The sequence below is a fragment of the Pseudomonas mendocina genome (assembly GCF_003008615.1).
Classification (GTDB): Bacteria; Pseudomonadota; Gammaproteobacteria; order Pseudomonadales; family Pseudomonadaceae; genus Aquipseudomonas; species Aquipseudomonas mendocina_C.
This window is the reverse complement of record NZ_CP027657.1, coordinates 3,909,701-3,965,126: the sequence shown is the minus strand read 5'-3', so window position 1 is coordinate 3,965,126 and position 55,426 is coordinate 3,909,701. Positions and strand designations below refer to the sequence as shown.

Genomic DNA, 55,426 nt, shown 5'->3' with positions numbered 1-55,426 from the left:
GCGCTGGTGCTGTCCGACCGCATCGTGCTGATGAACGACGGCCAGATCGTCCAGAGCGGCGACGCCGAAACGCTGTACACCGCACCGGCCGATGCCTTCGCCGCCGGCTTCATCGGCAACTACAACCTGCTCGATGCCGATGCCGCCAGCCGCCTGCTGCTGCGCCCGGTGAGCAGCAGCGTGGCGATTCGCCCGGAAGCCATCCAGATTGGCGGCCTCGGTATCGAAGGCACCATTCTCAGCCACAGCCTGCTGGGAAACGTCGTGCGCTACCGGGTCGAGGCCCGAGGCGTGGAACTGCTGGTGGACGTGCTCAATCGCTGCGCCGCTGACCTGCACCGAGAAGGCCAGAGCGTCAGCCTGGCGATTGGCGCCGATGCAATCCGGGAGGTGGCGTAATGGCCCTGGCGATTTTCGATCTCGACGACACCCTGATCCATGGCGATTGCTCCACCCTGTGGTCGCAGGAAATGGTCAAGCTCGGCTGGGCCGACGGCGAGTCCTTCCTCGCCCATGAGCAGGAGCTGATGCGCCAGTATGCAGCCGGCACGCTGGCCATGGAGGACTACATGACCTTCACCCTGTCGCCGCTGGTCGGCCGCACGCCCGAGGAGGTCGCCCACGTGGTCGAGCCCTTCGTCGAGGATGTGATCGAACCGGTTCTCTACAGCGATGCCAGCCGCGCCCTGGCCGCGCACCGCGCCGCAGGCGACCGCCTGTTGGTGATCTCGGCTTCGGCGCATTTCCTGGTCAGCGCGATTGCCGAGCGCTTCGGTATCGACGAGGTATTGGCCATCGACCTGGAGCAACAGCACGGCTTCTATACGGGGCGCACCGAAGGCGTGCTGACCTATCGCGAAGGCAAGGTGATCCGCCTGGAAAGCTGGATGATCGAACAGAACGAGACGCTCGCCGGCTCCTGCTTCTACTCCGACTCACGCAACGACCTGCCGTTGCTGCAGGTGGTGGACAACCCCTTCACCGTCAATCCGGATCCGACCCTGCGCGCACATGCCGAACAAGCGGGCTGGCCGATCCTCACGTGGCGCTAGCGCGATACGTAGGAGCAATAGAAAAAATGCCGTTCACCTGGGTGAACGGCATTTTCATTGGACGCAAAGGCGTTATAGGCAAACGACGCGGTACAGCTCATCGCTACGCTCGAGCTGACGCAGACGCGGGTTGTTCTCGCTGACCGACACCATCTCCGCACTGTCACAGTTGAGCAGATAGGTCTGGTGGGTGAGCCGATCCACATACTCCTTCTCGAAGCGATAGAGGATGAACTGCTTGATGCGTTGCCCATCCTGCTCAGCGCTCTGGATATTAGCGGTATCCACCACGCTGAAACCCACGGTCATCGGCATCAGATAAGTCCAGGGTCGCAGAATCTGCTGCTCGCGCTCATATTCGACGACCGCCGAGCCTGCGGGCAGCTGACTCTGCTTGTGCTCGGCCCAGGAGTATTCGTAGTAGATCTGATAGCCCAGCATTCCCAAACCAGCGAAAGCAGGAACGATCCACCCTGGCAATTTCTTTCCGCTCAACGAGCGCAGCAGGAAACCAATACTCGCGGCCCCAAGGCCGGCGAACACCAATGCAACCAAGTGCCAGATCATAGATTTTTCCGAAAATAAGGCGGGCTTCCTTTTCAGGGGAAGCCCGCTTGGATCGAACCCGAACCGAATGCTCGTCCCGGTTCGTCAGGGGTGTCAATCAGTGGCTGATGGCACCGCCAGCACCCTTCGGATAACGGACGCTTTCCACCAGATCCTGAACTTCCTGAGGTGGTGGTGCGGTTACGCGGGAAACTGCGAAAGCCACCGCGAAGTTGATCAGCGCACCCACGCTACCGATGGACAGCGGGGAGATACCCAGCAGCCAGTTGTCAGGCGTGTTCGGCAGGGTATTGGTGCCCGGAATGAAGAACCAGCCCAGGTAGATGAAGATATACACCACCGTGAACAACAGGCCGGCAACCATACCCGAAACCGCGCCAGCGCTGTTAATACGCTTGGAGAAAATCCCCATCATCAACACCGGGAAGATCGACGACGCGGCAATACCGAAGGCCAGCGCCACCACCTGCGCGGCGAAGCCTGGTGGATTGAGTCCAAGGTAGGTCGCCACCAGAATCGCCACGGCCATGGAGATACGTGCCGCGAGCATTTCCGACTTTTCACTGATTTTCGGATTGATGATCGTCTTGATCAGGTCATGACTGACCGCCGAGGAGATCGCCAGCAACAGCCCCGCCGCCGTGGACAACGCCGCCGCGATGGCGCCCGCCGCGATCAGACCAATCACCCAACCTGGCAGGTTGGCGATTTCCGGGTTGGCCAGAACCAGAATGTCGGAGTTCACTTCCAGCTCGTTACCGGCCCAGCCACGCTCAGCAAAGTCGGCAGTTGGGTTGTACATCTGGATACGGCCATCGTTGTTCTTGTCCTCGAACTTGATCAGGCCGGTGTTTTCCCAGTTCTTCACCCACTCCGGACGCTCGGCGTACTCCAGCGACGGCTGCTCCACACCATTGGGGTAAACGGTGGTGATCAGGTTCAGACGCGCCATGGACGCGACCGCCGGTGCAGTGGTGTACAGCAGGGCGATGAACACCAGCGCCCAGCCAGCGGACGAACGTGCATCGGAAACCTTCGGTACGGTGAAGAAGCGAATGATCACGTGCGGCAAACCAGCCGTACCGATCATCAGCGACAGCGTGAACAGCACCATGTTGAACTTGTTGGAAACATCCGCGGTGTAGTCCTGGAAGCCCAGCTCACGCACCACCTCATTGAGCTTGCTCAGCAGCGGCATACCGGATTCGGTATGGGTGCCGAACATGCCCAGTTGCGGCAACGGGTTGCCGGTCAATTGCAGCGAGATGAACACCGCCGGAATGGTGTAGGCGACGATGAGCACGACGTACTGGGCCACCTGGGTGTAAGTGATGCCCTTCATGCCACCGATGACCGCGTAGATGAAGACCACCGCCGAAGCGATCCAGATACCGGTGGAGTTGCTGACTTCCAGAAAGCGCGCGAACGCCACACCGGCACCGCTCATCTGGCCGATCACGTAGGTGATCGAGGTGAGCAGCAGCGCGATGACGGCGGTGAGACGTGCACCTTTGCTGTAGAAGCGATCCCCCACGAAATCCGGCACGGTGAACTTGCCGAACTTGCGCAAGTAGGGCGCCAGCAGCATGGCCAGCAGCACATAGCCACCGGTCCAGCCCATCAGGAAGGACGAGTTGACGTAACCGACGGAAATCAGCCCCGCCATGGAAATGAAGGAAGCCGCCGACATCCAGTCGGCAGCGGTCGCCATGCCATTAGGAATGGGGCCTACGCCGCCACCGGCGACGTAGAACTCCTTGGTGGAGCCGGCTCGTGCCCAGAGCGCGATGCCGATGTAGAGCGCGAACGACGCCCCCACGAAGAGGATGTTGATTGCGAATTGACTCATGCGGGCTTACTCCTCAAGGCCATATTCTTTGTCGAGTTTGTTCATCCTCCAGCTGTAGTGGAAGATCAGAACGACAAAGGTGAGGATCGAGCCTTGCTGAGCGAACCAGAAACCAAGATCCGCTCCACCAACGGAGATGCCCGCCAGCAGTGGCCGCAAGATGATGCCGAAACCGTAGGAACACAGAGCCCAAACCACCAGACTCCAGAAGATCAGGCGAAGGTTCGCCGCCCAATAGGCTTCAGCGTTGGATTTCTCATCTGCCATAGGTATTGCCTCTTTCATTGTTGTTATTGGAATTAGAGGGCTCGATCCTACAAAGGAACGCTGACAGGCGGACTAAGACATTAGTCTGAAACACCCAATAGCTATATTGACTTCCTCAACAACCCACCGCTCTAGCACGGGCGTTCCAGCACTTCCCCAAGCTCTTCCACGCCACAGACAAGCAGTCCATTCGGCCTCGAATGTTGTAACTTGGCATTTCGAAAGAGCTGACAAGCCAGGTCGTTTGCAACGCTGTTCATCGACGCTCAGCAGACTTTGAACAACTACTCAGAACCTGTTCACGATCTCGCGAGCTAGAGCCATACAATACCGATGGCGGCCCCGCAAACAGGCGAGGACGCGGAGTGTACGAGTTGTACATGAGCAGTACTCACTTCGTTCGCCCTTCGGGCCGCGCTAAAGCGCGTTAGCTGCAAGCAGCTTCCGACCGGGCTGGCGCTCCAGCCTGTTTTTAACGCAGTAGGGCCGACGCGCAGCAGATCGTGAACAGATTCTCAGAGCACTCGCATGATCGTCCCGCAAGCCTCGATCAATACCGCCACCAGTTCACGGGCATAACCGGGTAACTGCGGTCTGGCATGCAGCGCCACCTCGACCGGCGGCACGGCGGGAAAGCCATCGGCCTCCCCCAGTTCGCGGTGCTCCGAGGTGATCAGCCGGCGCGGCAGCAGGGTCAGGCCCAGCCCGCCTTCGGCCGCCGCACTGACGCCGGGCAAACTGCTGCTGACGTAGGCGATGCGCCAGGGCTTGCCCATGGCATCCAGTGCATGGGTCATTTCCAGGCGATACAGGCCGTTGGGAGGAAACACCGCCAGCGGCACCGGATTGCGCGCCAGCACCGGGCGCGCACGGCTGTCCAGCCAGGCCACCGGCTCGGCCCAGCTGGCCAGGCCCTTGGCGCTGCCGGCACGCTGCTTGATCAGCGCCAGATCCAGCTCTCCGGCATTGAAGGCGCGCCATACGTCATGGCTCAGGCCGCTGGTGATCTCCAGACGGATACCGGGATGCGCGTCGGCGAAATCCGCCAGATAAGGCGTCAGGCTGTTGGCCGCGAAGTCGTCTGGCACGCCCAGGCGCACCTCACCTTCCAGGGTGTTCTGCCCCAGTGCCAGCAGCGCCTCGTCCATCAGCGCGACGATACGCTGGGCATAGCTGAGCAGACGCTCGCCCTCGGTGGTGGTGACCACGTAGCGGCCACTGCGATCGAGCAGTTCGGCGCCGATCTGTTCTTCCAGACGACGGATCTGTTGGCTGACGGTGGACTGGGTCAGGTGCAGGCTGGCCGCGGCCCGGGTAAAGCCGCCGGTCTGCACCACGGCGAGAAAACTGCGCAGAAGAATCGGATCGAGCACGGCGACAACCCATCATGAAATCCACTGACCCGCATTCTACTATTTAATTTCCGAATCGGTTCACGATCTCCTTATAGTGTCCCGGTCAGTTTCCCGCGCGGGGTCGAGCCCTGCGTCATCAACCCGTAGAGGCCATCGCCCGATGAGCAAGTCTCCCTACTATTACGCCCCGCATGGCGGCCACCCAGGTCAGGAGCAATTGCTGACCGACCGCGCCATGTTCACCGAAGCCTATGCCGTGATTCCCAAAGGCGTGATGCGTGACATCGTCACCAGCCACCTGCCGTTCTGGGACAACATGCGCATGTGGGTCATCGCCCGCCCGCTGACCGGTTTCGCCGAAACCTTCTCGCAGTACATCGTCGAAGTCGGCCCGAACGGCGGCAGCGACAAGCCGGAACTGGATGCCACTGCCGAAGGCGTGATCTTCGTCGTCGAAGGCGAGTTCAGCCTGACCCTCAACGGCACCCAGCACGCCATGCGTCCGGGCAGCTACGCCTTCATCCCACCACAAAGCGACTGGTCGCTGCGCAACAACGGCAGCGAAGCCGTGCGTTTCCACTGGCTGCGCAAGGCCTACCAACCGGTCGAGGGTGTGCCCTATCCGGAAGCCTTCGTCACCAACGAGCAGGACATCGAACCGATCGTCATGCCGGGTACCGAAGGCCGCTGGAGCACCACGCGCTTCGTCGACATCAAGGACATGCGCCATGACATGCACGTCAATATCGTCAACTTCGAGCCAGGCGGCGTGATTCCGTTCGCCGAAACCCACGTCATGGAGCACGGCCTGTACGTGCTGGAAGGCAAAGCGGTGTATCGCCTGAACCAGGACTGGGTCGAGGTCGAGGCCGGTGACTTCATGTGGCTGCGCGCCTTCTGCCCGCAGGCCTGCTATGCCGGCGGCCCGAGCCGCTTCCGTTACCTGCTGTACAAGGACGTGAACCGCCAGATGCCGCTGACCCTGGGCGGTCTGAAGCGCTGAGGGATACCTCACCCGTAGGGTGCACCGTGCGCACCGACGATGCGACACCGTGATACCGGTGCGCATGGCGCACCCTACAAGAGCGGCCCATCGCTAACGCACGAGCACACCCACCAGCCACAAAAAAGGCCACCCCAAGGGGTGGCCTTTTTCATTCATGCAACAACCGATCAGCTGTGGCGGATCAGGTGATCGAAGGCCGAGAGCGATGCTTTCGAACCCTCGCCCATGGCGATGACGATCTGCTTGTACGGCACAGTCGTCACGTCACCGGCAGCGAACACGCCCGGCACGTTGGTGTTGCCCTTGGCATCGACGACGATCTCACCAAAACGGTTGAGCTCGATGGTGCCTTTGAGCCAATCACTGTTGGGCAGCAGACCGATCTGCACAAAGATGCCTTCCAGCTCGACGGTGTGCAGTTCCTCGGTGGTGCGATCCTTGTACACCAGGCCGTTGACCTTCTGCCCGTCGCCCTTGACCTCGGTGGTCTGCGCACTCTTGATCACAGTCACGTTCGGCAGGCTGTAGAGCTTCTTCTGCAGCACGGCGTCAGCACGCAGGGTGTCGGCGAACTCCAGCAGGGTCACGTGAGCGACGATACCGGCCAGGTCGATGGCAGCCTCAACACCAGAGTTACCGCCGCCGATCACCGCCACGCGCTTGCCCTTGAACAGCGGGCCATCGCAGTGCGGGCAGAAGCACACGCCCTTGGCCTTGTATTCCTGCTCGCCCGGCACACCCATTTCACGCCAGCGGGCGCCGGTGGCCAGAATCACGGTCTTGGCCTTGAGCGAAGCACCGCTCTCGAACTTGACCTCGTGCAGACCACCTTCGGCTGCCGCCGGCACCAGGGCCGAGGCGCGTTGCAGGTTCATGATGTCGACTTCGTATTCCTTGACGTGCTCTTCAAGGGCACGCACCAGTTTCGGGCCTTCAGTCTCCTTGACGGAGATGAAGTTCTCGATGGCCATGGTATCGAGCACCTGGCCGCCGAAGCGCTCGGCGGCAACACCGGTACGGATACCCTTGCGCGCAGCGTAGATCGCAGCAGCAGCACCCGCCGGGCCACCACCGACCACCAGTACATCGAAGGCGTCCTTGGCGCTCATCTTCTCGGCGTCGCGGTTGGCGGCACCGGTATCGATCTTGGCGAGGATTTCCTTCACCTCCATACGGCCGGAAGCGAACACTTCACCATTCAGGTAGATACTCGGCACGGCCATGATCTGACGACGCTCGACTTCTTCCTGGAACAGCGCGCCGTCGATGGAGACGTTGCGGATATTGGGGTTGAGCACCGCCATCAGGTTCAGTGCCTGCACCACGTCCGGGCAGTTCTGGCAGGAGAGCGAGAAGTAGGTCTCGAACTCGAACTTGCCTTCGATGCTCTTGATCTGCGCAATGGTGTCGGCGTCCAGCTTGGACGGGTGGCCACCCACTTGCAGCAATGCCAGTACCAGCGAGGTGAACTCATGGCCCATGGGGATGCCGGCGAACGTCAGGCCGATATCCGCACCAGGGCGGTTCAGCGAGAACGACGGACGACGGGCGTCGTTGCCATCGGTCTTCAGGGTGATCTTGTCGGTCAGACCGACGATGTCTTGCAACAGCCCGAGCAGCTCCTGGGATTTCGCGCCGTCATCGAGGGACGCAACGATCTCGAACGGCAGGGTGACCTTTTCCAGGTAGGCCTTCAACTGGGCTTTAAGATTGGCGTCCAACATGGCGGAAATTCCTCAAATACGAAAATTCGGGCAATAAAATGCCCGGACGGATCGCGCCCGGGCATCGGGCACCACAAGGGCCGGTTGATGGCCCAAACAGCGCAAGTAGCAATTGCAAAACGGATTTCAGAGCGTCGCGAGCGACGGCTAGGCAAGGCGTAATCTGCTGAGGGCTACAAGCCCGAGTCTGATTACAACGCTGCCTAGCCGAACGCAGCAGCTCTGAAGCCGTTTTTAGATCTTGCCAACCAGATCCAGCGAAGGAGCCAGAGTGGCTTCGCCTTCTTTCCACTTGGCCGGGCAAACCTGACCCGGGTTAGCAGCGGTGTACTGAGCGGCCTTCAGCTTGCGCAGGGTCTCGGAAACGTCACGAGCGATTTCGTTCGAGTGGATTTCCAGAGTCTTGATCACGCCTTCCGGGTTGATCACGAAGGTGCCACGCAGGGCCAGACCTTCTTCCGGAATGTGCACGCCGAAAGCGTTGGTCAGCTGGTGAGTCGGGTCACCGATCAGCGGGAACTGAGCCTTGCCAACGGCTGGCGAAGTTTCGTGCCATACCTTGTGCGAGAAGTGGGTGTCGGTGGTCACGATGTAGACCTCGGCACCGGCCTTCTGGAACTCGGCGTAGTTGTTGGCAGCGTCTTCGATCTCAGTCGGGCAGTTGAAGGTAAAGGCAGCCGGCATGAAGATCAGCACGGACCACTTGCCCAGCAGGGACTGCTCGGTGAGCTCGACGAACTCGCCAGCGTGGAAAGCGTTGACCTTGAACGGTTGCACTTGAGTGTTGATGAGGGACATTGCTGACTCCTTCTGAGGTTTCTGTGAGGGGTTGAAAATCTACAGGTGCCATCTTAGCTACCTAACAGAAAAAAGCTTATTGATTACGGCCATGATATCGATTGAATGCACCAATCGATGAAAAAGCCCGCGCCAGACGCGGGCTAGAGACCTGAATCAAACCTGATCGGCATCGATCAGCAACACCAGTTTACCTGCCACTTGGTTACCGGCGAGTGTCTCGAACGCCGCTTCACTGTCTTTGATCGCAAAACTGCGCTCCAGTTGCGGCTTTAATCGCCCCTCGGCGAACAGCGGCCAGACATGCTGCTGCAGATCGCGCAACAGATCGGCCTTGAACTGGTCATCACGATTGCGCAAGGTCGAGCCGATCAGCTGAATGCGCTTGCCCAATACCTGCGCCAGATCTAGCGTGGCTTCGCGGCCGCCCATCAGCCCGATGTTGATCCAACGACCATCACGCGCCAGCAGTTCGAGGTTGAGCTGCGCATATTGCCCGCCGACCGGATCGAGAATCACGTCGAAGGGGCCGAAGTCGCGCAGGCTTTGCAGATCCTCGCCACGTAGCGCGCCACCCTGGGCACCGAGCGCCTCGCAGTATGCCAGGCGCTCGGCTGAACCGACGCTGACCCAGCACGGGCTGCCGAACGCCTTGCATAATTGAATGCCAGCAGAGCCGACGCCGCTGGCTCCGGCATGCAACAGCACCTTTTCACCTGGCCGCAGGCCGCCGAGCTGGAACAGGTTGAGCCAGGCAGTGGCATACACCTCCGGCAATGCAGCCGCCTCGATCAGGCTGACGCCTTCGGGTACCGGCAGCGCATGACGCGCATCGAGCACCACCTCTTCGGCCATGCCTCCACCAGCCAGCAAACAACAGACCTGATCGCCTATCTGCCAGGCACTACCGGCACCCACTTCGATCACCATACCGGAGCATTCCAGCCCAAGCGCCTGGCTGGCACCCGGTGGCGGCGGATACAGACCGGCGCGCTGCAAAAGGTCGGCGCGGTTGAGCCCAGCGGCAGCCACCTTGACCCTGATCTGTCCCGCGTCACATGCCTGCGCGGGTTGCTCCAGCCATTCCGCACGTCCTTCGACGCCTTGCAATGCCTTCATGCTGCCTCCATAGTGCAAGTGAACCGAGCCCAGCGCTGACCGCTGGGCTTTTGCCTAGCGCCAACGGAACCTGGCGCCCTCAATTACGGCCTAATATGCGTTATCACTTGCCACTACGTCGAATCAGCATGAAGCGCTCTCTCGCAAGCACCGCCCTCGCCCTTGTCCTTGGTTTCAGCGCTCTGCCGCTGGCGGCTAAGACCACCACTGCCGCCAGCTGGGAATATCTGCAGCCAGATCGCGAGCAGGTGATTGCCAGCCTCAACGTGGTGGAACTGCTGCGGCGGCATCACTACAACAAGCCGCCGCTGAACGACGAACGCTCGATCCAGATCTATGACAACTACCTGAAGTTGCTCGATCCGACGCGCAGCTATTTCACCGCGGCCGACATCGCCGAATTCAACCAGTGGCGCACCAAGTTCGATGACCTGCTGAAAAGCGGCGACCTCGAACCCGGTTTCGCCATCTATCGCCGTCACCTGACGCGCCTGCAGGAGCGGATCGATTTCGCCCTGGCAGAGCTCGCCAAGGGCGTCGACAAGATCGACTTCAGCATCGACGAAACCCTGGAAGTGGATCGCGAGAAAGCGCCCTGGGCGAAAAACCGCGCCGAACTCGACGACCTGTGGCGCAAACGCGTCAAGGACGAAGTGCTGCGCCTGAAGATCGCCGGCAAGGAAACCAAGGATATTCAGGAACTGCTGACCAAGCGCTACAAGAATCAGGCGGCGCGTCTGAAGCAGACCCGTGGCGAGGATGTGTTCCAGGCCTACATCAACGCCTTCGCCACCACCTACGACCCGCACACCACCTACCTCTCGCCGGACAACGCGGAAAACTTCGATATCAACATGAGCCTGTCGCTCGAAGGTATCGGCGCCGTTTTGCAGAGTGACAACGAGCACGTCAAGGTCGTACGCCTGGTGCCAGCTGGCCCGGCAGAAAAGAGCAAACAGATCGCCCCGGCCGACAAGATCGTCGGCGTCGCACAGGGCACTGGTGAAATGGTCGACGTGATCGGCTGGCGCCTGGACGAAGTGGTCAAGCTTATCCGTGGCCCGAAAGGTTCGACCGTGCGCCTGGAAGTGATCCCAGCGAGCAATCCGCCCAGTGACCAGACCAGCAAGGTCGTCACCATCACCCGTGAAGCGGTCAAGCTGGAAGAGCAGGCCGCCAAGAAGAAGGTGCTGAACCTGCAGCACGAAGGCCGGGATTACAAGCTCGGCGTGATCGAACTGCCGGCCTTCTACCTCGACTTCAAAGCCTTCCGTGCCGGCGATCCGAACTACAAGAGCACGACCCGCGACGTCAAACGCCTGCTCGACGAACTGCAGGCCGAGAAAGTCGATGGCGTGGTCATTGACCTGCGCAACAACGGCGGCGGCTCCCTGCAGGAAGCCACCGAACTGACCAGCCTGTTCATCGAACAAGGCCCAACCGTCCTGGTGCGCAACGCCGACGGCCGCGTCGATGTGCTCGCCGACGAGAACAAGGGCATCTACTACAACGGCCCGCTCGCCGTTCTGGTGAACCGCCTGTCCGCCTCCGCCTCGGAGATTTTCGCAGGCGCCATGCAGGACTATCACCGTGCGCTGATTCTCGGTGGTCAGACCTTCGGTAAAGGCACCGTGCAGACCATTCAGCCGCTCAACCATGGCGAGCTGAAGCTGACCCTGGCCAAGTTCTATCGCGTTTCCGGACAGAGCACCCAGCATCAGGGCGTAATCCCCGACATCCTCTATCCGGATGTCATGGATACCAAGGACATCGGCGAAAGCGCCCTGCCCGCCGCCCTGCCCTGGGACAGCATTCGCCCGGCCATCACGCCCGAGCTGGACCCGATCAAGCCGTTCCTCAGCGAGCTCAAGGCACGCCATGACCAGCGCACCGCCAAGGATCCGGACTTCGTCTTCACCCGTGACCGCCTGACCCTGGCCAAGAAGCTGATGGCCGAAACCACCGTCAGTCTCAACGAGAAGACGCGCCGCGCGCGCCAGGCAGAAGTCGAAGCCAAGCAATTGGCACTGGAGAACAACCGTCGCGAGGCCAAGGGCGAAGAACCGCTCAAGGAACTGGCGAAAGAAGACGAGGATGCACTGCCAGTCGCCGACGAGAAGAGCACTCCGGAGGACGACGCCTACCTCGCCGAGTCCGGCCGTATCCTACTCGACTACCTGGGGTTGAACCCGTCGCTGGCGCTGCACTGACAGGCAAGTAGTCTAACGTCATCAAATCGTCATCGAACTGTCGTGAAATGCAGGGGCCGGTCAAAAACCGGCCCCTTCGTTTTCCGGCAGATCGAGAACACCATGACCGTCACCGAGCAGTTGAGCGCACTGGGTAACATCCTCGCTCACGGCGACCTCAGCAGCCTGTTCCAGCCCATTGTTTCGCTTTCCGAGCAACGCATTCTCGGCTACGAAGCTTTGACCCGCGGCCCCTCGAACAGTCCGCTGCACTCACCGCTGACGCTGTTTGCCGTGGCCCGCCACGCCGGGCGCCTGAGCGAACTGGAGATGGCCTGTCGCAAGAGCGCCTGCAGAGGTTTCAGCGCCCAGGGTCTGGACGGCAAGTTGTTTCTCAACGTCTCGCCAGAGTCGTTGCTCGACCCCAGCCACCAGCCGGGGCGAACCTTGAAACTGCTGCAGGCCTTCGCCATCCCACCCAGCCAGGTGGTGATCGAACTCACCGAGCAATCGCCCACCGAAGACTTCGGCCTGCTCGACAACGCCCTGCATCACTACCGCGCCATGGGATTTTCCATCGCCCTCGATGATCTCGGCGCAGGTTATTCCAGCCTGCGCCTGTGGTCGGAGCTGCGTCCGGACTACGTGAAAATCGATCGCCATTTCATCGATGGCATCCACCTGGACGCGGTGAAGCGCGAATTCGTCGGCTCTATCCTGAAAATGGCCGCAGCCTCTCGCGCTCAGGTGATTGCCGAAGGCATCGAGCAAGCTGAAGAGCTGGCGGTACTGGCCGAGATGGGCGTCGACCTGGTGCAGGGCTATCTGCTCAGCCGGCCGCAGGAAAAACCGCCGCGTGACGCCCGGCAACTGCTACCGAGACTGCAAAGCAGCCAGACCAGCCTCGGCGAGGAAAGCCACGACCTCAGCGCCCTGCTCAACGAACAACCTGCTGTGGATCAGCACACTGCCATCGCCGAGGTGCTGGACGCGTTCCGCGCGCAGGCCAATCTCAACTCGCTGGCGGTGCTGGATCAGCACAACCAGCCAGTCGGTATCGTCCACCGCCACTCGCTCTCCGAAGCCCTGCTCAAACCCTTCGCCACCGACCTGTTCGCCCGCAAGCCGATCAGCCGCCTGATGAGCCAGGATTTTCTCGCCGTGGAGCTGACGCAATCGCTGCAGAAGGTCAGCCGCCTGCTCACCAGCCGCGCGCGCCAACGCATAGAAGAAGACTTCATCATCATCCAGGGCGGGCGCTACCTGGGTCTGGGCCGCGTCATCGACGTGCTCAAGTTGATCACCGAGCAAAAACTACAACAGGCGCGCCACGCCAACCCACTGACCCTGCTACCGGGCAACGTACCGATCCAGCAGTGCCTCACCCGCCTGCTGCAACAACAACGCGAGGCGGCGGTGTGTTACGTCGATATCGACAGTTTCAAACCCTTCAACGATATCTATGGTTATGCCAAGGGCGACGAGGTGCTGCTGTGCCTGGCCCAGTGCCTGAACGATAAGGTGGATCCTGCGCGTGACTTCGTCGGCCATATCGGCGGCGACGATTTCATGCTGGTGCTCGGTTCCAGCGACTGGCGCGACAAGCTTGGTCGTCTGATCGAGGATTTTCAGGGCCAATGCCGGCGGTTCTATCGGGAAGAGCACCTGCAGGCCGGCTGCTTCAGCGCACACAATCGACAGGGCCAGCGCCAGGAATATGCGCTGCTGTCACTCTCCATCGGTGTGGTTTATCTGCACAGCGATGATTGCGTGCAACTGGATGCCTCGCGGCTGGCGGAGCTTGCCTCCGAAGCCAAGCGCCAGGCCAAGGCGATACCGGGCTACAGCCTGCATATTCTCGATGGATCAGCGGCCTGAACGAGAGACATCGTCCGCCTGTGCCGCATAACGCTCGGCCAATGTGGAATCGATTGCAACACCGGGCGCACCGTCACGGTACAGCTGACTGAGACGACTGGCTGCGAGCGGGTGCCCGGCCGCCAGCGCTTGCGTCCAGTAGCGCACGGCCTCCTGGCCGTCCGGTGCCTGTCGGGTATTGCCTTGCAGGGCCTGAACCCCCAACTGGTAGGCAGCCTTGCCATCACCACCGGCAGCAGCCAGGCACAACAGACGCAGCCCCTCCTCGCGCGCGCCCAGGCCTTGCCCGCGAAACAGCAGGATATGGCCATAAAAGCTCTGCGCCGAAGTGTCGCCCAGGTTGGCCATGCGTCCGTACTGGCCCTGCATCCACTGCCAGGCACGCGGCTGACGCATCACCCATGGCCAATGGAACAGCCGTCGAGCCAGCCAGTAGCCCAGTCGAGCGCGTAGACGCCAGAGGAGCCTAGACATCGGCGGGATAATCGAATTCGAACACACGCACAACCTCTGCTGCGTGCCAGGACGCCGCCGCGACGCCATCGGAAGCGCCACTGAAACGCCCCAGGCGCGTTACACAGTCGAAGAAACCGGTACGCGGCAAACGGCTTGCGCCCTGGCTGATCACCAATGCGCTGCGCAGGGGACGTTCGGCACGGGCATCGAGCGCAGCCAGATGCTCAAGTGCCGCAGCAAGGGTCTGCATGGCGGGAGTCGGTAGATCGAGGCGCTCGATCAACGCGCGATAGGTCAGCAGATGACGTTGGCGGCGGGCATCGTCCAGCTCTGCGAGCAAGGCCTGCCAGTGCTGGCGACTGATGCGCACGCTCAAGACCAGCCCTCCAAGCCCAGCTCCCAGGCCAACGAACGCAGGATTGCGGCATCGGGTTGGCGCTCACCACGCTCGATCATGGCCAGGTAGTGAGGGCTGATACCTACACTGCGAGCCAGTGCTTCCGGGCTCAAGCCCTTGGCCTCACGCAACACTTGCAACTGCTCCAGCGGCGCGCGAGTGGCTGTCGGAGCCGGTGTGGGGGCAGCGATTGCGGCGGACTCCTCGCGCCCTGCCGCCTTCAACAAGGCCTGGTAATCGGCCCAGGGCAGTACGGCGTATTCCGGTTCGCCGTCGCGGGCAATGATTTGCACAGTCATGGAGCTCTCCATCTCAATAACGCCGTTGGAAAGCAGGATCTACGATCTCGGCACCTTCCTTGCGAGCTGCCATCTTAACAGGCCCCTGCCCTGCAGGGCGTGCTCAATAGCACTGAGAGCGGTGCATAACCACAACTATGACTCCCGACGCGCACAGCGTCGCTATGAGTGAACCGTCTGCTCGTCAGTCGGCAAATGTTCGATAAGCGCCAGGCGCTCCGGGCTCTGCTTGTCGCGCCAGGCCTTGAACGCCTCCAGTTCGGCGTGCCAGGTGCGCATCACCCAAGCCAGCACGGCTAGATCATCGACGAAGCCGACGCCCACCAACCAGTCAGGGATCGCATCCAGCGGGCTCAGGAAGTACAGAAGCGCCGCCACCACCATCAGCAAGGCCTGGCTGCTGATCTGCCGATACTCACCTTTGAACCAGGCCAGGCAGAGTGCGCGCAGCAGACGCAGATCCTCTTTGAGCGCTGCGAAACGCTCGCCCTGCGGCGTACGCTTGTCACCCAACGCACGGAGCAATTCCGGTAGACGTCCCTCACGCAGGAAGCGCGCCGCCAGGGGCAGGTAACGGGTCAGTTTCCATGGAGCTTTCATCGGCCCTCCTCGGCAAGCCAGGCAGTGTCTGGGCTTGCCTCGCTTATCCACCGAAGCTGTGGATAACTCTGTGAAAATACCTTCAACAAGCTTACCAAAGCCCCGTGGCATGGGGCCTTCGCTCAGATCGGGCATTTTTTATACAGCACATAAAACTCATGAAAATCAATAAGTTGCTGATTGACACAAGCAGGCTGCAGATGTAGCTGGCGCTTATTGGGAATGCTTCCCATGATGTGCATAAGCGTAACACTCAAGCACCAGCGCGATACCCGATACCCTCCAGAAACGACAACGCCCCGTCAAGACAGGGCGTTGTGCTGACACACGAAAGTGTTACTCGGCAGCCGGCTCGGCGGCCTTCTGATCCTTGATGCCGATCAGCTCCAGATCGAACACCAAGACCGAGTTGGCCGGGATAGCCGGAGACGGGCTCTGCTCGCCGTAAGCCAGCTCGCTGGGGATATACAGCTTGTATTTCTCGCCAACGTGCATCAGTTGCAGACCTTCGACCCAGCCCGGAATCACACCGCCAACCGGCAGATCGATGGGGCTGCCACGAGCGACGGAGCTGTCGAATACGGTGCCGTCGGTCAGTTTGCCTTCGTAGTGAACGGTCACCACGTCGCTTTCTTTCGGCTGTGCGCCGTCAGCTTTCTTCACCACTTCATACTGCAGGCCGGACTCGGTGGTCACGACGCCGTCACGCTTGCCGTTCTCTTCGAGGAATTTCTTGCCGGCTTCGGCCGCTTCCTTGTTCAGTGCAACCATGCGCTCTTCGGCACGTGTCTGCAGGAAGGAGAAGGCCTCGATCATGTCTTCGTCCTTGATGCGTGGCTCCTTCTTCGCCAGCGCGTCTTCGATACCCTGGGCGACGGCCTTGGAATCCAGATCGTCCATGCCTTCTTCGGACAGGCTGCGGCCCATGTTCAGGCCAATGCCATAGGAGGCTTTCTGCGCCGGGCTCTTGAGTTCGACTTCGCTGGTTTGCGAATCGCAACCGGCTAGCACCAGGCCCACCAGGGCAACTGCCGCCGCCAAACGATGCTGTTTCATGCTTGTTCCTTGTAGATGCGCCCGAAGGCCGTCGTGTGAAAGCGCGAGCTTAGCAGTCCGCCACGATAACTGGCTACGGCATAGGAGCCGAGCAGTGCGCATAAGTTCAAGCAAACAAAGGAATTTTCTGAAGTTTTCGGCGAGTGCCGAATGATTGTCACAGGAGGGGATGAAGCGAGGATAGAAATGGCGCAGCGGACGGGACTCGAACCCGCGACCCCCGGCGTGACAGGCCGGTATTCTAACCGACTGAACTACCGCTGCGCGTAACTGCGAGATTGGTGGGTGATGACGGGATCGAACCGCCGACCCTCTGCTTGTAAGGCAGATGCTCTCCCGGCTGAGCTAATCACCCTTCACTCTCGAAGTGGGGCGCATTCTAGAGAGCGATCCGGGCCTTGGCAAGCCCCTCATGCAAAAAAATTCATCGGCCCAGCAAGAACTTAGGCGATACCGGCGAATTTTCTCACAGGCCCGTGGTCAGGGTTGGCCTGAGCTCGCCAGCGGAGAATAATGCGCGCTCTGTGCCGATGGACGAATCGCGATCACGCAAACTGTCCACACCCTTACATCCGTCGCAGCCCCGCCCTTTCCAAGCGAGAAAGCCCAGGAAGACGCTGCCTGCGACCTCAATACCAATGGAGAGTCACCCGCTCATGTGGTTCCGTAACCTGCTGGTCTACCGCCTCACTCAGGACATTCCCTTCGACGCCGAAGCACTGGAGACCGCACTGGCCAGCAAGCCGGCCCGCCCCTGCGCTACCCAAGAGCTGACCACCTATGGTTTCACCGCCCCCTTTGGCAAAGGCGCCGACGCACCTCTGGTACACGTCAGCGGCGATTTCCTGCTGATTGGCACGCGCAAGGAAGAGCGCATCCTGCCGGGCTCGGTGGTGCGCGACGCGCTGAAGGAGAAGGTCGACGAGATCGAGAACACCCAGATGCGCAAGGTGTACAAGAAAGAGCGCGACCAGATCAAAGACGAGATCGTGCAGGCGTTCCTGCCGCGCGCCTTCATTCGCAAATCCGGCACCTTCGCCGCCATCGCGCCGAAGCAGGGCCTGATTCTGGTGGACAGTGCCAGCGCCAAGAAAGCCGAAGACCTGCTCTCCACCCTGCGCGAAGCCATGGGTTCGCTACCGGTGCGCCCGCTGTCGGTGAAGATCGCGCCGACTGCCACGCTGACCGACTGGCTGAAAACCCAGAAAGCAGCGGAAGGTTTCTTCGTTCTGGACGAATGCGAGCTGCGCGACACTCACGAAGATGGTGGCGTGGTGCGCTGCAAGCGCCAGGATTTGACCAGTGAGGAAATCCAGTTGCACCTGTCCACCGGCAAGCAGGTCACCCAGCTGTCGCTGGCCTGGCAGGACAAATTGTCTTTCGTGCTCGACGACAAGCTGACCATCAAACGCCTGCGCTTCGAGGACGTTCTGCAAGAGCAAGCCGAACAGGACGGTGGCGACGATGCGCTGGCCCAGCAGGATGCCAGCTTCATCCTGATGATGATGACCCTGGTGGAGTTCCTGCCGGAGTTGTTCACCGCTCTGGGCGGCGAAGAGATTCCGCAGGGAATCTGAGCGCAGGACGGGCGCAACTCGCCAGAGGGCTTGGCGGGTTGCACCCGCCCTACAGGCCCAACCGAGCTGCGCCGAGCCGGTAGCCCGGATGCCTTCGGGCTATGCCGGGCTTCAGCCAGGTAGGGCGAACCGGAACGCCGGCCGCTAGTAGCGCCCGCGAACAGTCCGCCAAGCCTAACTTCAGTGGTGTACTGCTTCGCGAGTAACCCGCGCCAGCAAACCCCGTAGCACAGCGCGCCGCCGGGGCTTCTATGGTGCACTCACCTCAGGTCAGTGACTCCAGGCTGGCGGTAAAGGCACTGGCGCCCCGCTCCGCCGTGCTGAAGTTGTGACGCATGAAGGCGAACAACTCGCGCCCACAGCCCATGGCCGGGGCTGGCGCCTCGGCCAGCTCGCGTGACGCCAACTCGTTCTCGTCAACCCTCAGCAGCAGTTCCCCGCTCTGGCCGTCCACGCGCAGCAGATCGCCGTCGCGCACCCGTGCCAACGGCCCACCATCGAAAGCCTCGGGGCAGACATGGATGGCAGCCGGAATCTTGCCGGAAGCACCGGACATACGCCCGTCAGTCACCAGCGCCACCTTGAAGCCACGATCCTGCAGCACCCCGAGATAAGGCGTCATCTTGTGCAGCTCGGGCATACCATTGCTGCGCGGCCCCTGAAAACGCACCACGGCAACGAAATCGCGCTCCAGCTTGCCAGCCTTGAACGCCTCGACCAGTTCCAGCTGATCTTCGAAAACCAGCGCAGGCGCCTCCACCACCTGATGCTCCGCCGCCACGGCTGAGACCTTCATCACTCCGCGCCCGAGATTGCCTTGCATCAAACGCAGGCCACCCTCCGCCGAGAATGGCCGGGCAACGGGGCGCAGTACGCTTTCCTCCAGGCTTTCGCGCGGGCCGTCGCGCCACACCAGCTTGCCGCCGTCAAGGAAGGGTTCACGGGTATAGCGCGACAGACCATGTCCCGCCACGGTGTTGACATCTTCGTGCAGCAGACCTGCTTCGAGCAGCTCGCGAATCAGCAGCGCCATACCGCCAGCAGCCTGGAAGTGATTGATATCGGCCTTACCGTTGGGATAGACGTGGGCCAGGGTCGGCACCACCTCGGACAGATCGGCCATGTCTTGCCAGGTCAGCAGAATACCGGCCGCACGGGCGATGGCCGGCATGTGCAGAGTGTGATTGGTCGAACCACCCGTGGCATGCAGGGCGACGATGGAATTGACCAGGCAACGCTCGTCGACGATCTCGCCAATGGGCATGAACTGGCCGCTCTGCTTGGTCAGGCGGGTGACCTGCTGCGCGGCTTCACGGGTCAATGCATCGCGCAGCGGCGTCCCCGGGTTGATGAACGAGGCACCCGGCAGGTGCAGCCCCATCACTTCCATCAACAGCTGGTTGGTATTGGCGGTGCCATAGAACGTGCAGGTGCCAGGGCCGTGATAGGCAGCCATTTCGGCAGCCAGCAACTCTTCGCGCGAGGCCTTGCCTTCCGCGTAGCGCTGGCGCACATCGGCCTTTTCCTTGTTGGACAGGCCCGAGGTCATCGGCCCGGCCGGCACGAATATCGACGGCAGATGACCGAAACGCAGCGCCCCCATCACCAGGCCCGGCACGATCTTGTCGCACACGCCCAGATACAACGCGGCGTCGAACATGTTGTGCGACAGCGCCACGGCGGTGGACATGGCGATCACCTCGCGACTGGCGATGCCAATCTCCATGCCCGGCTCGCCCTGCGTGACGCCATCGCACATGGCCGGTACGCCACCGGCGAACTGGCCCACCGAACCCAGCTCACGCAGCGCCTGCTTGATCTGCTCGGGAAAGGTTTCGTAGGGCTGATGGGCCGACAACATGTCGTTGTAGGCAGACACGATGGCCACGTTGGCCGCCTCCATCAGACGCAGGGTCTGCTTGTCGTCACCGCTGCAACCGGCCACGCCGTGAGCGAAGTTGGCGCACTGCAACTTGCCACGTTGCGGCCCTTCGCTGGCGGCCGCACGAATCATCGCCAGGTAGCGCTGGCGCGTGGCACGACTGCGCTCGATCAGACGGTCAGTGACTTCTACGACGCGGGGATGCATGGGCTTCTCCAGGCTTGCGACTAACATTTATTTGTTTTTACAACAAAATACTGCCACTCGCTGAACTTGATTTCTAGATTAATCGGCATAATCTTGTAATTAAAACAACAAAATCACAGGAACCTCACCATGACACTACGAATCGCCATCAATGGCTTTGGCCGTATCGGCCGCAACGTGCTACGCGCACTCTATACCCAGAATTATCGCCAACATCTGCAGGTCGTGGCGATCAACGATCTGGGCGATAGCGCGATCAATGCCCACCTTCTGCAATATGACAGCGTGCACGGCCACTTTGCCGAAACGGTCAAGGTCGATGGCGAAAGCCTATGGGTCAGGGACGATAAAATCGCCGTCAGCGCCATTCGCAACCCAGCCGAACTGCCGTGGAAAACCCATCAGGTCGACGTGGTGCTGGAATGCACCGGGCTGTTCACCGAACGCGAAAAGGCGGCCGCCCATCTCACGGCAGGCGCCCGCAAGGTACTGATCTCGGCCCCCGCCAAAGGCGCCGATGCCACACTGGTATTCGGCGTCAACGAGCAAGTGCTGACGCCGGACATGCAGATCCTCTCCAACGCCTCCTGCACGACCAACTGCCTGGCTCCAGTCGCTCAGGTTCTGCATCGCGAGCTGGGCATCGAGCAGGGGCTGATGACCACCATCCACGCCTATACCAACGACCAGAATCTCTCCGACGTCTATCACAGCGACCCGTACCGCGCGCGCTCGGCCACCCAATCGATGATCCCGACCAAAACCGGCGCCGCTGAGGCCGTCGGTCTGGTGCTGCCGGAACTGGCCGGAAAACTCACGGGCATGGCGGTACGGGTACCGGTGATCAACGTGTCATTGGTCGACCTGACACTGCAACTCCAGCGCGAGACCGATGCAGCAGAGGTCAACGCCCTGTTCAAGGCTGCCAGCGAGCAGTCACCGGTGCTGGGTTACAACGCCCTGCCGCTGGTGTCCTGCGATTTCAACCACAACCCGCTGTCGTCGATCTTCGACGCCAACCACACCAAGGCCAGCGGCAAGCTGCTCAAGGTCATGGCCTGGTACGACAACGAGTGGGGCTTTTCCAACCGTATGCTGGACAACTGCCTGATCCTGGCGCGCATGGCCTGAATGAGGAGGCTCGATGAGTCGCAGCCGCATGGCCCGGACATCAAGGCGCTGCTGGAGCAGCCGCGCGAGTACCGTATCACCGACTATCAGGCCTACCTGGCCGGACGCGGGCAGGGTGTCGCGGGGCCGCCTAGGCCGCGCGCACCATAGAATGGCATCGATCCCCTAGGTGCGCACGACGCACCCTGCAGCCGCCGGCGATTGACTGCTGAAACGCCACTAGAAGTCCACCTTGCCCCTTCCCGCCTTGATCGCCCCACGTTTGCTCTTGCCATCGAGACGACGCGTTTTCGAGCCCAGGGTCGGCTTGGTCGGGCGGCGCTTCTTCTCCACCTTGCCCGCACTGCGAATCAGCTCAGCCAGTCGCTCCAGGGCGTCGGCGCGATTCTGCTCCTGAGTGCGATACTGCTGCGCCTTGATGATCACCACACCGCCGCTGGTGATGCGACTGTCGGAAAGCGCCAGCAGACGCTCCTTGTAGAACGGCGGCAGAGACGAGGCCTGACTGTCGAAACGCAGGTGCACCGCACTGGATACCTTGTTGACGTTCTGCCCACCGGCGCCCTGGGCGCGTATGGCAGTCAGCTCGATTTCATCATCCGGCAAGTGGACGCTGTTGGAGACGATTAGCATGGGCATGGTTTCGTAGGGGTCATGACCATCAGGATACCCGCCGAAGCTGTAATCTTTGCTTGAAATTTCCCCACGGTATTCGCCCAGCGCCTCGGCTAACGTAGCGGCCTGTATTTTTTCGGAAGCATTCGATGGACTCCATAACCCAGGCGGTACTCGGCGCCAGCATCCAGGGCGCGCTGCTCGGCCGCTGGCAAGGGCGCAAGGCGCTGCTCTACGGTGCCATGCTCGCCACCGTTCCCGATCTGGACGTGGTCATCGAATACGGCGACGCCGTCGCCAACATGACCTATCACCGCGGTTTCAGCCATTCGCTGTTCGTGCTAAGCGGCTTTGCCCTGCTGCTGACCTGGCTGGCCAGGCGCTTTCGTCCACATCCAGGCTATTCGGCCAATCGCTTGCTGCTCACGCTCTGGCTGGTGCTGATCACCCACCCACTGCTGGACGCCTTCACCAGCTACGGCACCCAACTGTTCTGGCCACTGATGCCAACACCCACGGCCTGGTCGAGCCTGTTCATCATCGATCCGCTGTACACCGTGCCGTTGATAGTCGCCGTAGTGGTCAGTCTCTTCACCGGCCTGCGCGAACAGACCTGGCGAGTGCCCGCTGCAGCCCTGGCGCTGTCGACGCTGTATATCGGTTTCAGCCTGGCCGGCAAGTTCATGGCCGAGCAGCGCGTAGAGCGCGAACTGGCGCGCCAGGGCATCCAGGCCGAACAGCTGTTCACCACTCCCACACCATTCAACACCCTGCTGTGGCGCGTGATCGTGCTCGACGGCGAGGACTACCACGAGGCCCTGGTCGGCTGGTTCGACACGGCACCACCACAACTGCAGCGCCTGCCACGCGGCACCGAACTGCGCAAACAGCTGACTGACTCCCCCATGCATCAACGGTTGGACTGGTTCACCGGCGGCGTGCTGCGCTACGACCAGGTTGGCGAGCACCTGATCGTCACGGATTTACGCCTGGGCATGACCGGTTTCCATCCCTTCCGCTTCGACTTCGCTCATCTGCAGGATGGTCAATGGCAGGTGCATGAATACATCGATCGCCTGCCCTTCGAGCGTGGCGAAGTCGAGCACCTGGCCCTGCTCCTCAAGCGCATCTGGCGGCCGGAGCTGCAAATCCCTCTGCTGGCCTGGGCTGGCGAACTGCAGAAACCGCTTTTAACTGAGACCCGCTCGCACTAGGGAGGTTACTATCGGCGTCCCTTCCCACGAGGCAGGACGCCTGCAATGTTGTTTCGCCGCTTCGAATCCCTGATCGACGTCTTCAAGCCCAGCCCGGACGTCGCCCCGCCAGCCGGCATGCTGCGCTTTTATGGTCACTACCTGAAACAGGTATGGCCACTGATGATCGCGGTGCTGGTCATCGGCTTTTTCGCCGCCGTGATCGAGGTGGCGCTGTTCAGCTTCCTCGGCCAGTTGATCGACATGGCTCAGGCCAGTACGGATGCCAGCAGTTTCTTTACCGAGCATCAGAACGCACTGCTGTGGATGCTGCTGGTGGCACTGATCATCCGCCCGATCGTGTTCGGCCTGCACAACCTGCTCACGCATCAGGCAGTCAACCCGGGCCTGACCAACCTGATCCGCTGGCAGAACCACCGCTACGTGCTCAAGCAGAGCCTGAGTTTCTTCCAGAACGACTTCGCCGGCCGCATCGCCCAACGCGTGATGCAGACCGGCCCTTCGCTGCGCGACTCGGCCATGCAGGTGATAGATGCGCTCTGGCACGTGGTGGTCTATGCCGGCAGCGCCTTGTATCTGTTCGCCGCCGCCGACCTGCGCCTCGTCGTGCCGCTGGCCCTGTGGATAGTCGGCTACAGCGCCGCGTTGTGGTACTTCGTGCCGCGCATCAAGGCACGCTCCGCTGCGGCATCCTCCGCACGCTCGAAAGTCATGGGCCGGGTGGTCGACGGCTACAGCAACATCGCCACGCTCAAGCTGTTCGCTCACTCGCAGGAGGAGGAAAGCTACGCCCGCGAAGCAATGCAGGATCTGCTCGACAAGTTCCGCCTGCAGTCGCGCACCATCACCGCGCTGGACTTTCTGATCACCTGCCTGAACGGCGTACTGATCGTCGGCACCGGCGCCCTGGCGCTGTGGCTATGGAGCCAGGCACTGATCACCACCGGCGCCATCGCCCTGGCCCTAGGCCTGGTGATCCGCATCAACAACATGGCCGAGTGGATCATGTGGGTGGTCAACGGCATCTTCGAGAACGTCGGCACCGTGCAGGATGGCATGCAGACCATCGTCCAGCCGCGCCAGGTACTCGACCACGACGGCGCCAAACCGATCCAGGTACAGCAGGGCGCCGTGCGTTTCGAGGACATCCACTTCCATTACGGCAAGAAAGGCGGCGTGATTGCAGGTTTCAGCCTCGACATCCGTCCAGGCGAGAAGATCGGCCTGGTCGGCCCCTCCGGCGCTGGCAAGTCGACCCTGGTCAACCTGTTGCTGCGTCTCTACGACCTGGAGAACGGTCGCATCCTGGTCGACGGCCAGGACATCGCCACCGTGACCCAGGAAAGCTTACGGGCTCATATCGGCGTGGTGACCCAGGACACCTCGCTGCTGCACCGTTCGATCCGCGACAACCTGCGGTACGGCAACCCCGGCGCCAGCGACGAACAACTTTTGGAAGCGGTGCGCAAGGCTCGTGCCGACGCCTTCATCCCCACCCTCGATGACAGCCAGGGCGGCCATGGCCTGGATGCTCAGGTTGGTGAACGTGGGGTAAAACTGTCCGGCGGCCAGCGCCAGCGCATCGCGATCGCCCGTGTCCTGCTCAAGGACGCACCGATCCTGGTGCTGGACGAAGCCACCTCGGCACTGGACTCGGAAGTCGAAGCGGCGATTCAGGAAAGCCTGGATAGCCTGATGGAGGGCAAGACGGTGATCGCCATCGCCCATCGCCTGTCGACCATCGCGCGGATGGATCGCCTGGTGGTGATCGACCAGGGCCAGCTCATCGAAACCGGCACCCACGCTGAACTGATCGCCCGCGGCGGCTTGTATGCGCGCCTGTGGCAACACCAGACAGGTGGTTTCGTCGGGGTGGAGTGAACCAGTGGGAGGGGCTTCAGCCGCGAATCGCCGCTAAAGCGCCTCCCACAGCACGGTGCACCACGCGACTGTCGAAAGCATCGCGGCTGAAGCCCCTCCCACACCCGGAGTATCAGATCACTCCGCCGCTGGCTTCCTGCGCTTGAGCGGCGCGCTGCCATCTTCGCTGACCAGCGATGATGGCTTGCCAGCTGGGCGCGGGCCAGTCTTGCGCTTGGGGGCGGCGGCTTTCTTCGGATCTTTCTTGTCGGTCTTTTTCTTCTTGCTGCCGGCGGCCTTGCCCGAGGCCTTGAGGTTCTTCGGCCCCTGGTAGACGCCCTTCAGCTCCTTGATGGTGCGACGTTCGAAGCGCTGCTTGAGGTAGCGCTCGATGCTCGACATCAGGTTCCAGTCGGTGTGACAGATCAACGATACCGCCAGGCCTTCGCCTCCGGCGCGGCCGGTACGACCGATGCGGTGCACATACTCATCGCCGGAACGCGGCATATCGAAGTTGATCACCAGATCCAGGCCTTCGACATCCAGGCCGCGCGCCGCCACATCGGTGGCCACCAGCACCTTGACCGCGCCCTGACGCAGGCGCTCGATGGCCAGCTTGCGATCCTTCTGATCCTTCTCGCCGTGCAAGACGAACGTCTTGACCCCGGCCGCCACCAGTTTGCCATAGAGACGATCAGCCTGGACGCGGGTGTTGGTGAAGACGATGGCCTTGTCGTAGGTCTCATTGGCCAACAGCCAATCCACAAGCTGTTCCTTGTGGTAGTTGTGGTCGGCCGTGATGATCTGCTGGCGAGTGCCCTCGTTGAGCTGGCTGACGCTGTTGAGCATCAGGTGCTGCGGTTCCTTCAGCACCTTGGCGACCATCTCGCGCAGGCCATTGCCGCCAGTGGTGGCGGAGAACAGCAGTGTCTGGTGCGGGCCACAAGCCTCGGCCAGGCGCTGGGCGTCCTCGGCAAAGCCCATGTCGAGCATACGGTCGGCTTCGTCGAACACCAGCACCTCGACCTCATCCAGCGGCAGGTTACCGGCGTTGGCATGCTCAATCAGCCGGCCTGGCGTGCCGATCAGGATATCGATCTTGCGCATCATCGCGGCCTGCACCTTGAAGTCCTCGCCCCCCGTCACCAGGCCGGCCTTGAGGAAGGTGAACTGGGCAAAACGCTCGACTTCCTTGAGCGTCTGCTGCGCCAGCTCACGGGTCGGCAGCAGAATCAGCGCGCGAATGCTCAGGCGCTGCTTGGCGTTGCCGTCGCCGAGCAACCGATTGAGCAGCGGCAGGACGAAAGCGGCGGTCTTGCCGCTGCCGGTCTGGGCGATCACCCGCAGATCCTTGCCCTCCAATGCGGGCGGAATCGCTGCCGTCTGCACCGGAGTCGGCTCGACGAAATTAAGCTCGGCCACGGCTTTCAGCAGGCGGTCATGCAGGGCGAATTGGGCAAACACGGGAGCACTACCTCGAAAAATCGACAAAACGGTGCATAGCCTAACGGTTTCCGGCGTCGGGGCCGAGTTTCTTTGCATTCAAATAAGATTCAAGCGCCGACGAGTGGTACGACGTCTGGCGAACTTGTCGCGCGGCAATCGATCTATCTGTCAGATAACTTGCTTGTGGAGGCACCATGAACTCCTCGTTGATCTACCACGTCACTTCAAGCCTGGATGGGTATATCGCTCGCCCCGACGGCCGCCTCGACTGGTTCGATTCACACCGCCAGACGGACGAGGAATACAGCTTCCAGTATTTCTACTCGGGTATCGACGCCCTGCTGATGGGCCGTGGCACCTACGAAGCACTGCTGGCACGTGGCGGCCCCTGGCCTTATCCCGGCAAGCCTTGCGTGGTGCTTACCCGCCTCGCGCTGTCACGCGCCTCCGATGAGATTCAACTCACTCACTGCACGCCGGCCCAAGCCGTGGCTGCACTGGAGGAGGCAGGTTTTCATCGCATCTGGCTAGTAGGCGGTAGTTTGCTCGCAGGTAACTGCTACACCGCCGGCCTGATCGATGAAGTGATCGTCAATCTGGCCCCGCATCTGCTCGGTGCCGGCGTCCCGATGCTGGCCACGGGAATGGAGCGTAGCCTGACACTGAGCGACCAGCGCCGCTTCAACAGCGGTACGCTGCAGTTGCACTATCAGGTACAGAAACAGGCCAGCCAGCCCACGCAGATTCCTTCTCCGCGCATCAATGCGGCCTGATCAACGCTCGAGCTGTTGCTTGCGCAACAGCCGGGCGCTGTCCCAACCCACTAGCAGTACCGCCAGCCAGATAGGCAGGTAGGTCAGCCATTGCCCAGCATCGAAACTCTCCCCCAGCACCAGCAAGGCCACGGCGAATAGCAACACGGGCTCGACATAGCTGAGAATGCCGAATAGCCCCAGCGGCAGCAGCCGGCTGGAGGCCATGTATGCAGCAAACGCCAGCGTACCGATCAGCGCCATGCCCGGTACCAGTAGCCAGAGCGCAGGACGTCCATCGAACGCGCCAACCGGCCCGTAGACGACGATCAGCCAGATCGCCAATGGCGCCAGCATCAGCATCTCCAGTACGAACCCGGACAACGCATCCAGGCGCATCCAGCGGCGCAGCATGAAATAAGGCGGATAGCCCAATGCCGTGATCAACGTCAGCCAGGAAAACGCCTGGGTACGCCATAGCTCGTGCAATACACCAAGCATGGCGCAAGCCACTGCCAATCGCTGCAAGGGACGCAGACGCTCGCCATAGAACAACCGCCCAGTCAGCACCATCGCCAATGGCAGAAGGAAGTAACCCATGGACACTTCCAGCATGTGTCCAGCCAACGGTGCCCAGAGAAAAATCCCCCACTGCACGCCGATCAGCGCTGCTGCCAAAGGACAGGCCGCCAAAAGAAGCGGCTCGCGGCGCAGGCGCATGAAGCTCTCGCGCAGCAACCCGGTCTGCCGAGCCAACACCACCAGCAGCAAGACCAGCGGAATCGACCAGAGCACACGCTGGGCGAAAATCTGCACGCCATCCAGCGGCGCCAACCACTGCACGTAGCCGGGCAACACCGCGAACAGCACCGACGCTCCTACCGACAACGCCACCCCACGCCCCGACAGCTGCATCAGACTGCTCTCCCTTGCGCTTGCCGCGTCCGCCCGAAACCAACCAGTGGCAGTGATGCGACGATCACTGCACCGCCCAGCGCCAGGCGCAACAGATCCGCGTCGTGATTCCAGATCAGCAGATTGACCAGCAACCCAGCTGGTACCAGGGCATTGTTCATCACCGCCAGAGTGCCGCCATCGACCAGGCTGGCGCCCTTGTTCCACCAGTACAGACCCAGCCCCGAAGCGACCACGCCGAGCCAGCCGAGCACACTCCACTGCAGCGCCGTGGCCGGCAAACGCTCGCCATCGCCGAGCAGCAAGAAGGCCGGCAGCGCCACCAGCAGCGCCCCAAGATAGAAGAAGCCGAAGCGTTTGTATTGCGGCTCCGTCGACGGGTGGCTGCGCAGCAAGTGCTTGTAAAGCACCTGGCCAGCGGCGAAGGTGAAGTTGGCGATTTGCAGCAGTACGAAACCCAGCATGAAGCCACTGCTGATGCCGTCATAGCGAATGATGCCCGCGCCCAGTACCGCCACCACCGCGGCTACCAGTGCCCAAGGATTGAAACGCCGATTGAGAGCGTCCTCGATCAGCGTCACGTGCAGCGGTGTGAGGATGGTGAACAGCAACACCTCCGGTACGGTCAGTACCGAGAAGCTCAGGTACAGGCAGACGTAGGTGACGCCAAACTGCAGCGCACCGATCAGCAACATGCCGCGTACGAAAGACGGTGCATGGCCGCGCCAGCGAGTCAGAGGGACAAACAGCAGCCCGGCGATGACGATGCGCGTCAGTACTGCAAAATAGCTATCGACCCGACCGGCCAGATATTCGCCGATCAGACTGAAGGAAAAAGCCCACAGCAGGGTCACGATCAACAGATAGCGCATGGTCACCTCAGGAACAGGCGGCGACCTTAGCGCGTTCATCGCAGGCGTACAATCGACAGCAGGCGAACCCCGCCGGCCTCACGTGAAAGCCGTCGCCACCGGGCAAGAGCGCGTCGCTAGGCACGCGTAAAAAAGCCGGACATTGCTTGCGCAGTGTCCGGCAGAAGCGCCCAGGAGCCCAGGCGCCAGGAGAGTTTGGATCAGGCCACTTCAGCCAGCTTGGCCCTGGCCTGCGCCAGGCCTTTCTCGCTGAACTCGGCGCCCATGTTCAGGCCCTCGGCATGGATGAACTGCACGTCGTGGATGCCGATAAACGCCAGTGCCTGACGCAGGTAGGGTTCCTGATGATCCAGGCCGCTGCCGGCATAGATGCCACCACGGGCGGTGAGCACGAAGGCACGCTTGCCAGTCAACAGACCCTGTGGGCCGGTATCGGTGTACTTGAAAGTGACGCCAGCGCGCAGCACGTGATCCAGCCAGGCCTTCAGGGTGCTGGGAATCGCGAAGTTGTACATCGGCGCAGCCAGTACCAGTACATCGGCGGCCAGCAACTCGTCGGTCAGTTGGTTGGAACGCGCCAGCGCGGCTTTCTCGGCCTCGCTCTGCTGCTCGCTCGGCGTCATCCAACCGCCCAGCAGGGTGGCGTCCAGGTGTGGTACCGGATCGACGGCGAGGTCGCGAACCTGAACCTGGTCTGCCGGATGGGCCGCTTGCCAGGTGGCGATGAATTGCTGGGTCAGGTCACGGGAAACCGAACCTTGTTGGCGGGCGCTGCTTTCGATAACCAGGACACGGGACATGTTTGAGACTCCATCGAAGTGGGTGAAGGTCGATGGAGCACAGACTAGATTCGCAACGATCGATTAAAAAGCGCAAATATCCGCTTACATATATCGACAAAGTTGATTTATGGAGGCCCCGTGGCTAGGCTTTGCCTACTTGAGCCCGCAGGTCAGGCTGATTCGCAGGCGGATCACGCTACGCGTGAACTTGACGGTCATGTTGTTGCTGGCGCCAGGAGCCAGGACGGTGCGCCGCGTGCGCGGCGCCTCGGGGCCATTGCGGAATACCGCTCTGCATTCGGCTTCGCTCTGACCGTAGTTGTAGAGCATCAACGCCGCCATGTTGTGGTCGATCTCTTGAGTGGTAGCAGAGACCTCGGCGCCGTTGAACTGCTTCTCCACCTCGATGGGATAGGCGTAGGCCCCCAACGGCAGGCAAGTGAACAGCAGGCAGATTATTTTTTTCATAGGTGCTCTCCAACATGGGATCGCCAGTGTAAGTCGAGATCGTCGGCGATAACAGGTCGATACAGGCAGGATGATGTGATGAAAGCCCCCCGCGTAACCCTGGATCAATGGCGCACGCTGCAAGCCGTGGTGGATCAGGGCGGCTTCGCCCAGGCAGCCGAAGTGCTGCACCGCTCGCAGTCCTCGGTCAGCTATACCGTGGCGCGCATGCAGGAACAGCTCGGCGTACCACTGCTGCGCATCGATGGGCGCAAGGCCGTGCTGACCGAAGCAGGCGACGTGCTGCTGCGACGCTCGCGACAACTGGTCAAGCAGGCCAGCCAGCTGGAAGACCTGGCCCACCATATGGAACAGGGTTGGGAAGCCGAGGTGCGCCTGGTGGTGGACGCGGCCTACCCCACTGCCAATATCGTCCGCGCGCTGACCGCCTTCATGCCGCAAAGCCGCGGCTGTCGTGTACGTCTGCGTGAAGAGGTGCTGTCCGGCGTCGAGGAGGTGCTGCTCGAAGGTACCGCCGACCTGGCTATCAGCGCACTGAACATCACCGGGCACCTCGGTATCGAGCTCAATGAAGTGGAGTTCGTCGCCGTCGCCAACCCGGAACACCCGCTGCATCGCCTGCAACGCGAGCTGAGCTTCCAAGATCTGGAAGGCCAGATGCAGGTGGTAACGCGCGACAGTGGCCGCCTGCAGCCGCGCGATGCCGGCTGGCTGGGCGCGGAACAACGCTGGACGGTGGGCAGCCTGCCGACCGCGCGCACCTTCGTCAGCAGCGGCCTGGGCTTCGCCTGGCTACCCCGTCACCTGATCACCCGCGAACTGCAGGAAGGTCAGCTCAAGCTTCTTCCGCTGACCCAGGGCGGCGTGCGCAAGCCCCGCTTCTTCCTCTACAGCAACAAGGATCGCGTGCTAGGCCCGGCGACACAGATCCTCATCGAACTGATCAAGAACTTCGATGCAGCACCGCTGGACGCCGCCTTCGCCGCGCCGCAGTCGCCCAACTGAGGACTGCCCATGCCCTACTTCGACAACGATGGCTGCCAACTGCATTACGAAGACTATGGCCATGGCACGCCGCTGCTGCTGGTGCATGGTCTGGGCTCGAGCACTCGCGACTGGGAGTACCAGATTCCGTTGCTCAGCCAGCACTACCGGGTAATTGCGCTCGACGTGCGCGGCCATGGCCGCTCGGACAAACCCCGCGAGGCTTACCGCATTGCCGATTTTGCCAGTGATGTGGCCGCACTGATCGAGTACCTGCAGCTGCCGCCCGTGCATCTGGTGGGCATCTCCATGGGCGGCATGATCGGCTTTCAGCTCGGCGTCGACCGCCCCGAACTGCTGCGCAGCCTGACCATCGTCAACAGCGGCCCCGAAGTGAAGGCCAAGAGCGCACGGGACTGGCTGGAGATCGGCAAACGCTGGACGCTATCGCGCCTGCTCAGCCTGGAGACCATTGCCAAGGCGCTGGCCAAGCTGCTGTTCCCCAAACCGGAGCAGGCCGAACTGAGGCGCAAGGTCGAGGAACGCTGGCCGCAGAATGACAAGCGCGCCTACCTCGCCAGCCTCGACGCCATCATCGGCTGGGGCGTGCGGGAACGCCTCAATCGCATCACCTGTCCTACGCTGGTGATCACCGCCGATCGCGACTACACCCCGGTCGAACGCAAGCGTGAATACGTGGCAGAAATGTCCAACGCGCGCCTGCTGGTGATCGAAAATTCGCGCCACGCCACACCACTGGATCAACCGGAACGCTTTAATAACGCCCTACTCGCCTTCCTCGGTGAGACTGCCAACAAGGAAAACTGACCATCATGCTCAAGCAACTCGTTCTTGCCACTGGCGCCCTGCTGCTGTCGACCAGTCTGCTGGCCGCGGAAAACCCCAAGGTGCTGCTGACCACCAGCCTCGGCGAAGTGGAAATCGAACTGGCTGCCGACAAGGCGCCGATCAGCACGCAGAACTTCCTCAAGTACGTCGACAGCGGCTTCTATGCCGGCACCCAGTTCCACCGGGTAATCCCGGGCTTCATGGTTCAGGGCGGCGGCTTCGATGCCGACATGCGCCAGAAGGACACCGACGCACCGATCAAGAATGAGGCCGACAATGGCCTGCACAATGTTCGCGGCACCCTGGCCATGGCCCGCACCCAGGCTCGTGACTCGGCCACCAGCCAGTTCTTCATCAACCACAAGGACAACGCCTTCCTCGATCACGGCTCGCGCGACTTCGGCTACGCCGTATTCGGCAAGGTCACCCGTGGCATGGACGTGGTCGACAAGATCGCCCAGGTACCGACCGGCAACCGCGGCATGCACCAGAACGTACCGCGTGAGCCAGTGCTGATCATCGAAGCCAAACGTCTGTAGACACCACACAAAAGACAAAGCCGCCCATCGGGCGGCTTTCTTATTCGATCTTGCGAGCTAGAGCCATGCAATACCGATGGCGGCCCCACAAAAACAGGCGAGAAAGCGGAGTGTGCTGTAGCACATGAGCATTTCGAGCCTGTTTTTAACGCAGCAGGGCCGACGCGCAGCAGATCGACGGCTTACTTCTCGACGAAGGCGCGCTCGATCAGGTAGTCACCCGGCTCACGCATACGCGGGGAAATCTTCAGACCGAAGCTGTCGAGCACTTCACTGGTCTCGTCGAGCATGCTCGGGCTGCCGCAGATCATGGCGCGGTCGTCCTGCGGGTTGATCGGTGGCAGGCCAATGTCGGCGAACAGCTTGCCGCTGCGCATCAGGTCGGTCAGACGCCCCTGATTCTCGAACGGCTCGCGGGTTACGGTCGGGTAGTAGATCAGCTTGCTCTTCAGCGCATCGCCAAAGAATTCGTTCTGCGGCAGATGCTCAGTGATGAACTCGCGGTAGGCAACTTCGTTCACGTAACGCACACCGTGCACCAGAATGACCTTCTCGAAACGCTCGTAGGTTTCCGGATCCTGGATCACGCTCATGAACGGCGCCAGACCGGTACCGGTGCTGAGCAGGTACAGGTGCTTGCCAGGGTTGAGGTCATCGAGCACCAGAGTACCGGTAGGCTTCTTGCTGATGATGATCTCGTCGCCTTCCTTGAGGTGCTGCAGCTGCGAGGTCAACGGGCCGTCCGGCACCTTGATGCTGAAGAACTCCAGATGCTCTTCCCAGTTCGGGCTGGCGATGGAGTAGGCGCGCATCAGCGGGCGGCCGTTGGGCTGTTGCAGACCGATCATCACGAACTGGCCATTCTCGAAGCGCAGACCCGGATCGCGGGTGCACTTGAAGCTGAAAAGGGTATCGTTCCAGTGGTGGACGCTGAGCACGCGCTCGACGTTCATGTTGCTCATGATGATTTCCTCGGAAAAGCTCGGGCACCAGGACGGCGCGATTGCGCGGCATTCTAATTGCGCCGAGAATATCTGTTAAGTGGGTTATTACGATATAGGTTATTGGTTATATCGATATGCGATTTACTCTCAGGCAACTCCAGGTTTTCGTTTCCGTCGCGCAGCACGAAAGCGTCTCGCGCGCCGCCGAATCCCTTGCTCTGTCGCAGTCGGCCACCAGTACCTCGCTGACCGAACTGGAACGGCAATCCGATTGCCAGTTGTTCGATCGCGTTGGCAAACGTCTGAGCCTCAATGCCCTGGGCCATCAGCTCCTGCCGCAGGCGGTGGCATTGCTCGACCAGGCCAAGGAAATCGAGCGCCTGCTCAGTGGCAAGAGCAGTTTCGGCTCGCTGAACCTGGGCGCCACCCTGACCGTGGGCAACTACCTGGCCACGCTGCTGATCGGCAACTTCATGCAGAGCCACCCCGAATGCCGAGTCAGCCTGCATGTACGCAATACAGCGCATATCGTCCAACAGATCGCCCACTACGAACTTGATCTGGGTCTAATCGAAGGCGATTGCCAGCACCCGGACATCGAGGTTCAGCCCTGGGTGGAAGATGAACTGACGGTCTTCTGCGCGCCCCCGCACCCGCTGGCGAAACGTGGCAGCGCCACGCTGGAGCAGCTGACTCAGGAAGCCTGGATTCTTCGCGAGCAGGGTTCAGGCACCCGACTGACCTTCGATCAAGCCATGCGCCACCACCCGCACAGCCTGAACGTGCGCCTGGAGCTGGAGCACACCGAGGCAATCAAACGCGCCGTGGAGTCAGGCCTGGGTATCGGCTGCATCTCGCGCCTGGCCCTGCGCGATGCGTTCCGCCGCGGCAGCCTGGTGGCCGTGGACACACCCGAGCTGGATCTGCGCCGGCAGTTCTACTTCATCTGGCACAAGCAGAAATACCAGACATCGGCGATGCGCGAGTTTCTCGAACAATGCCAGACGCTCACCGCCGGGGTGACGCGTAGCGACGAGATCGTACTGCCGCCCATCGTCTGAGCTCAGCCCAGCAGGATGACCGCCCAGACCGCTGCGATCATGCCAAGCGCGACGAACTGCGCAGCGCTGCCCATGTCCTTGGCATTCTTGGAAAGCGGGTGACGCTCAAGGGAAATACGGTCGATGGCCGCTTCGATGGCCGAGTTGAGCAACTCGACGATCAGCGCCAGCAGGCAGACCGCCACCATCAATGCCCGCTCTGCGCGACTGACGTCGAGCAGAAATGCCGAGGGGATGAGTACGCAGTTGAGCAGCACCAGTTGACGAAAGGCCGCTTCACCGAGAAAGGCAGCGCGCAAACCGTCGAGCGAATAACTGGCAGCGTTGAGGATACGTTTCAGGCCGGTCTGACCCTTGAATGGCGACATGCTGCGCCCTGCCCCACGGTGGAAAGGCGCGAAGCTTACTGTATTCGTCGCCTTATTGCCCTGGAATCGATTCCATCTGCTGCAACAGCAAGGCCGCCTGGGTACGGGTTCGCACGCCCAGCTTACGGAAAATGGCGGTAACGTGAGCCTTGACGGTCGCCTCGGACACGCTCAATTCGTAGGCGATCTGCTTGTTCAGCAGGCCTTCGCAGACCATGGTCAACACTCGGAACTGCTGTGGCGTGAGACTGGCCAGACCGGCGCTGGCAGCCTTGGCCTCAGCCGAGACTGGCGCGGCCTCTTCCGCCAGTTGCGGCCACCAGGTATCCCCGTCGAGCACCTGGCGTACAGCCTGCTGGATGATTTCCAGCGAACTGGACTTGGGGATGAAGCCACTGGCACCGAACTCGCGGGAGCGATTGACCACCGAAGCCTCTTCCTGCGCGGAGATCATCACCACAGGAATCTGCGGGTATTGTCCTCTCAGCAAGACCAGGCCGGAAAAGCCGTAGGCACCCGGCATGTTCAGATCCAACAACACCAGATCCCAGTCGTTCTTCTCGGCCAGGCAGGCTTCGAGCTCGGCGATGCTGGCAGCCTCCACCAGCCGAACCTGAGGGCCCAGGCCCAGCGTCAAGGCTTGCTGCAACGCGCTGCGAAACAGCGGGTGATCATCGGCAATCAGGATTTCGTAGGCGGCCATTGACGGATCCTGTTCTTGTTATGAGTGGCACTGAGGTGAGTATGGCAGTGCTTTATTTACCTGCTATCCGCTCAAGCCTGCGAATTTCAACGCAGCAGGCTCCCCACACGGATCGACGGCGGCGCCCAGCATGCCGAGCGATGACGGGGTGGTCAAGCGCAATGCTTTACGGCAGGATGCGCTGCTTTGTCCGCCGAGACTACCAGATGCGAAGCCAAGCCCTGCGCGCCGACCTGTTGATGCTGATTACCGCGATGATCTGGGGAAGCGTGTTCGTCGCCCAGCAACTGGGCATGGAAAATATCGGCCCCTTCCTTTATTCCGGTCTGCGCTTCGTCCTCGCCAGCCTGGTGCTGATCCCGGTGATCCTCCTTATACAACGGCGCAGCCGGCAGCCGAGTCCGGCCCCTAGCCGAGGTCTGCTGCTGGGCGGCGTCATCATGGGGCTGGCGCTGGCGATCGGTATCAACCTGCAGCAAGTTGGTCTGATGTTCACCACCGTGACCAACTCCGGCTTCATCACCGGTCTGTATGTGATCGTGGTACCGCTGCTCGGTCTCTTCATCGGCCAGAAAAGCAGCCTCGGCATCTGGCTGGGCGCCAGCCTGGCTGTAGTCGGCATGTTCCTGCTCAGCGTCGGCGAAGGGTTCACCGTGGCATCCGGCGACTGGCTGCAGCTGGCTGGCGCCTTCGTCTGGGGCATCCATGTGCTGTTGGTGGGTTTCTTCGCCAGCCGCCATGACCCGCTGCGCTTGGCACTGATCCAGTTCGCCACCTGCGCGGTGATCAGCCTGGCACTGGCCCTGGTGTTCGAGACGGCAACGCTGGAGGGCATCCTCAAAGCCGGCCCGGCCATCCTCTATGGCGGCATTTTCGGGGTGGCGATCGGCTTCACCCTGCAGGTCATCGCCCAGCAGCACGCCATCGCCTCGCACGCAGCGATCATCTTCTCGCTGGAGGCCGTATTCGCCGCTATCGCCGGCGCCCTGCTGCTCGGTGAAATGCTGGAACTACGCGGCTATCTGGGCTGCGCGCTGATGTTCGCCGGCATGCTCTTGGCCCAATTGTGGCCGAAACCACTGCCAATCGAGCTCAGCGGTACGCCTGCAAACGCTGATGCAAAGGATCGTTGAGATCCAGCGGCAGACGTCGTTTGGCCGCCAGATAATGCTGGCTGAAGGCATCCAGGTAATCATCCAGCGCCTCGCCGGCGCGCAGGTCGCCGGCCAGCTCCAGGCACATGGCTGCCACTTCGGCAGTGCACAGGTGCTCGCCACGGGTGGAGCGCCGCAGGCGATAGCGCGATAACTGTGCTGGCGTCAGGCTGAGCACCGGTAGTGCATCCAGATACGGGCTCTTGCGAAACATCTTGCGCGCCTCGGTCCAGGTGGCATCGAGCAGCACGAACAAGGGGCGTTTGCCGGGTGCCAGATTCACCTCTTCGACGACTCGCTGCGGCGCGACATACTCCCCCGGGAAGACCAGAAACGGCTGCCACTGCGGATCGGCCAGCAACGCCAGCAGCCCCGGCTCCACGGCCGTGCGCGCCCAACCGAACGCATGAGTCTCGGGTACCACATCGGCGATCAACCAGCCGGTGTTGCTCGGCTTGAGCGCCTCGATGTCGTGCATCACCAGGCACATCCCGGCATTGGCCTGTACCTGCGGACGCCAGGCGCACAGGCAGTGGGTTGGCTGCACCCGGCAATTCGGGCAGCGCTCGGCGCGTGAGCCGCGGGCAACGAAGGGTTTCAGGCTGCGCGCCAAGCGTTCGGCACGCAAACGGGCGACGGCATGTGGGGCTGGTTGAGTCATGGGAGGGGCGACAGCGAACGGGGGCCCGATTCTAGCACCCCCGCTCGCCGCTCAGGCGGATCAGAACGAATGGTTCAACGCCAGGCCGATGAAATGGATACGGGTCTCGTACTCGCCCTTGAAGTTGCCACCGTTGCCGGTGCAGCGCACGCCACTGTCCTGATACAGGCCACCGGAGCCCGGCACCCAGCCGGCCGGCGAACAGCCATCCTGGTAATCCATCTTGCCGCTGGAGAACTGCACGTAGCTGTAGGCGAAATCCAGCGATGTGTCAGGCGTTACCTTGTAGTTGGCGCCAAGCGACAGCCAGTAGCGATCCGCATCGGGAAAGGCCGGATGACGCAACTGTGGCGAATTGACCGGTGAGCGGTCATAGGCCACGCCGGTGCGCAGCAGCAGGTCATCGCTGTACTGGTAGTTCATGCCCAGGGAGATCTTGTAGCTGTCCTTCCAGTCCTGCTTGACGCTCAGGTCGCCCTCGGTCACGCCGTTGAAGTAGGGATAGCCCGCCACCTGATCGATACCGATGCGCACTTCGTCGAGTCGCGAATGCCGGGTAAAGGTCAGATCCGCCATCAGCGCCACCTTGTCGTTCAACTGGTGGAAGGCGTTGAAGGAGAGCATCTCCGGCGTATCGATGGCGGTCTTGGCCTTTGAGTTGGGATGCAGACGAGTCGCAGCGAACTCCCCCGGGTTGACCCAGTTGCCTTCGTCGAACAACTCTTGCAACGCGTCGGTCGGGGGAACGTAGATGTCGAGCACAGGGATAGTGAAGCCACCCTCGAGCGACGTATCCGGGGACGGGACGCCCCCCTGTACCCCAGCGAAGCTCCACTTGGTCTCACCTTCCAGGGTGTGGCGAATATTGGAGCGATAGGACACGCCAAAACGCGTCGACTCGGTCGGCTCCCACAAATAGCCGATGTTCCAGCCAAAGCCCCAATCGTCACCCTTGACCCGGAAATAGCCATCGCCCTGCACGTTGTCGGCGAAGTTGCCCGCCACACAATCGACAAAGCCGTCTCGATCCGCCACACCACCGCAGGAGGTGATTTCATCCGGCACAGGAACTCCGGCAATGATTCCGACGATCGGCCCGAGAATGGGATCCGCCGCGTTACGGGTACTTTCATAGTTGGCATCGACGAACTGCCCGGCCAACTGCCGCGATGCGCCTTTGACATCCGCCGCTCCGCGCTGGATCGACTTGATGTACTGCGCCGACACCCCGAAGCCGATGCTGTGATGTTCATTGAAACGGAAGGAAATGCTCGGGTTGAAGGTCACGGTCTCCAGGCTGGCCGACTGGATGCCATAACGCCCGGCCCAGTCCTCCTTGTAATCGAGCTTGGCACCGAACGGGGTGAAGATGCCGAGGCCCACCGTTACCTGATCGTTGATCTCATGGGAGAAATAGAAATTGGGCGCTGCGGCGGCATCGGGCAGGAACTTGCCGGCATCCCCCGACACCGGATTGCCGAACACGTCGGTGCTACCCTTGTCCTCATACTTGCCATCCGGCAGCAGAATGCTCAAACCGGAGGTCACCTGAGTGCCCTTGAGTCTGGCCAGGCCGGCCGGGTTGTAGAAAATGGTCGAGGGGTCGGCTGCCTCGGCACCGTTGGCGTGCGCCGAACCCTGCGCCGCCACCGATTGCGAACCAAAGTGATAACCGGATGCCTGCACCTGTGCGACGGGCAAAACCAGTAAACTGCCGACCACCACACGCGATGGCCAGCGCCGAAAGAGCATTGTCATTGTTATTCTCCTGCACGCTACTTCAACACCGCGCAGCGCAGCGATCACCCGCGACAGACTTCAGGCAGGTCTGCGTAGGCAACGTCCGACTGCAACGGCGGCTCAGTCTTGTGACGTGCAGGTTTGGCCGATGATCCCCGGCCTTTGGTCGTGGTGACGGACGGCGGCCAGAGGCCAGCATGTCCCCATCGGTAACACGTTGTTTCAGGCAGGCAACTGGCCATTAGCGCGAACATTCGCCCCGAAGCCCTGTCCAACCCTCGTCCACGCTTTCAGGAGTCACATTACATGCTGCGTTACATCCTCCCCGCTCTCGCGTTCAGCCTGATGCTTCCCAATGCCCAGGCGGCTTCGCTGAAGGAGATGGAACTGACTCGCACCCTGGAGCAAGTCGCTCGTCAGAGCAGCGAAGGCACGCCGCGAGCAATCAACGAGGACATTCTCGATCAGGGCTATTCCGTGGAAGGCCACACCCTGATCAACCACCTCAGCGTGCGTGAGGCCCATGCTGCAAAGATGCGCGGTAACCCCGACATCGTGCGTGCGCAACTGGCAGCCAGCGTCTGCCGCAATCCGGGTTATCGCAACCTGCTGGCCAAAGGCGCACAACTGCGCTACCAGTTCAGCGAGTACCGCAGCAACCGCCCGGTTACCGTCGAAGTCTTCGACAAGAGTGACTGCGGTATTTGAAGTAACGCCCCCACTCAGTTCCTTTCCGCTCGTCGCTGCGCATCATCGGCGCGCAGTTCGGCGAGCAGCGCTTCCATATAGCGTGAACGGCGCACGCCGCCCTCCAGGCGGCGTGTGCACTCATCCTGCAAACTCAATTGGTTGATTCGCGCTGCTTCTTGCAGCATGCGATAGAGATCCGTATCGATCTCAAGCATCAGCTTGGGCATACCTGCCTCTCCCTTCCCATTGACCCATACAGCAGGCTCAACGCAGAGAGCGAGGATCCCCCCTCCCTGCCAGAGCTGCCCGTTCCTCAGCCGTCAGCCAGGCGTCGATCGATGCGCCGAGCACCTCGGCAACGCTTTGCAGCACGTGCGCCCAACTGCAGCCATTGGCAAACAGCATTCCGGCTTCGTCAAAAGTGCCGCCACGATTGCGATAACCCAACGCACGACACGAAGCGGCATCGCCCAATACCGTCGACAGATGCCCCAAAGCCACTTCCGGGCGCATGTGGCTGAGTAACACGCGCCGTCGACAGGCCAAGGGGAACAGTGCCTCACGCGATGCAGCGCTAGCCAGGCTCGGCGCCTCCCAGGTATCCCGCGGCGTACGAAACCGCCCCGGTTCCTGCAAGTAAATCAGACGCCAGGCCACAGCCTGCTCGCTCAGACGAACGGCAGCGCGACGCATCTCGTTCAGCTGATAACTGCCACTGGCAATCAGCAGCACCGGCTCGCCCTCACCTTCGGCATCGACCAGCAGCGCACCATCACGCGCCAGCTGTTCAGCCTGTTCGACCGTGAAGGTGCAAGGTTGTTCACGCTTGGCGACTACCAGACAAGCCAGCCTGCCACGTGCCTGATAGATCTCTGGCAGCAGCGCCAGCAACGAATTGTGATCTGCCGGTAACAGCACGCGCATGACATCGTGCATCTCGCCCAGCAGTGCCTCACAGAAGGTAGTGTCCTGATGCGACTGCTGGTTCTTGCCGTTCTCCCAGGAGTGCGAAGTGGCCACCAAAGGCCAGCCCAGCCAGCCTGCCGGACGTCCCGCTTCCTTCTGCTGACGGGCGAAGATCAGGCTCTGACGCACGGCACCGAGCATCTTCACGCAGAAGGCTTCGTAACTGGCCACCAGATTCAGACCGCCCTGGTTGGCCAGGCAGGCCGACACCACGGCCTCTTCGTTGAGTGCGGTGATCACGGCGCCGTCGATCGCCTCCAGATCGCTCTCCGGCTGGCTGACGCGATGCTTTAACGCCGCCAATACACCTCCCAGACGGTTGCTGGCCAACTCGTCCGGATTGCCTACGCGCGGTCGCAACTGCGGATTGAGACGCACCAGATCGACGAAATAACGATCCAGTGCGCTCATTGGCGAGCAGGCCTGGTCATGGAAGTGCAACGCCGGCTGCACGGGCAGCGCTGGATGACGCTGGGCCAGCGGGTTGTCCCGTTCCAGCACGCGCCCCTCCCGCGATACGAACAGACTGCAGGCCTCGGACAACGCCTGCGGCTCCACCCACAACGCCGCAGCATGCTTGTTGAACAACTCGCGCGCATGTTCATCCTGTGCCGGACTGGCCGGCAAAGGCAGGTTGTGCGCAGCGTTGCTACCGGCGCCAAAGAAGCCGTAGCCCTTGGTGGTTTCAGCGATGCCATAAGGCATCGGCAGGGGGTAACCGATCAACTCGTTGTTCAGTTCACTCACGCGGTGCTCCAGACGCTGCTCCATCTCCCATAGTGCGCAGACGAAAGCAGCCGGATCGCGGCCATCGAAGCTCAAGGGATCGAAACCGCAGCCACGCAGATGCCGACGAAAGCCGTCCAACCCTTCCAGCGTGCCCAGTTCGGTACGCTGCTCGATACGCCGGCCGTTGGCGATCATCACCGGCAACGCCACACCGCAGTCCTCGGCCCGCCACCAGCGTGGCATCCAGTCACTGCCGCGCTGCTCCTCTGCCGCCCCATCGGAGAGAAACGCTACCAGCTTCTCGCCAGGCAGTGGCAGGTGTGCGTACTGCAATTCGGCGAACCCCAGGTATCCGCCCTCGGCGATGCCGCCAGCGGTGTGTGGGTTGACGTGGCTACCCAGCGGTACGCCAGCGCTGCCGTCCGAAGCCTGGGCATAGCTGTAGAAGTCGGCGACCAGGCGGCTCATACCGGCTTCATCGCAGCCATAACGAGCGGCCTGCTCCGGATGTTGATTAGCGGTCAGCAGGTTCAGTGCCTCGATCGCCGCCACGCAATGCCCCTGCCCCATCAGCCAGCCGCGAGTTTCGCCGGTCAGCGCGTTGAGGGCCAGGTAGCCGGCGTAGGCCGGCACCATGTTCAGAGCACCGCCCGTATGCCCCTCCGGCACAGCCTTGAAGTCATCGACCTGCAGCGGCTGGCCGTCGAGCCGAACGCGCCGGGCATAGGTCATGTGTACCACCAGCCACATTCCAGCCGCGGTCAACGCATCCAGCGCCAGCATGCGTCGATAGACACTGGACAGGTCAGGCTGTGCGCCGCTCTGCACCAGTTGATGAGCGAGTCGAAAGACCGCCGCACAGGTCTGCGGGCTATGCTGAATAGGCCCATGCCCTTTGCGCCAGCGCGCGAAGTCGGGATAGCGCTGGGCATGCCCAGCCAGGGTGGCCGCGTCGGGGAGTAACTGAGTCATCGGTGCGCTCCTGAAGGTTCGCCGCCAGTCTAGGCACCTGGGAAAAGCGCCGGCTGATCTGCATCAAGGCCTGCCGGGGATATATACGGCAGACTCGTTTCATCACCACGACAAGGATAGACCCATGGCCCTGCTCACCTTCATCGGCGCGATCCAGCAAGTCACCGGCTCCTGCTACCTCGTGGAGAGCCGCGACGGAGCCAAGGTGCTGCTCGAATGCGGCATGCATCAGGGCCGCCGACAGGAAGAAGATCAGAACCGTAGCAGCTTCCCCTTCGACCCGAGCAGCCTGGATGCAGTGGTGATCTCCCATGCGCACCTGGATCACAGCGGCCTGCTACCGCGTTTGGTGGCTGAGGGTTATCGCGGCCCGATTCACGCCACCGACGCCAGTTGCGAACTGCTCGAGCTGATGCTGCTGGATTCTGCCTTCCTGCAGGAAAAGGACGCCGAGTGGGAAAACCGCTGGCGAGCGCGTCAGGGCAAACCGGCGGTTCAACCGCTATACACCATCGCCAATGCCGAGCAGGCGCTCAGCCAGCGCCGACCACATGCTTATGGCGAGCCGGTGGAAGTGGCCAAGGGCGTGCAGGTCACCTTCCATAACGCCGGCCACATCCTGGGTTCGGCCATCGTCGAGATGCAGGTGGAAGATCACCACCTGCGCCGCCATCTGGTGTTCTCCGGTGACCTGGGCAATACCTGTTCGCCGCTTATGCAGCCACCTACACAGCTGAGACAGGCGGACGTACTGCTGATGGAGTCGACCTATGGCGACCGCGATCACCGCCCCAGCGACGAAACCCTGGAAGAACTGGCTGACATACTGCAGCAGGCTCACAAGGAAGGTGGCAATGTGCTGATTCCGTCGTTCGCCGTCGGTCGCACCCAGGATCTGATCTACTACCTCGGTCGTTTCTATCAGGAAGGTCGGCTGCCGCAGCAGGCGGTGTTCCTCGATAGCCCCATGGCCATTCGCGCCAATACCATCTACAGCCGCTTCCACGAACAGTTCGCTGCTGCAGATCGCGCGGCGCTGGCAGCCAAAAGCGTCAAGCGCGTCGAAGATTGGCTGCCGATTCTGCGCTGCACGCCAACAGCCGAAGAATCGATGGCGATCAACCGAATCAAGAGCGGCGCGATCATCATCGCTGGCGCCGGCATGTGCAATGGCGGGCGCATCGTGCATCACTTCAAGCACAACCTCTGGCGCGAGAACTGCCACCTGGTGTTCCCGGGTTTTCAGGCCAAGGGCACGCTCGGCCGCCTCATCGTAGACGGAGCCGAGACGGTCAAGGTGCTGCACCAGCGCATCGCGGTTAAGGCCAAGGTGCATACCCTCGGCGGCTTCTCCGCACATGCCGGGCAGGCGCAACTGCTGGATTGGGCCAGCCAGTTCGGTCATCACCCCGAGCTGTACCTGGTGCACGGCGAGCTGGAGAAGATGCAGGCCCTGCAGCAGGCCCTGCGCGAGCGCTTGAACTGGATCGCCAACATTCCCGAACCGGGCGAACAGATCGCCCTGTAACCGGCACTTACGAAAAGCCGGCAGCGAAACGGCAAACTGACTGTGGCAAGCTCCGGGAGACTCCATAATCAAGGAACCGACCAACGCGAGATGCCTTGAAGCATCTCGCTGGTCAAGAAGAGGAGAGTTTCCATGCCCTATGAAGCGGACGACTATCTGTCGCGCCACGTACAAACCAGCGAAGTCGACCTGAGCAGCAAAGTGGACGAGTTGGTGGCGCTGGCAGCCCCCGGCAACAGCCCGAATCTTCAGCTATATCGAGAAATGCTCGGCACCGTGATCCACATGGCCCAGGCGGATCGCAACCGCTGGGACGCCAAGATCATGCTGCAGACCCTGCGTGAGATGGAGCATGCCTTCGGCGTTCTGGAGCAACTGAAGCGCCGACGCAAGGTTACGGTATTCGGCTCGGCGCGAACCCCCGCCGATCACCCGCTGTACCGGCAGGCTCGCGAACTCGGCGCATTACTGGCACACCGCGACCTGATGGTGGTCACCGGCGCAGGCGGCGGTATCATGGCTGCCGCTCACGAAGGCGCCGGCACGGAAAACAGTCTGGGCTTCAATATCACCCTGCCCTTCGAGCAAACTGCCAACGCCACGATGCGTGGCAGTCACCATCTGCTGTCGTTCCACTTCTTCTTCCTGCGCAAACTGTTCTTCGTCAAGGAAGCCGATGGCTTGGTACTCTGCCCTGGTGGTTTCGGCACCCTGGACGAGGCGCTGGAAGTACTGACGCTGATCCAGACCGGCAAGAGCCCGCTGGTGCCGGTGGTCTTGCTCGATCAGCCGGGCGGCAGCTACTGGGAAGACGCACTCGGTTTCATTCGCAGGCAGCTTGGCGACAACGGCTATATCCTGCCCACCGATCTCAACCTGATGCATCTGGTCTACAGCGCCGAGGAAGCAGTGGATGAAATTGCTCGGTTCTATCGCAACTTCCATTCCAGTCGCTGGCTCAAGGATCGCTTCGTGATTCGTCTCAACCACCCACTCAATGAAGCGGCTCTGGAGAAACTGCACAGCGACTTCTCCGTACTATGCAAGGAAGGAGGCTTCACCCAACAGCCTCACTGCGAGCAAGAACGGGACGAACCGGAACTATGCGATCTGACCCGCCTGGCCTTCGCTTTCAATGGTCGCGACTACGGCCGCTTGCGTGCACTGCTCAATGTGGTCAACGAACCGGAAAATTGGGCAGACTGAGCGAACCACATAAAACAAGAAGCCCAGCATTTGCTGGGCTTCTTTTTGACTGCTAGCGGTCAGGCATTACCGGCGACCTTCATCCGAGCCGCCTGGGTAAAATCGAGCATGCGCTTGAGCGGTTTGACTGCCTTGGGAATCAGCGCCGGGTCGACGTGTATTTCACCCGTGCCCTCACGCAAGCCGGTCAGCACGCGCTCCAGCGTATTCATCGCCATCCACGGGCAATGCGCGCAGCTGCGGCAGGCAGCGCCGTTACCAGCGGTCGGTGCCTCGATGAAAGTCTTGTCCGGGCACAGCTGCTGCATCTTGTAGAAGATGCCACGGTCGGTGGCAACGATGAAGGTCGAGTTCGGCAGGGTCTGCGCCGCCTTGATCAGCTGACTGGTAGAGCCCACGGCATCTGCCAGTTCGACCACGTTCTGTGGCGACTCGGGGTGCACCAGAATGGCGGCATCCGGGTACAGCGCCTTCATGTCCAGCAACTGCTTGGACTTGAATTCCTCATGAACGATACAGGCACCATCCCACAGCAACATGTCGGCACCAGTCTCGCGCTGAATGTAGTTGCCCAGATGCTTGTCCGGTGCCCAGAGAATGGTCTCGCCGTTGTCCATCAGACTCTCGACGATCTCCAGCGCGCAGCTGGAGGTCACCACCCAGTCGGCCCGCGCCTTCACCGCGGCCGAGGTGTTGGCATAAACCACCACGGTACGCTCCGGATGCTGATCGCAGAAAGCCGAGAACTCATCTACCGGACAGCCCAGATCCAGCGAGCAGGTCGCCTCCAGCGTGGGCATCAGCACACGTTTCTCCGGGTTGAGAATCTTCGCTGTCTCACCCATGAACTTGACGCCGGCCACCACCACGGTCTGTGCCGGGTGCTGGTTACCGAAGCGGGCCATTTCCAGAGAGTCGGAGACGCAGCCACCGGTTTCCTCGGCGAGCGCCTGGATTACCGGATCACAGTAATAGTGCGCCACCAAAACGGCGTTCTGCTTCTTCAGTTCAGCGGCGATTTCGCGGCGGTAGAAGGCCTCCTCCTCGACCGTCAGCGGCTTTGGCTGCTTGGCATCGAGGTGGGCTTGAACGAGGAGTCGTTCGGAAATCTGCGTCATGTCATCAGGCTCTGATTATTATCCGGCGCACCGAGTATACCTCCCCAAGAAAACCAGGAAGAACGGGCGAATACGGAAATCAGGGGAGAGGTGACACTGAGGGGAAGGTTGGTGGGTCGTGTAGGATTCGAACCTACGACCAATTGGTTAAAAGCCAACTGCTCTACCAACTGAGCTAACGACCCAACGCGAGGCGCATGATACTGATTTAATTCAGGAAATCAACACTTCGCAAAAACTTTTTCAGAAGTAGCGGGTGACGTCAGGCACACCAGCAGCGATGAAACCGGCCGCACGCAGGCGGCAACTGTCGCACTTGCCACAAGCTCGGCCATCGTCATCAGCCTGGTAGCAGGAAACAGTCAGCGCATAATCCACGCCCAGACGTATCCCCGCCTCGATGATCTCGCACTTGCTCATCTGCTGCAGCGGCGCGCGAATGGTAAAGCCCTGCCCCTCCACGCCAGCCCTGGTCGCCAGATTGGCCATACGCTCGAAGGCGTCGACGAACTCCGGACGGCAATCGGGATAACCCGAGTAATCCACAGCATTGACGCCGATGAAGATCTCGCGCGCTTCCAGCACCTCGGCCCAGCCCAGCGCGAGCGCCAGAAACACCGTGTTGCGTGCTGGCACGTAAGTCGAAGGAATCCCCTCGGTGGGCGATTCAGGCACTGCGATACTGCTGTCGGTCAGTGCCGAACCACCAATACCGTTGAGATTCAGGCCGATCACCTTGTGTTCGACCATACCCAACTGCCTCGCCACACGCTCGGCTGCCTGCAACTCGGCGCGATGGCGCTGCCCGTAATCGAAACTCATGCTGTAGCAGCTGTAGCCTTCGGCCTTTGCCATCGCCACTACGGTGGCCGAATCCAGGCCGCCGGAAAGGAGGATTACCGCTTTTTTCTCGCTCATGCTCAATGTCCCGGCTCGTCGTTCCAGAGAATCTTGTGTAGCTGCAGTTGCAGCCGTACCGGCAGGTTGTCCGCGATTATCCAGTCGGCCAGTGCACGGGCATCGACCTGCTGGTGGCTGGGCGAGAACAGTACCTCGCCGGCACGTGCGGCCAAGTCATGCCCGATCAGCTTGGATACCGCCCAGTCATAGTCCTCACGCGAGCAGATGACGAACTTGACCTGGTCATTACGAGTCAGCCACTGAATATTCTCGTAGCGGTTACGCTGCACTTCGGCCGAACCAGGCGTCTTCAGGTCGAGCACCTTGCTGACCCGCGAATCGACCGCCGACACATCGAGCGCGCCACTGGTTTCCAGCGACACCTCGTAACCGGCATCGCACAGACGTGTAAGCAGGGGAATACAGTTGGGTTGAGCCAGCGGTTCGCCGCCGGTAACGCAGACGTAGCGTGGCCTGTAGGCGGCCACTTGGTCGACGATGCTGTCCAGGGTGACGATTTCACCGCCGCTGAAGGCGTAGGCAGTGTCACAGTACTGACAGCGCAGGGGGCAGCCGGTAAGGCGTACGAATACCGTCGGCAAGCCGGCAGTACGCGTTTCCCCCTGCAACGAGTAGAAAATCTCGGTGATGCGCAGGGTTTCTTGCATGGTAGCCACGGGCGTGATGACGAAACAGGCCATCCGCCTCCGTTGCGTTAAAAGACAGGAACACAGGCCTGAGCCCGCATTCGACGAGACGTGTAGGCAAGGACATCAGCCGAGCTGAAACCGCGCCCGCCACGCGAGCAGGCATTCTAATTGAAGTGCCCGAATGACGGACAAGAAAAACCCGCGACAAGCGCGGGTTCGTTCTTCGAGTCAGGGCTTACAGGCGTTGCAAATCTCGCTGAGCCAATTGCGCAGCCGAACTACCCGGATACTGCGCGATAACCTGCTGAAGAATGCCACGCGCCTTGTCGTTGTGACCCAGACGGCGCTCTACATCAGCCAGTTTGAACAGCGAATCCGGCACCTTGGCGTGGCTCGGATAGCCTTGGCTGACCTTGGCAAACGCCTGACCAGCCGCTTGCAGATCACCTTTGGCCAGGTTCACTTCGCCCAACCAGTATTGAGCGTTGCCGGCGTACTGACTGTTGGGATAACGATTGAGAAAGGCGGTGAATGCCTGCGACGCCTTGTCGAAATCCTTGGCCTTGATCAGGTCAAAGGCGGCGTCGTAATAAAGTTTTTCCTTGGCCGGATCACCCGGCTCAGCGCTGGCCTGCTGCTGCGCGGCAGGCGGCGTCGGAGTGCCACTGGCGTTTACCGCGCCATCGGCTGAATTCTGTGCGGGAGCTCCACCGGCGGCAACACCGGAAGAAATACGTTGATCCAGATCCTGGTAACGCTCCAGGCCTTCCTGCTTGAGGCGCTGGATTTCATTCTGCTGCTCTTCGACCATGCCACGCAGTTGCGCAATTTCCTGCTGCATCTGCTCGAGCTGATTGAACAGCATACCCTGCGCAGAAGCGGGCGCTTGCGCACCCGCTCCGGCGTAGGAGCCGGCCGTACCATAACCCGCCGGTGGATAGCTGCTGCCCTGTTGCATGGAGCTGCTTTCCAGTACGGGAACCTCCGCCACTGCCGCGAGCGGCAAGGCGAGTGTCAGAAGGGTCAGGATACGGCGGCAATCACGCATGGCAGCTTACTTACGCAGCTCTACGCGACGGTTCTGAGCCCAGGACTGCTCGTCGTTGCCAGTGGCAACCGGACGCTCTTCGCCGTAGGAAACCAGTTCCAGCTGAGCCGGGGAAACGCCCTGCAGAACCAGGTAGCGTTGAACGGCCTTGGCACGACGCTCGCCCAGAGCCATGTTGTACTCACGGGTACCGCGCTCGTCAGCGTGGCCTTCCAGAACGACGCGAGCGCCGTTGCCTTTCAGGTCCTTGGCGTGTACGTCCAGAGCGCGCATGGCTTCGGCTTTCAGGTCGGAGCTGTCGTACTCGAAGTAGAAGGTGGTGATAGCGCGCAGAGCAGCTTCTTCGCTCAGGCTGCCGTCAACAGCGCCAGTGTTGGCGCCGTAGCCAGCGTTCGGGTCGACAGCGCCTTCACCAGCAGCGTCGCCGCCTTTGGAGGAGCAACCTACGGCAACGGCGAGAGCCAGGGACAGTGCAGCGAACTTACCGAATTTCAGCATTTCCATCATGTAACTCCTAATGAACCCCAGTTGTGTTAAGCAAAAATAAGGTGTAGCACCGCATCAGTTCAGGTAAGGGGACCAAGAAGGCTCTCGAACTTCGCCTTGAGCGGTAGGAAGAGGGAGCCTAACGCGACCATTGGTGGACGCTAACATCAAGACTCCCCGACCCTGATGGCGGGTGGCGTAGATTAGCATGGCGCCATTGGGCGCAACAGTGGGCGACTCATCCAAACTTGTGTCGGAAAGTATGCGCAGACGGTTGGTTTCCAGATCCTGGGCGGCCACCTTGAACACGGTGAAACCGTCCTGGCGATGGATCATCACCAGCGTCTTCTCGTCAGCCGACAATTTCGGGTTGGCGTTGTAGTTACCGACGAAGGTCACTCGCTCCACTGCCCCGCTATTGATGTTGGTCTTGTAGATCTGCGGACGCCCCGCACGATCAGAGGTGAAGTAAAGGGTCTGACCGTCCTTGCCCCAGAAGGGTTCGGTATCAATGGCGTAATGGTTGGTGATTCGGCGCATCTGCCGGCTCCCCATGTCCATCACGTAGATTTCCGGGTTGCCGTCCTTGGACAGTACAAATGCCAGGCGGCTGCCATCGGGCGACCAGGCGGGCGCACCGTTGAGGCCTTCGAAGTTGGTGATCTGCTCGCGGCGACCGGTATCGATGTGCTGCACGAAGATGCGCGGACGACGCTGCTCGAAGGAGACGTATGCAATACGACGGCCATCGGGCGCGAACGACGGCGACAGGATCGGCTCACGCGACTGCAGCAGGGTCACTGCACGGGCACCGTCGTAATCGGAACGCTGCAGGGTATAACGCGTATTATTGGTTCCCATGCGCTCTGCGGTCACATAGAGCAGACGAGTAGAAAAGGCACCTTTCACACCGGTCAGCTTCTCGAACGACTGGTCGGCGATGTGGTGAGCCATATCGCGCAGTTGATCGGTGCCGCCGCCGACGTTGCCGGTCATGACCTGCTGCTCGGTGTTGACGTTGAAGAGCGCGTATTGCACTTGCAGACGGCCACCGTTGGGCACCATGTTGCCCACCAGCACGTATTGAGCACCGAGCGCTTTCCAGTCGCGGTAGATCACTTCGCTGGCCTGGCTCGGCAAGCTGATCATGTTCTGCCGCGGAATGGGCTCGAAGTAACCGGAGTTGCGCAGGTCATTGCCGATGATTTCGGCCATGTCCTCGGGCAGCACCGAGCCGCCTTGCCAGCCGAACGGCACCACGGCAATCGGAGTGGCGCGGTCAGCACCTTGGGAAATCACCAGCGGGTCGGCCGCCTGGACGCTACCGACCAGCATCACCAACCCCAGCAGGGCGGTACGAATCAGGGTATTCACAGAGCTCAATCCTCCGGTTTGAAAATGACGCGACGCTGCCTGTACATACGGTCGAAGGTAGCGCGATCCAATTGTTGCATCTCGGGAATACGCCCGACGTTACGTACTGCGGCGACGGCGGAATTGTCGAACGGCGCATCACCACTGGAGCGCGATACGCTGGCGTTGGTCACGGTTCCGTCGGGTAGCATCTGAATCAGCAACTCGACGCTCATGCCCCGACGCGCCGACATCGGCCGCTGCCAGTTCTCGGTGATCAGCTTGATGATCAGGTCGTCGAGGTTACCCGCCACCTGGTCGCCATGCGTCTCGGCCAGCGCCTGCTGGTTCTGCACGTTGTCTGACAGCAGCTCAGCCAGCGCAGCCGCTTTCTGATCCTCGGCTGCCTTGCGCCGTGCATCTTCAGCCTTGCGTTTGGCGTCCTCAGCAGCTTTTTTCTTCGCTGCCTCGGCGGCTGCCGCTTTTTTCTTCTCTTCTTCTGCAGCGGCCTTCTTCTTGGCCTCTTCAGCAGCCTTTTTCTTCGCTTCGTCTTCGGCGCGTTTCTTGGCAATATCGGCCTGGCGCTTCTGCTCGGCAGCTTTCTCAGCCTCGGCCTTCTTCGCTGCGTCAGCCTTGGCTACTTCGGCCTTTCGAGCTTCCTCGGCACGCTTTTGTTCCGCGGCCTTGGCTGCCGCTACCTTCTGCTCCTCGGCCTTCTTCTGCTCCAGCCGCTCGGTTTCGAACTGCGGCGCCGAGGTTTTCTGTGCCTCACCCGCCACCTTCTGCGTGGTTTGTGTGGTGGCCTGACTCTGTGACTGCAACTGATACAGCGTAGCCTGTACCACCGGACGCGCTGGAGGCAGTTCGGGGGTGAAGGCAAAGCTGACGAACAGCATGGCAAACATCAGGACGTGCAAACCCACGGCCCAGACGATGGGCCAGAAGTAGCTTTCCGATTGCGAGCGCTCGGTTTGCTGCATCAGGGAGCCTCGGTAATCAATCCGACGTTGCCCACGTCGGCCTGCTGCAGACCGCCCATGGCCGCCATCACGGTGCCGTAATCGACCGACTTGTCGCCGCGCACGAATACCTGCACCTGCTTACCCTGGCGGCGGTTCTCGGCAATGATCGCCGTTACCGCCTGAGTCATCTGCGGCAGCGTGGAGGCGCGCTCCTGCTCGGTGTCGACGTCGACCTCGCTCCCCATGTTCCAGTAGTAGGTCTTGTCGGCCTTGATGGAAATAGTCAGCACCTGCGCGTCATTGTCCTGAGGCAGCGCTTCGCTGCTGACCTTGGGCAGATCGACCTTGACCCCTTGGTTGAGCATCGGTGCGGTGACCATGAAGATGACCAGCAGTACCAACATCACGTCGATGTAGGGCACCACGTTCATCTCGGCTACCGGCTTGCGTCTCTTGCGAATTCTCGCCATGGCTAGAACCTATCCTCTTCGCGCGTCTTATTCTTCCGAGGTATGCACTTTACGGTGCAGGATGGCCTGGAACTCGTCGGCAAAGGTGTAGTAACGACCGATCAGCATCTCGCCACGGGCGGAGAAACGGTTGTAGGCGATGACCGCCGGAATGGCGGCGAACAGGCCGATGGCCGTGGCAATCAGCGCCTCGGCAATACCCGGAGCTACGGTGGCCAGAGTGGCTTGCTGCACCTGAGCCAGGCCGCGGAAGGAGTTCATGATGCCCCAAACGGTACCGAACAGACCGATATAAGGGCTCGTGGAGCCGACGGTAGCGAGGAATGGCAAAGCGGTTTCCAGTTTTTCCTCTTCACGGGAGATGGCCACACGCATGGCGCGCGACACGCCATCCATCACCGCATCTGGATCGACGCCTTGCTGCTGACGCAGACGAGAAAACTCCTTGAAGCCGGCGCGGAAGATCTGCTCCAGGCCCGAATCCGGATCCGGGTTGCTACCCGCCTGGCGATACAGCTTGGACAGATCGATGCCGGACCAGAAGCGATCCTCGAAGTTGTCAAGGGCACGCTTTGCTGCGCGCAGCGCATTGCTACGCTGGAAGATCATCACCCAGGAAATGACCGAGGCGGCCACCAGGGTCAGCATCACCAACTGAACCACCAGACTGGCGTTACTGATCAGACTCCACATCGACATATGGTCAACGGCGTTAGCTTCCACGCTTACTCTCCTGCTGCAATTAAACCCGGCGCCTGCGTCCCGGCGAACGCGTGTCGCAGGGTTTCGGGGATAGCCCGGGGTTTCAAGTTGTCGGCGCGCACACAGGCCACCAGAAACTGCCCTTCGCAGAGCAGCACATCATCCGCAGCCCGCCTGACCTGTTGACGAAAACGCAGGCTGGCACGGTTCAATTCGATTACATCAGCGCTGATCAACAACTCGTCATCCAGCCGCGCCGGCGCGTGGTAGCGCGCCTCGGCCGAATGCACGACGAACAACAGGCCCTCACCCGCGAGCGTCGACTGGGCATAACCCAGCTCACGCAAGCGCTCGGTGCGAGCCCGCTCCATGAATTTGAGGTAATTGACGTAGTAGACGATGCCACCCGCATCGGTGTCTTCGTAGTAGACCCGGCAATGGTGGCTGAACGGCTGGACTCCGTTTTGCGCGCGCATACTCTAGTCCCCGGCCTGTCGCTTGCCAATCCGGCCTGGTAACAATTTTTTCGTCATTCATCACCTGCTGAAAAAAGATCGGCATTGGGCTGCTCACCCAGGCGCTTCGGCGTGTTCAGACCAAAGTGCAGATAGGCATGACGCGTGACCACTCGACCGCGAGGTGTGCGCATCATGTAGCCCTGCTGGATCAGGTAAGGCTCGAGGACATCCTCGATGGTGTGGCGCTCCTCGCTGATCGCTGCCGCCAGGCTGTCGACACCAACTGGCCCACCGTCGAACTTCTCGATCATGGCCAGCAATAGACGACGGTCGGAGTGATCGAAGCCACGCTCGTCGACATCCAGCAGGTTCAGAGCCAGGTCGGCGATTTCGCGGGTTATGTGCCCGCGCCCACGAACCTCGGCAAAATCGCGCACGCGGCGCAACAGACGGTTGGCTATACGCGGCGTACCACGCGCGCGACGGGCAATCTCGTAGGCGCCCTGATCCTCAATGGGCAAACCGAGGATTCCGGCAGAGCGGGTGACGATGGTCGCCAGGTCATCGATACCGTAGAACTCCAGGCGCTGCACGATGCCGAAACGATCCCGCAGCGGGTTGGTCAGCATACCGGCGCGAGTGGTGGCACCAACCAGGGTGAAGGGCGGCAGATCCAGCTTGATCGAGCGCGCCGCAGGGCCTTCACCGATCATGATGTCGAGCTGGAAGTCTTCCATGGCCGGGTACAACACCTCTTCGACGATGGGCGAGAGGCGATGGATTTCGTCGACAAACAACACGTCGCCGGACTCCAGGTTGGTTAGCAGCGCAGCCAGATCACCAGGGCGCTCGAGTACCGGGCCGGAAGTGCTCTTGATCGAAACCCCCATCTCCTGGGCGATGATATTGGCCAGCGTGGTCTTGCCAAGACCCGGCGGGCCAAAAATCAGCGTATGGTCGAGCGACTCCTTGCGCCCGCGGGCAGCCTGGATGAACAGCTCCATCTGCTCGCGCACACTCGGCTGGCCGATGTATTCGGCCAGTTTCAGGGGGCGGATGGCCCTATCCTGCTGTTCCTCGCGCTCACGCGGGCTGGCGGTAATCAGGCGATCGGCTTCGATCATCGCAATACTTCCATCGACCTTGTCACGCCATGCCGCGCAATGCGCGACGTATCAAATCTTCACTGCTCAAGCCATCTTCCTTGATTGCAGCCACGGCTCGACTGGCCTCCTGGGGCTTATATCCCAGGGAAATCAGCGCGCTCACGGCATCATTCTCCGCGCTTGAGACTGCCAGAGCAGACTGAGGTTCAACCACCAGCGGTGCAATGGACGGTATCGACTCCCAGGCCTTGAACCTGTCCTTGAGTTCGACCAGCAGGCGCTCGGCCGTTTTCTTGCCCACACCAGGCACCTTGACCAGCGCAGCGGTATCTTGAGCTTGCACGCAACGTACCAGCTCATCGACCTCCAGCCCCGACATCAAAGCCAGAGCCAGTTTCGGCCCCACACCGTTGAGCCGAATCAGTTCGCGGAACAGCTCACGCTCACGCTTTTCGAAGAAGCCATAGAGCAGATGCGCGTCCTCGCGCACCACCAGATGGGTGTGCAGGGTTACCGGCTCCCCCACCGAGGGCAGACGATAAAGGGTGGTCATCGGCACTTCCAGCTCATAACCAACGCCATTTACATCCAGAAGCAAATGCGGAGGCTGTTTCTCCGCCAGATTACCGCGCAAACGTCCGATCACCGGCTTGTTCCTTCACTTGCTCTATAAACGGAGACGACCGCCGCGCCGCTTGGCGCCGGCCAACCCATGGGGGATCAGACTCTGTCGGTGGTGCGCGTGG

58 protein-coding genes and 3 tRNA genes (2 of these 61 cut by a window edge) are annotated in these 55,426 nt (G+C 61.3%); 19 read left to right on the top strand and 42 right to left on the bottom strand.

All coding sequences use genetic code 11. The annotated features are described in order from the left end of the window. On the top strand, positions 1-399 hold the end of the coding sequence (locus C7A17_RS18455; RefSeq protein WP_106739386.1) for an ABC transporter ATP-binding protein. The gene continues 588 nt to the left of window position 1, outside the view; 399 of the gene's 987 nt are visible here — the last part of the coding sequence; the start codon falls outside the window, past its left edge; its stop codon occupies positions 397-399. Further along, on the top strand, positions 399-1,052 hold the full coding sequence (locus tag C7A17_RS18450) for an HAD family hydrolase (RefSeq protein ID WP_106739385.1): 654 nt from the start codon (positions 399-401) through the stop codon (positions 1,050-1,052). Before C7A17_RS18455 ends, C7A17_RS18450 begins: the two co-directional genes overlap by 1 nt. A 72-nt stretch (positions 1,053-1,124) precedes the next feature. Here C7A17_RS18450 and C7A17_RS18445 read toward each other — a convergent pair whose 3' ends face one another. From C7A17_RS18445 to C7A17_RS18430, 4 genes are all read right to left on the bottom strand, one after another. Further along, a complete protein-coding gene (locus tag C7A17_RS18445) occupies positions 1,125-1,619 on the bottom strand; it encodes a hypothetical protein (RefSeq protein ID WP_106739384.1) in 495 nt (164 codons plus the stop codon). A 97-nt stretch (positions 1,620-1,716) separates the two neighbouring features. Beyond that, a complete protein-coding gene (locus C7A17_RS18440; protein WP_106739383.1) occupies positions 1,717-3,468 on the bottom strand; it encodes a sodium:solute symporter family protein in 1,752 nt (583 codons plus the stop codon). Between the two features lie 6 nt (positions 3,469-3,474). Further along, complete coding sequence (locus C7A17_RS18435) at positions 3,475-3,735, bottom strand: DUF4212 domain-containing protein (RefSeq protein WP_106739382.1); 261 nt, start codon at positions 3,733-3,735, stop codon at positions 3,475-3,477. Between the two features lie 515 nt (positions 3,736-4,250). Further along, complete coding sequence (locus C7A17_RS18430; protein WP_106739381.1) at positions 4,251-5,108, bottom strand: LysR substrate-binding domain-containing protein; 858 nt, start codon at positions 5,106-5,108, stop codon at positions 4,251-4,253. Positions 5,109-5,250: 142 nt separating this feature from the next. Between C7A17_RS18430 and C7A17_RS18425 the strand changes: the two genes are divergently transcribed. After that, positions 5,251-6,093, top strand: a complete 843-nt coding sequence (locus tag C7A17_RS18425) for a bifunctional allantoicase/(S)-ureidoglycine aminohydrolase (protein ID WP_106739380.1) — start codon at positions 5,251-5,253, stop codon at positions 6,091-6,093. Between the two features lie 170 nt (positions 6,094-6,263). Here C7A17_RS18425 and ahpF read toward each other — a convergent pair whose 3' ends face one another. The 3 genes from ahpF to C7A17_RS18410 form a co-directional block, all read right to left on the bottom strand. Beyond that, the gene (ahpF, locus tag C7A17_RS18420; protein ID WP_106739379.1) at positions 6,264-7,820 is read right to left on the bottom strand and encodes an alkyl hydroperoxide reductase subunit F; all 1,557 of its coding nucleotides are present in this window, start codon (positions 7,818-7,820) and stop codon (positions 6,264-6,266) included. A 234-nt stretch (positions 7,821-8,054) separates the two neighbouring features. Beyond that, positions 8,055-8,618 (bottom strand): alkyl hydroperoxide reductase subunit C, encoded by a 564-nt coding sequence (gene ahpC, locus C7A17_RS18415; RefSeq protein ID WP_106739378.1) that lies wholly within the window; start codon positions 8,616-8,618, stop codon positions 8,055-8,057. A gap of 156 nt (positions 8,619-8,774) precedes the next feature. Next, entirely contained in the window at positions 8,775-9,737 is a 963-nt protein-coding gene (locus C7A17_RS18410) for a zinc-binding dehydrogenase (RefSeq protein WP_106739377.1), read from the bottom strand. Between the two features lie 128 nt (positions 9,738-9,865). Between C7A17_RS18410 and C7A17_RS18405 the strand changes: the two genes are divergently transcribed. Together C7A17_RS18405 and C7A17_RS18400 are read left to right on the top strand one after the other, a co-directional pair. After that, complete coding sequence (locus C7A17_RS18405) at positions 9,866-11,947, top strand: carboxy terminal-processing peptidase (RefSeq protein ID WP_179624245.1); 2,082 nt, start codon at positions 9,866-9,868, stop codon at positions 11,945-11,947. Positions 11,948-12,049: 102 nt separating this feature from the next. Then, positions 12,050-13,804, top strand: a complete 1,755-nt coding sequence (locus tag C7A17_RS18400; RefSeq protein ID WP_106739375.1) for a bifunctional diguanylate cyclase/phosphodiesterase — start codon at positions 12,050-12,052, stop codon at positions 13,802-13,804. On the opposite strand, the gene C7A17_RS18395 is transcribed toward C7A17_RS18400, so the two are convergent. From C7A17_RS18395 to C7A17_RS18365, 7 genes are all read right to left on the bottom strand, one after another. Next, entirely contained in the window at positions 13,793-14,278 is a 486-nt protein-coding gene (locus C7A17_RS18395; protein ID WP_106739374.1) for an SEL1-like repeat protein, read from the bottom strand. The two genes, C7A17_RS18400 and C7A17_RS18395, sit on opposite strands and share 12 nt — an antisense overlap. After that, entirely contained in the window at positions 14,271-14,636 is a 366-nt protein-coding gene (locus C7A17_RS18390) for a hypothetical protein (RefSeq protein ID WP_106739373.1), read from the bottom strand. Before C7A17_RS18390 ends, C7A17_RS18395 begins: the two co-directional genes overlap by 8 nt. After that, entirely contained in the window at positions 14,633-14,956 is a 324-nt protein-coding gene (locus tag C7A17_RS18385; protein ID WP_106739372.1) for a helix-turn-helix domain-containing protein, read from the bottom strand. The genes C7A17_RS18390 and C7A17_RS18385 overlap by 4 nt, the downstream gene beginning before the upstream one ends. Positions 14,957-15,118: 162 nt before the next feature. Next, a complete protein-coding gene (locus C7A17_RS18380; protein WP_106739371.1) occupies positions 15,119-15,556 on the bottom strand; it encodes a YkvA family protein in 438 nt (145 codons plus the stop codon). 336 nt (positions 15,557-15,892) lie between these two features. Further along, positions 15,893-16,612: an FKBP-type peptidyl-prolyl cis-trans isomerase gene (locus C7A17_RS18375; RefSeq protein WP_158704683.1), complete on the bottom strand. Its 720-nt coding sequence runs from the start codon at positions 16,610-16,612 to the stop codon at positions 15,893-15,895. Between the two features lie 187 nt (positions 16,613-16,799). After that, positions 16,800-16,876 (bottom strand) — tRNA-Asp (locus tag C7A17_RS18370). A gap of 15 nt (positions 16,877-16,891) precedes the next feature. Next, positions 16,892-16,967, bottom strand: a tRNA-Val gene (locus C7A17_RS18365). A gap of 301 nt (positions 16,968-17,268) precedes the next feature. On the opposite strand from C7A17_RS18365, the gene rdgC reads away from it, so the two are divergent. Then, positions 17,269-18,189 (top strand): recombination-associated protein RdgC, encoded by a 921-nt coding sequence (gene rdgC / locus C7A17_RS18360; RefSeq protein WP_106739369.1) that lies wholly within the window; start codon positions 17,269-17,271, stop codon positions 18,187-18,189. A gap of 265 nt (positions 18,190-18,454) precedes the next feature. On the opposite strand, the gene edd is transcribed toward rdgC, so the two are convergent. Then, entirely contained in the window at positions 18,455-20,278 is a 1,824-nt protein-coding gene (edd, locus tag C7A17_RS18355; protein ID WP_106739368.1) for a phosphogluconate dehydratase, read from the bottom strand. A 129-nt stretch (positions 20,279-20,407) separates the two neighbouring features. Here edd and gap point away from each other — a divergent pair, with 129 nt between their 5' ends. Both gap and C7A17_RS26810 read left to right on the top strand, forming a co-directional pair. Then, complete coding sequence (gene gap / locus C7A17_RS18350; RefSeq protein ID WP_106739367.1) at positions 20,408-21,409, top strand: type I glyceraldehyde-3-phosphate dehydrogenase; 1,002 nt, start codon at positions 20,408-20,410, stop codon at positions 21,407-21,409. Continuing rightward, positions 21,410-21,559 (top strand): hypothetical protein, encoded by a 150-nt coding sequence (locus tag C7A17_RS26810; protein ID WP_158704682.1) that lies wholly within the window; start codon positions 21,410-21,412, stop codon positions 21,557-21,559. Between the two features lie 69 nt (positions 21,560-21,628). On the opposite strand, the gene arfB is transcribed toward C7A17_RS26810, so the two are convergent. Next, the gene (gene arfB / locus C7A17_RS18345; protein ID WP_106739366.1) at positions 21,629-22,042 is read right to left on the bottom strand and encodes an alternative ribosome rescue aminoacyl-tRNA hydrolase ArfB; all 414 of its coding nucleotides are present in this window, start codon (positions 22,040-22,042) and stop codon (positions 21,629-21,631) included. A gap of 131 nt (positions 22,043-22,173) precedes the next feature. On the opposite strand from arfB, the gene C7A17_RS18340 reads away from it, so the two are divergent. Beyond that, positions 22,174-23,238, top strand: coding sequence for a metal-dependent hydrolase (locus tag C7A17_RS18340; RefSeq protein ID WP_106739365.1), 1,065 nt, complete (start codon positions 22,174-22,176; stop codon positions 23,236-23,238). Between the two features lie 45 nt (positions 23,239-23,283). Next, positions 23,284-25,119: an ABC transporter ATP-binding protein gene (locus C7A17_RS18335; RefSeq protein WP_106739364.1), complete on the top strand. Its 1,836-nt coding sequence runs from the start codon at positions 23,284-23,286 to the stop codon at positions 25,117-25,119. Between the two features lie 117 nt (positions 25,120-25,236). Here the strand turns inward: C7A17_RS18335 and C7A17_RS18330 are convergent, their stop codons facing one another. Next, positions 25,237-26,562 (bottom strand): DEAD/DEAH box helicase, encoded by a 1,326-nt coding sequence (locus C7A17_RS18330; protein WP_106739363.1) that lies wholly within the window; start codon positions 26,560-26,562, stop codon positions 25,237-25,239. Positions 26,563-26,738: 176 nt separating this feature from the next. On the opposite strand from C7A17_RS18330, the gene C7A17_RS18325 reads away from it, so the two are divergent. Further along, positions 26,739-27,317, top strand: coding sequence for a dihydrofolate reductase family protein (locus C7A17_RS18325; RefSeq protein ID WP_106739362.1), 579 nt, complete (start codon positions 26,739-26,741; stop codon positions 27,315-27,317). Here C7A17_RS18325 and rarD read toward each other — a convergent pair whose 3' ends face one another. From rarD to C7A17_RS18305, 4 genes are all read right to left on the bottom strand, one after another. Next, the gene (gene rarD, locus C7A17_RS18320) at positions 27,318-28,211 is read right to left on the bottom strand and encodes an EamA family transporter RarD (protein WP_106739361.1); all 894 of its coding nucleotides are present in this window, start codon (positions 28,209-28,211) and stop codon (positions 27,318-27,320) included. It abuts the gene before it with no gap. Continuing rightward, complete coding sequence (locus C7A17_RS18315; protein ID WP_106739360.1) at positions 28,211-29,083, bottom strand: carboxylate/amino acid/amine transporter; 873 nt, start codon at positions 29,081-29,083, stop codon at positions 28,211-28,213. The genes rarD and C7A17_RS18315 overlap by 1 nt, the downstream gene beginning before the upstream one ends. Positions 29,084-29,283: 200 nt before the next feature. Continuing rightward, positions 29,284-29,883: an FMN-dependent NADH-azoreductase gene (locus C7A17_RS18310; protein ID WP_106739359.1), complete on the bottom strand. Its 600-nt coding sequence runs from the start codon at positions 29,881-29,883 to the stop codon at positions 29,284-29,286. A 135-nt stretch (positions 29,884-30,018) separates the two neighbouring features. Then, positions 30,019-30,333 carry a 3-phosphoglycerate kinase gene (locus C7A17_RS18305; RefSeq protein WP_106739358.1) on the bottom strand — a complete coding sequence of 105 codons (315 nt, stop codon included), beginning with the start codon at positions 30,331-30,333 and terminating at the stop codon, positions 30,019-30,021. A gap of 78 nt (positions 30,334-30,411) precedes the next feature. Between C7A17_RS18305 and C7A17_RS18300 the strand changes: the two genes are divergently transcribed. Genes C7A17_RS18300 through C7A17_RS18290 form a run of 3 tightly spaced genes read left to right on the top strand, consistent with a single transcriptional unit; the run spans position 30,412 to position 32,705 of the window. After that, a complete protein-coding gene (locus tag C7A17_RS18300; protein ID WP_106739357.1) occupies positions 30,412-31,338 on the top strand; it encodes a LysR family transcriptional regulator in 927 nt (308 codons plus the stop codon). Between the two features lie 9 nt (positions 31,339-31,347). Beyond that, positions 31,348-32,145 (top strand): alpha/beta fold hydrolase, encoded by a 798-nt coding sequence (locus C7A17_RS18295; protein WP_106739356.1) that lies wholly within the window; start codon positions 31,348-31,350, stop codon positions 32,143-32,145. 5 nt (positions 32,146-32,150) lie between these two features. Next, on the top strand, positions 32,151-32,705 hold the full coding sequence (locus C7A17_RS18290; RefSeq protein WP_106739355.1) for a peptidylprolyl isomerase: 555 nt from the start codon (positions 32,151-32,153) through the stop codon (positions 32,703-32,705). A 182-nt stretch (positions 32,706-32,887) separates the two neighbouring features. Here C7A17_RS18290 and fpr read toward each other — a convergent pair whose 3' ends face one another. Beyond that, on the bottom strand, positions 32,888-33,667 hold the full coding sequence (gene fpr, locus C7A17_RS18285) for a ferredoxin-NADP reductase (protein WP_106739354.1): 780 nt from the start codon (positions 33,665-33,667) through the stop codon (positions 32,888-32,890). A 116-nt stretch (positions 33,668-33,783) separates the two neighbouring features. On the opposite strand from fpr, the gene C7A17_RS18280 reads away from it, so the two are divergent. Further along, on the top strand, positions 33,784-34,710 hold the full coding sequence (locus tag C7A17_RS18280; protein WP_106739353.1) for a LysR family transcriptional regulator: 927 nt from the start codon (positions 33,784-33,786) through the stop codon (positions 34,708-34,710). Positions 34,711-34,712: 2 nt separating this feature from the next. Here the strand turns inward: C7A17_RS18280 and C7A17_RS18275 are convergent, their stop codons facing one another. Next, a complete protein-coding gene (locus C7A17_RS18275) occupies positions 34,713-35,078 on the bottom strand; it encodes a diacylglycerol kinase (RefSeq protein WP_106739352.1) in 366 nt (121 codons plus the stop codon). 52 nt (positions 35,079-35,130) lie between these two features. Beyond that, positions 35,131-35,781: a response regulator transcription factor ErdR gene (erdR, locus tag C7A17_RS18270; RefSeq protein WP_106739351.1), complete on the bottom strand. Its 651-nt coding sequence runs from the start codon at positions 35,779-35,781 to the stop codon at positions 35,131-35,133. A gap of 206 nt (positions 35,782-35,987) precedes the next feature. On the opposite strand from erdR, the gene C7A17_RS18265 reads away from it, so the two are divergent. Next, the gene (locus C7A17_RS18265) at positions 35,988-36,914 is read left to right on the top strand and encodes a DMT family transporter (protein WP_106739350.1); all 927 of its coding nucleotides are present in this window, start codon (positions 35,988-35,990) and stop codon (positions 36,912-36,914) included. Here the strand turns inward: C7A17_RS18265 and C7A17_RS18260 are convergent. Both C7A17_RS18260 and C7A17_RS18255 read right to left on the bottom strand, forming a co-directional pair. After that, positions 36,874-37,596 (bottom strand): tRNA-uridine aminocarboxypropyltransferase, encoded by a 723-nt coding sequence (locus C7A17_RS18260; protein WP_106739349.1) that lies wholly within the window; start codon positions 37,594-37,596, stop codon positions 36,874-36,876. The genes C7A17_RS18265 and C7A17_RS18260 overlap by 41 nt on opposite strands. Before the next feature lie 60 nt (positions 37,597-37,656). Next, positions 37,657-39,354, bottom strand: coding sequence for an OmpP1/FadL family transporter (locus C7A17_RS18255; protein WP_106739348.1), 1,698 nt, complete (start codon positions 39,352-39,354; stop codon positions 37,657-37,659). A gap of 288 nt (positions 39,355-39,642) precedes the next feature. On the opposite strand from C7A17_RS18255, the gene C7A17_RS18250 reads away from it, so the two are divergent. Continuing rightward, positions 39,643-40,044 carry a quorum-sensing-regulated virulence factor family protein gene (locus C7A17_RS18250; RefSeq protein ID WP_106739347.1) on the top strand — a complete coding sequence of 134 codons (402 nt, stop codon included), beginning with the start codon at positions 39,643-39,645 and terminating at the stop codon, positions 40,042-40,044. Positions 40,045-40,058: 14 nt separating this feature from the next. Here the strand turns inward: C7A17_RS18250 and C7A17_RS18245 are convergent, their stop codons facing one another. Both C7A17_RS18245 and C7A17_RS18240 read right to left on the bottom strand, forming a co-directional pair. Further along, positions 40,059-40,253, bottom strand: a complete 195-nt coding sequence (locus C7A17_RS18245) for a hypothetical protein (RefSeq protein WP_106739346.1) — start codon at positions 40,251-40,253, stop codon at positions 40,059-40,061. 37 nt (positions 40,254-40,290) lie between these two features. Then, a complete protein-coding gene (locus C7A17_RS18240; protein WP_106739345.1) occupies positions 40,291-42,693 on the bottom strand; it encodes a phosphoketolase family protein in 2,403 nt (800 codons plus the stop codon). 124 nt (positions 42,694-42,817) lie between these two features. Between C7A17_RS18240 and C7A17_RS18235 the strand changes: the two genes are divergently transcribed. Then, entirely contained in the window at positions 42,818-44,221 is a 1,404-nt protein-coding gene (locus tag C7A17_RS18235; RefSeq protein WP_106739344.1) for an MBL fold metallo-hydrolase RNA specificity domain-containing protein, read from the top strand. Between the two features lie 132 nt (positions 44,222-44,353). Continuing rightward, the gene (locus C7A17_RS18230; RefSeq protein ID WP_106739343.1) at positions 44,354-45,427 is read left to right on the top strand and encodes an LOG family protein; all 1,074 of its coding nucleotides are present in this window, start codon (positions 44,354-44,356) and stop codon (positions 45,425-45,427) included. 59 nt (positions 45,428-45,486) lie between these two features. Here the strand turns inward: C7A17_RS18230 and nadA are convergent, their stop codons facing one another. From nadA to ruvC, 14 genes are all read right to left on the bottom strand, one after another. Then, complete coding sequence (gene nadA / locus C7A17_RS18225) at positions 45,487-46,545, bottom strand: quinolinate synthase NadA (RefSeq protein WP_106739342.1); 1,059 nt, start codon at positions 46,543-46,545, stop codon at positions 45,487-45,489. A gap of 109 nt (positions 46,546-46,654) precedes the next feature. Further along, positions 46,655-46,730: transfer RNA gene (locus C7A17_RS18220), tRNA-Lys, on the bottom strand. A gap of 58 nt (positions 46,731-46,788) precedes the next feature. Then, positions 46,789-47,463, bottom strand: coding sequence for a 7-cyano-7-deazaguanine synthase QueC (queC, locus tag C7A17_RS18215; RefSeq protein ID WP_199796342.1), 675 nt, complete (start codon positions 47,461-47,463; stop codon positions 46,789-46,791). Between the two features lie 2 nt (positions 47,464-47,465). Further along, positions 47,466-48,113 (bottom strand): 7-carboxy-7-deazaguanine synthase QueE, encoded by a 648-nt coding sequence (gene queE, locus C7A17_RS18210; protein ID WP_106743024.1) that lies wholly within the window; start codon positions 48,111-48,113, stop codon positions 47,466-47,468. Positions 48,114-48,330: 217 nt separating this feature from the next. After that, positions 48,331-49,143 (bottom strand): tol-pal system protein YbgF, encoded by an 813-nt coding sequence (gene ybgF, locus C7A17_RS18205; RefSeq protein WP_106739340.1) that lies wholly within the window; start codon positions 49,141-49,143, stop codon positions 48,331-48,333. A 6-nt stretch (positions 49,144-49,149) separates the two neighbouring features. After that, entirely contained in the window at positions 49,150-49,647 is a 498-nt protein-coding gene (pal, locus tag C7A17_RS18200; RefSeq protein WP_003241687.1) for a peptidoglycan-associated lipoprotein Pal, read from the bottom strand. 57 nt (positions 49,648-49,704) lie between these two features. Next, positions 49,705-51,003 carry a Tol-Pal system beta propeller repeat protein TolB gene (gene tolB, locus C7A17_RS18195; protein WP_106739339.1) on the bottom strand — a complete coding sequence of 433 codons (1,299 nt, stop codon included), beginning with the start codon at positions 51,001-51,003 and terminating at the stop codon, positions 49,705-49,707. A 5-nt stretch (positions 51,004-51,008) separates the two neighbouring features. After that, a complete protein-coding gene (gene tolA / locus C7A17_RS18190; RefSeq protein WP_106739338.1) occupies positions 51,009-51,965 on the bottom strand; it encodes a cell envelope integrity protein TolA in 957 nt (318 codons plus the stop codon). After that, positions 51,962-52,414 carry a protein TolR gene (gene tolR, locus C7A17_RS18185; RefSeq protein ID WP_106739337.1) on the bottom strand — a complete coding sequence of 151 codons (453 nt, stop codon included), beginning with the start codon at positions 52,412-52,414 and terminating at the stop codon, positions 51,962-51,964. The genes tolA and tolR overlap by 4 nt, the downstream gene beginning before the upstream one ends. Before the next feature lie 27 nt (positions 52,415-52,441). Then, a complete protein-coding gene (gene tolQ / locus C7A17_RS18180) occupies positions 52,442-53,137 on the bottom strand; it encodes a protein TolQ (RefSeq protein WP_106739336.1) in 696 nt (231 codons plus the stop codon). A 2-nt stretch (positions 53,138-53,139) separates the two neighbouring features. Further along, entirely contained in the window at positions 53,140-53,592 is a 453-nt protein-coding gene (ybgC, locus tag C7A17_RS18175) for a tol-pal system-associated acyl-CoA thioesterase (RefSeq protein ID WP_106739335.1), read from the bottom strand. Between the two features lie 53 nt (positions 53,593-53,645). Next, positions 53,646-54,698, bottom strand: coding sequence for a Holliday junction branch migration DNA helicase RuvB (gene ruvB, locus C7A17_RS18170; protein ID WP_106739334.1), 1,053 nt, complete (start codon positions 54,696-54,698; stop codon positions 53,646-53,648). Between the two features lie 22 nt (positions 54,699-54,720). Then, positions 54,721-55,326, bottom strand: coding sequence for a Holliday junction branch migration protein RuvA (gene ruvA, locus C7A17_RS18165; protein WP_106739333.1), 606 nt, complete (start codon positions 55,324-55,326; stop codon positions 54,721-54,723). 21 nt (positions 55,327-55,347) lie between these two features. Continuing rightward, positions 55,348-55,426 carry the 3' end of a crossover junction endodeoxyribonuclease RuvC gene (ruvC, locus tag C7A17_RS18160; RefSeq protein WP_106739332.1) on the bottom strand. 446 nt of this gene lie beyond the right edge of the window, so the window shows 79 of its 525 coding nt (coding positions 447-525); the start codon falls outside the window, past its right edge; it ends in the stop codon at positions 55,348-55,350.

Coding starts and splice junctions, on each gene's coding strand:
- C7A17_RS18450 (WP_106739385.1), top strand. CDS start 399: ATGGCCCTGGCGATTTTCGATCTCGACGACACCCTGATCCATGGCGAT.
- C7A17_RS18445 (WP_106739384.1), bottom strand. CDS start 1,619: ATGATCTGGCACTTGGTTGCATTGGTGTTCGCCGGCCTTGGGGCCGCG.
- C7A17_RS18440 (WP_106739383.1), bottom strand. CDS start 3,468: ATGAGTCAATTCGCAATCAACATCCTCTTCGTGGGGGCGTCGTTCGCG.
- C7A17_RS18435 (WP_106739382.1), bottom strand. CDS start 3,735: ATGGCAGATGAGAAATCCAACGCTGAAGCCTATTGGGCGGCGAACCTT.
- C7A17_RS18425 (WP_106739380.1), top strand. CDS start 5,251: ATGAGCAAGTCTCCCTACTATTACGCCCCGCATGGCGGCCACCCAGGT.
- ahpF (WP_106739379.1), bottom strand. CDS start 7,820: ATGTTGGACGCCAATCTTAAAGCCCAGTTGAAGGCCTACCTGGAAAAG.
- ahpC (WP_106739378.1), bottom strand. CDS start 8,618: ATGTCCCTCATCAACACTCAAGTGCAACCGTTCAAGGTCAACGCTTTC.
- C7A17_RS18410 (WP_106739377.1), bottom strand. CDS start 9,737: ATGAAGGCATTGCAAGGCGTCGAAGGACGTGCGGAATGGCTGGAGCAA.
- C7A17_RS18405 (WP_179624245.1), top strand. CDS start 9,866: ATGAAGCGCTCTCTCGCAAGCACCGCCCTCGCCCTTGTCCTTGGTTTC.
- C7A17_RS18400 (WP_106739375.1), top strand. CDS start 12,050: ATGACCGTCACCGAGCAGTTGAGCGCACTGGGTAACATCCTCGCTCAC.
- C7A17_RS18395 (WP_106739374.1), bottom strand. CDS start 14,278: ATGTCTAGGCTCCTCTGGCGTCTACGCGCTCGACTGGGCTACTGGCTG.
- C7A17_RS18385 (WP_106739372.1), bottom strand. CDS start 14,956: ATGACTGTGCAAATCATTGCCCGCGACGGCGAACCGGAATACGCCGTA.
- C7A17_RS18380 (WP_106739371.1), bottom strand. CDS start 15,556: ATGAAAGCTCCATGGAAACTGACCCGTTACCTGCCCCTGGCGGCGCGC.
- C7A17_RS18375 (WP_158704683.1), bottom strand. CDS start 16,612: ATGAAACAGCATCGTTTGGCGGCGGCAGTTGCCCTGGTGGGCCTGGTG.
- rdgC (WP_106739369.1), top strand. CDS start 17,269: ATGTGGTTCCGTAACCTGCTGGTCTACCGCCTCACTCAGGACATTCCC.
- edd (WP_106739368.1), bottom strand. CDS start 20,278: ATGCATCCCCGCGTCGTAGAAGTCACTGACCGTCTGATCGAGCGCAGT.
- gap (WP_106739367.1), top strand. CDS start 20,408: ATGACACTACGAATCGCCATCAATGGCTTTGGCCGTATCGGCCGCAAC.
- C7A17_RS26810 (WP_158704682.1), top strand. CDS start 21,410: ATGAGGAGGCTCGATGAGTCGCAGCCGCATGGCCCGGACATCAAGGCG.
- arfB (WP_106739366.1), bottom strand. CDS start 22,042: ATGCTAATCGTCTCCAACAGCGTCCACTTGCCGGATGATGAAATCGAG.
- C7A17_RS18340 (WP_106739365.1), top strand. CDS start 22,174: ATGGACTCCATAACCCAGGCGGTACTCGGCGCCAGCATCCAGGGCGCG.
- C7A17_RS18335 (WP_106739364.1), top strand. CDS start 23,284: ATGTTGTTTCGCCGCTTCGAATCCCTGATCGACGTCTTCAAGCCCAGC.
- C7A17_RS18325 (WP_106739362.1), top strand. CDS start 26,739: ATGAACTCCTCGTTGATCTACCACGTCACTTCAAGCCTGGATGGGTAT.
- rarD (WP_106739361.1), bottom strand. CDS start 28,211: ATGCAGCTGTCGGGGCGTGGGGTGGCGTTGTCGGTAGGAGCGTCGGTG.
- C7A17_RS18315 (WP_106739360.1), bottom strand. CDS start 29,083: ATGCGCTATCTGTTGATCGTGACCCTGCTGTGGGCTTTTTCCTTCAGT.
- C7A17_RS18310 (WP_106739359.1), bottom strand. CDS start 29,883: ATGTCCCGTGTCCTGGTTATCGAAAGCAGCGCCCGCCAACAAGGTTCG.
- C7A17_RS18305 (WP_106739358.1), bottom strand. CDS start 30,333: ATGAAAAAAATAATCTGCCTGCTGTTCACTTGCCTGCCGTTGGGGGCC.
- C7A17_RS18300 (WP_106739357.1), top strand. CDS start 30,412: ATGAAAGCCCCCCGCGTAACCCTGGATCAATGGCGCACGCTGCAAGCC.
- C7A17_RS18295 (WP_106739356.1), top strand. CDS start 31,348: ATGCCCTACTTCGACAACGATGGCTGCCAACTGCATTACGAAGACTAT.
- C7A17_RS18290 (WP_106739355.1), top strand. CDS start 32,151: ATGCTCAAGCAACTCGTTCTTGCCACTGGCGCCCTGCTGCTGTCGACC.
- fpr (WP_106739354.1), bottom strand. CDS start 33,667: ATGAGCAACATGAACGTCGAGCGCGTGCTCAGCGTCCACCACTGGAAC.
- C7A17_RS18280 (WP_106739353.1), top strand. CDS start 33,784: ATGCGATTTACTCTCAGGCAACTCCAGGTTTTCGTTTCCGTCGCGCAG.
- C7A17_RS18275 (WP_106739352.1), bottom strand. CDS start 35,078: ATGTCGCCATTCAAGGGTCAGACCGGCCTGAAACGTATCCTCAACGCT.
- erdR (WP_106739351.1), bottom strand. CDS start 35,781: ATGGCCGCCTACGAAATCCTGATTGCCGATGATCACCCGCTGTTTCGC.
- C7A17_RS18265 (WP_106739350.1), top strand. CDS start 35,988: ATGCGAAGCCAAGCCCTGCGCGCCGACCTGTTGATGCTGATTACCGCG.
- C7A17_RS18260 (WP_106739349.1), bottom strand. CDS start 37,596: ATGACTCAACCAGCCCCACATGCCGTCGCCCGTTTGCGTGCCGAACGC.
- C7A17_RS18255 (WP_106739348.1), bottom strand. CDS start 39,354: ATGACAATGCTCTTTCGGCGCTGGCCATCGCGTGTGGTGGTCGGCAGT.
- C7A17_RS18250 (WP_106739347.1), top strand. CDS start 39,643: ATGCTGCGTTACATCCTCCCCGCTCTCGCGTTCAGCCTGATGCTTCCC.
- C7A17_RS18245 (WP_106739346.1), bottom strand. CDS start 40,253: ATGCCCAAGCTGATGCTTGAGATCGATACGGATCTCTATCGCATGCTG.
- C7A17_RS18240 (WP_106739345.1), bottom strand. CDS start 42,693: ATGACTCAGTTACTCCCCGACGCGGCCACCCTGGCTGGGCATGCCCAG.
- C7A17_RS18235 (WP_106739344.1), top strand. CDS start 42,818: ATGGCCCTGCTCACCTTCATCGGCGCGATCCAGCAAGTCACCGGCTCC.
- C7A17_RS18230 (WP_106739343.1), top strand. CDS start 44,354: ATGCCCTATGAAGCGGACGACTATCTGTCGCGCCACGTACAAACCAGC.
- nadA (WP_106739342.1), bottom strand. CDS start 46,545: ATGACGCAGATTTCCGAACGACTCCTCGTTCAAGCCCACCTCGATGCC.
- queC (WP_199796342.1), bottom strand. CDS start 47,463: ATGAGCGAGAAAAAAGCGGTAATCCTCCTTTCCGGCGGCCTGGATTCG.
- queE (WP_106743024.1), bottom strand. CDS start 48,113: ATGCAAGAAACCCTGCGCATCACCGAGATTTTCTACTCGTTGCAGGGG.
- ybgF (WP_106739340.1), bottom strand. CDS start 49,143: ATGCGTGATTGCCGCCGTATCCTGACCCTTCTGACACTCGCCTTGCCG.
- pal (WP_003241687.1), bottom strand. CDS start 49,647: ATGGAAATGCTGAAATTCGGTAAGTTCGCTGCACTGTCCCTGGCTCTC.
- tolR (WP_106739337.1), bottom strand. CDS start 52,414: ATGGCGAGAATTCGCAAGAGACGCAAGCCGGTAGCCGAGATGAACGTG.
- ybgC (WP_106739335.1), bottom strand. CDS start 53,592: ATGCGCGCGCAAAACGGAGTCCAGCCGTTCAGCCACCATTGCCGGGTC.
- ruvB (WP_106739334.1), bottom strand. CDS start 54,698: ATGATCGAAGCCGATCGCCTGATTACCGCCAGCCCGCGTGAGCGCGAG.